Here is a 57,671-nt window from a genome sequence, read left to right as displayed (position 1 = left end):
TTCACCTGGCGGATGCCGGAGGGCTGCACCGTCTACGAGGAAGAACTTCTTGAGGATCTGCTCTCCGACTTGAAGGGCGATACCCTGGGTCCGTGACTCAGTTTCAGGGCGGGGCCGCCACGGAGTGGGAAAAAGTCGCATTCGATGACCTGCCACGGGCCGATGTTGACGGTCACGACGAAGCGACGAACAGCCCTACTCGTGGACGCGGCAGCTTCGCAAGGGCCATGCGAGCCGTAGCGCTTGCAAAGGAAGCTGGCATCCCCTTCAGAGTGATGCAGGTGCTGACCCGCTCGACGGCGGATACCGCCACGGAGTTTTATGATCACTTTGCCGCGATAGGTTGCTCGCCTGGGTTCTTCATGGTTAAATAGGTTGCCGACACCGAACGCCCGACGACGGAACAGCTTCGACGACTGCTGGACCATGTGTTTACCAAGACGGGAGATGTGCATTCCGTGCTGGACACGGTCAAGTTCGCGGATAACATGCAATTCGAGACGACCGGATATCCTGTAGCCCATTGCGGCGCAGGAATATCAGCGATCTGTGTTGATACTGATGGAAGCGTGTGCCCATGTGTTAAGCGCACAGATAGAGCGGACCGTATCTGCAATCTGTTGGATACCGACACGATCGCCACCTTGTCTGCTCATGCACAACGACTGATTCGGAAAGAGTTGATGTTCAGTAAGCCGGTGTGTCAAGGCTGTCGACTGACAGCCCTTTGTGGAGGGGGTTGTCGCGCGGAAGAGGACTCAAATGGATACCCGTGTCAGGCTGGCTGCGACTACTTCGCGCTAGCTGTGGCCTTTTATGCAGAGCATGTCTCATCAGCGCCGAGTCGCTAACCTTCTTCTCCTAGCGACAGTTGCCGCTTCGATTAGCGATCTGCTGTTGGACTTGCAGGTCGCTTGGTCTCTAGCGTCCAACCTCGGTTCTGTGCTCGCCCCAGCGACAGTGCTGGCCTCATCGCTCCTCTTCAGGGCGGCCATGTCGGTCGTGGTTGGTGGCATTGTCGACCGATATGCGCCCCGTACGACCATGCTGCTGGGCTTGATAGGGTCGCTCTTGCTGCTCCTTGCGTTCTTGGCGTTCGTTCCGATCATCCTGACGAACGTACTTGCCGCAGTTGTCTTCGTTCTCGCGAATGATTTCTGTCAGTCGATATTCCGACGATCAAGCCTGATCATGGCCTCCCGGTCACTCCGGACAGAGGTGTTCATCAAATTCCAAGCCAGGACTGGCGTTGCTGGCCGCCTGGTAGGTACTGCAGGCCTCTTGTCATCGGGAGTGCTCATAGCTTTTGTGAGCGTCTCGGTGGTCGTCATGATCGTCGCCTTCGGATACATGTGTGCTGCGGTGGCGTGCTTCTTTGCGACCCCGGGAGCGACGAGAGATGCTGGGAAACCGAGGGAGCGCCTGACACTCGCTGGAGACTTACGCTTGGTAGGCAGCCTCCTGATGAGGAGCAGGTTTCTTCGTGGTTTCACACTTGTACTCTTCGTAGCGAATCTTGCATATGGTTTCGTTCCTCAGCTGCTACCACTGGCCTTGTCGATAGATGAATCCGTGCAAAGTCTCACGATGATACGCGCTGGAATTGCAGTGGGAGAAATCATTGGACTGGTTATTGTGGAACGTTTCTCCCGGCATGTCGGTCGACTATTCCGATTGAGCATGATTGGAGGTGGAGCCTCTGTAGTTTTAGCTACCGCCGGGGTTCCGATGGGGCTAGTCGTAGGAGCGTTTCTACTGTATGGACTCTTTGACGCCCTAAGTCAGCCGCTGTTCAGCTATGCGGTCAAACAGATTGACGAGGAGCACAGAGCCCGCGTGCTGGGCGGGATTGATGCCATCGTGCTGCTCTCTCCGAGCGTTGGACTATTCATAGGGTCTTGGTTAGCGGAAGGTGGAGTGTTGCTGTCCGGGGTCTTTGTTTGCTTAATCTTTGTCGTCTGCCTTCTGATAGTTCACCGTAATCCTGTGTTGTCCAGTCCGAAGCTGGAGCGGGAGTAACTTTCAATGTCTAACCCCATTCTGTCATGCGAGCTACGATGGCTAGCCAGCATTGGATGCCATGTTGAGACTGATTCGATGGGCTTTATATCTGTTTGTCGCGCTGACCTTCAGGCAACCAACTTCAACTTCAAGATCCTTTCGCGAGAGGTGGCACTCTAGAATCTCCCGCCCGGGTGCTTTCGGGTCTCCTCCTTGGATAGCGCGTCTGGGCGGATCGCGACTTGATTGATGGCGCACAGGTCTTCTGTGGAGGTTGAATATGATGTGAATCTACTCCGCGTGTCTCCGCCACTGTCGTCCTCGGATGACCATCTGCGGGTTGAGTACGCAGACTGGAGAGGTAATGGGGCAACGTCGGCCGTAGATGAACGCGAGTTCTATCATTTTCTGAGTGACGATGGCATAGCTGTTGCGTGGTACTCGTTAGTTCGTTCCGAGGAAGTCGCGGGAGTGTTCGACGTCGGAGTCCGCGAAGACCGACACGGCTTGGGCATAGGAACAGCTATGATGGGTTCCATCGGTTCAAGAACCCCCTTGTTCGTGCAAACGTGGTCGTCAAATCGGTCCGCACTGGGCTGCTATTCAGCGGCAGGACATGTGCCGTTGGAGCGCCTTGTCCGCGTAGTCCTGTAGACGACAGAGCCTGGCAGCTTTCGAGGCTCTTCGGACCTGAGCGTGGGGTGAGCGTGGATCCAGGAGCTGGCGTGTCGGCGGGGTGAAGGGGGTCGAGGCCCTTAAGAAATCGGGGTTACCACACCATCTGATCTTCCTGATCTTCAAGGACCTCGACGATGCCTGATCATACTTCCTGCTGCCGTGCCTCCGGCGGTGGGACTGTCAGCCCAATGGTGTTTCTGGCCTGATACGTCGGCGTAGCTGGTGGGGAAGGTCGCATGATTACTGAGAAGATCACGGGCATGAGCTTGATGCCCGAGGAAGCGAAGAAGACGACCTCGCGCAGAGAGACCGAGGCTCTTCACAATCGAGGGTGTAGGGCTGGTCTGAAGCCGCCGGTCTCGAGGAGTGCTCGGGCGATGTAGTGGGTGAGGTTGAGGAAGCCGAGTGCGGAGCCTCGGAGGTGTTCTAGGCGGCCGTTGATCGCTTCGGTGGGGCCGTTGCTGTGGGGGTGGTCGAAGAACGCGAGGATGTCGGCGGCCCGTTTCTTCAGGGTCCGTCCGAGGGCAGCGACCTCGGTCAGGCAGGCCGGGACGGCATGGGTGAGTTTGGCGATCAGGGACTTCATCCGGGTCTTGCCCGTGGTGGGGTCGGACTCGCGGTAGGCGGCGATCATCTGTTGGTAGATGTGCCGGGTGGCCTCGACTTCGACGTTGGTTATCGTCGGTGAACAACGCCTCGAAGGTGGACTTGTTGTTGCTCGGTCAGTAGATCGGTGCTGGTGTGGAGGGTGCGGCGGGCCCGGAACAGGGGATCGCCGGCCCGGCCGCGGTGCCCGTGGAGTTCTTGTTGGACGCGGCGCCGGCATTGGTCCGGGGCGTCCCGGGGGAACCGGTGTGGCTGACCCTGCGGTCGCTCCGGGGCGCCTGGGAACTGGCCAGGGGCGCGGAGGTCTTCGTCTGCGAGAACCCGACCGTCCTGGAGGCCGCCGCGGACCGCCACGGCGCGGCGTCCCGGCCGCTGGTCTGCACCTTCGGGCTTCCCAGCCAGGCCACCTGGGAGCTGCTGACGGGCCTCGGTGACGTCCGCTGTCACGTGCGGGCCGACGGGGACGTCGTCGGCTGGCGGATCGTGAACCAGCTCCGGGACCGGCTGCCCGGTGCGTTCACCTGGCGGATGCCGGAGGGCTGCACCGCCTATGAGGAAGAACTCCTTGAGGATCTGCTCTCCGACTTGAAGGGCGATACCCTGGGTCCGTGACTCAGTTTCAGGGCGGGGCCGTCACGGAGTGGGGAAAAGTCGCCTTCGATGACCTGCCACGGGCCGATCTGGTGCTGGACCGCGTCTATGAGGGCGGGGTCGCCAAGAACGCTGGTGACGACCCGATAGGAAAACTTGTTCCCGTCGGAAATCAGGGTGGTTTCAGGTTCGCGGGGAGTGTGCGGCGTGGGGGCGTGAAACTGATGGTGCTTTACACCTCGGGAGGCGAGGTGGACTGGCCGGATCATCTCGACCCCACCACCGGGGACTTCACCTACTACGGCGACAACCGCAAACCGGGGAGGGAACTTCACGACACTCCCCGCGGGGGCAACCTTCTGCTGCGTTCCATATTCGAGGACGCCCATGACAGCGCGGAGAGCAGGCGCAGGGTTCCGCCGATTCTCCTGTTCGAGAAGACGGGGCATGGGCGCGATGTCCGTTTTCGTGGACTGCTGGTACCGGGATCTTCCAGGTTGCGTTCCGACGAGGAACTGGTGGCAATCTGGCGAACCACCCTGAACCAGCGTTTCCAGAACTACCGGGCACATTTCACCGTGTTGCGAACGCACAAGGTGACGAGACGTTGGATTGATTCCGTCCTGGACGGTGACCCGTTGGGGCCCGGTTGCCCCAAGGAATGGAAGGCGTGGGTGCGGAGCCGGATCTACCTGGCGCTGGAGGCGCCACGTACCGTGCAGATCCGCAGCAGGGCGGAGCAGCTTCCCGACGAGCGTGACCTGTGGATATTGGAACGGGTACATGAACACTTCGCGCCGGATCCAACTCAGTTCGAGCACCTCGCGGCCCACATCTGGCTTCGGTTGGAACCTCGCGTCACAGCTCTGGAGGTCACCCGCCCCAGCCGAGACGGGGGTCGCGACGCCATCGGTGAATTGCTGGTAGGGCCCGAAGGAGATCCGATACACCTTGAATTCGCGCTGGAGGCCAAGTGTTACAAACCCGGCTCCGGTATCGGGGTGAGATTGGTCTCCCGCCTGATCTCCCGCATCAAACATCGCGAGTTCGGGGTTTTCGTGACCACCTCTTACATCGCCGAACAAGCCTATCGCGAAGTCCGGGAGGATCGGCATCCGATTGTCTTCGTCACAGGCCGTGATGTGGTGGAGGTCCTCAAGATGCTGGGATTTCATGAACGCGGCCGGCTTCAGGAATTCTTGGAGGAAGAATACCCGGTGGAGGCGGGAGCCGCATCAGTGGAGCTTGTCAGACCGAAGATCGACATCGAGGATGCCCGTGGACTCGAGCAGGACGATGCGACGGTCGGCGGGGGGAGTGCATCGGGAATCATCCGGGCCCGTTCCAGTTGATTTCGATTTCGGTATGACAAGAATTGTGCATTCGATGTGCAAAATTTGGTTCAAGGCTCATCGATCCTGAGGAATCGGGGCGGCGCGGTCGTGTGAGGTGCCCACCGGATAGCATCTGGCGGTGGGCGTACTGCCCCTGAAGAAGGAGTTTCATGAAACGAGTCGCGCTGATAAGCACCGACCAGCAGACCCTGAAGGACGAGGAACACCTCGACACCGGGCCCCTCAACGACGCCCTGAAAGCCAGTGGAGTGGACTCCGAGATCGCCGTCTGGCACGAGCCCAGGGACTGGTCGGTCTACGACGCAGCCATCTTCCGTTCCCCCTGGGACTATGCGGAACGCACGGAGGAGTTCATGGACTGGCTGGGGCGCGCCGAGACCCGGGTGCGCCTGATCAACAGCCCCGACCTGATCCGGTGGAATCTGGACAAGCGCTACCTGCGGGAACTTGCCGAACACGGGGTCGAGGTCGTCCCCACCACCTTCTGCGAGAACCTCGAACAGTGCCGCGAGGCGCTGGCGGCGCATGGCGGCGGGAACGTCGTGGTCAAACCGAACATCTCCCTCGGATCACAGAGCACCGGGCTGTTCGCCGCCACCGACCCCGCGGCCCTGGAACTGTGCGGGCGCGTCCTGGAGGTGGGCAAGGTGGTGCTCGTGCAGCCCGCGATCGATGCCATCCAGGACAATGCCGAACACGGCCTGTTGTTCTTCAACGCGCACCACTCCCACACCATCCAGAAGTGCGCGATCCTCAAACACGGGGGCGGTTACCTCGGCGGCAGGTACACCGAGGACATCCGGCCGGTCGCCCCGACCGGCGACGAGGTGGAGCTTGGGAACAGGGCCTTGAAAGCGATCGCCGCGATCGCGGAGGCCAGGGGTTGGGGTGAGGACGCCAGCACCCCGTTGTACGCGCGCATTGACGTGGTGACCCCACCGGGGAGCCATCCGCTGCTCCTGGAGGCGGAACTTTTCGAACCGGCCACGTTCGTCGATCTCGCCGATGGAGCCCTCGACCGTTTCGTCGCCGCCATCCACGAGAAACTCCGGGCCTGAACGTCCCCGCGAAAATATCGGTGGCCCGTGGCAGGCTTCGTACATGGAGCAGAACCGGGCCACCGAGCAGGCCGGAACACGTCCCTTGGCCTGCGAATTGCTGCGGAAACTCACGGGATGTGAGGATGCGGTCTTCCGCGACGGGCAGTACGAGGCCATCGAGGCACTCGTCGTCCATCGCCGGCGGGCCCTGGTGGTGCAGCGCACCGGCTGGGGAAAATCGGCGGTCTACTTCATAGCCGCGCTGCTGCAACGCCGGGCGGGCGCCGGTCCCGCGCTGATCGTCTCCCCGCTGCTGGCGTTGATGCGCAACCAGGTGGAGGCCGCCGGGCGCGCCGGGGTGCGGGCCGCCACCATCAACTCGTCGAATGTCACCGACTGGGAGGAGATCGCCGAGGTCATTGAACAGGACCTCCTCGACGTCCTCCTGGTCTCCCCGGAGCGCCTGGTCAACCCCCGTTTCCGCGACACCCAGCTGCCCCATCTGCTCGCGCGGGCGGGTCTCGTGGTGATCGACGAGGCCCACTGCATCAGCGACTGGGGCCACGACTTCCGTCCCGACTACCGGCGGATCCGTTCCCTGATTCGGGAGCTGCCGGACCGGGTCCCAGTGCTGGCCACCACCGCGACGGCCAACCAGCGGGTGGTCACCGACATCGCCGAGCAGCTGGCCGTCGGCGGACACGAGGTGTTCACGCTGCGCGGGGCCCTGGCGCGCGACTCCCTGCGGCTCGGGGTGCTGGAACTGGGGTCGTCTGCGCGGCGGCTGGCGTGGCTGGTCGAGCATCTCGGTTCGCTGCCCGGCAGCGGCATCGTCTACTGCCTGACCGTCGCGAACGCCGAGGACACCGCGGCGGCTCTGGCGGCCGCCGGGCACCGGGTCCTGCCGTACACGGGTCACACGGACCTGCCCGAGCGGGTCGCGGCCGAGCAGGCCCTGCTCGCCAACAAGGTGAAGGCCCTGGTGGCCACCTCGGCGCTGGGGATGGGATTCGACAAGCCCGATCTCGGGTTCGTGGTCCACCTCGGCGCCCCGAGCTCCCCGGTGACCTACTACCAGCAGGTGGGGCGTGCGGGCCGTGCCACCGAGGCCGCCGACGTGCTGCTGCTCCCGGGGCGTGAGGACCAGGAGATCTGGCGGTATTTCGCCACCAACGCCATGCCCACCCGGCAGCGGGCCGCATCGGTGCTGGAGGCCCTGGCGGCCTCGGATGCGCCAGTGAGCGTGCCCGCCCTGGAATCGAGGGTGGAGCTGCGCCGCGGTGCCCTGGAGCTGCTGCTGAAGGTGCTGGCGGTCGACGGTGCCGTGGAGAACCGCGCCGGGGGATGGGCGGCGACTGGCGCGGACTGGGTCTACGACGAGGAACGCTACTCGCGTATCGCCGCCGCGCGGGTCGCGGAGCAGCGGGCCATGCTCGACTACGAGAACCTCGGGCACACCCGGTGCCGGATGGAGTTCCTGACGGCGGCGCTGGACGATCCGCACTCGAGGCCCTGCGGGCGCTGCGACACCTGCACCCGGCCGTGGTACCCCACCGGCGTGACGGCTAAGGCGCAGGTCGCGGCGCAGTCGGTGCTGGAACGGGTGGGGGTGGTCCTCGAACCGCGAACCCGGTGGCCGCCCGGGCTGGATCGTTTCACCGAGGCCATGGGCGGCGAGGTCGTCAAGGGACGGATCCCGCAGGCGGAACGCCTGGAGACCGGCCGCGTCGTGGCCCGCCTGACCGACCTCGGCCACGGCAACGCGCTGCGCGAGCTGTTCGCCCCGGATACCGACGGAAACCCGGTCGATGCCGAGGTGCCACCGCAACTGGCCGTGGTATGCCTCCAGGTGCTCCGCGAATGGGACTGGGATGAACGTCCCGCCGCCGTCGCCTGGGTTCCCGGCCTGTCGCGCCCCCGGCTGGTCGCCGCCCTGGGGGAGGGACTGGCCAGGGCCGGTCGGCTCCGGGTCCTCGGGCCCCTCGGGTTGGCGCCCGGCGCCACCCTGCTGCCCAGGGCGAACAGCACGTTCCGGGTGCGGGACCTGTGGACCCGGTTCCACGTCACCCCGGAACAGGAGGCGGCGCTACCCGGCCTGCCCGGACCTGTGCTGCTCGTCGACGACCTGGTGGATTCGCGTTGGACCATGACCGTCGCGGGGCGTCTCCTGAAACGGGCCGGGGCGAGGGCAGTCCTGCCCTTCGCCCTCGCCGCCACGGGATGAACCGGAGGTCATTCGGGCGGACTCCCACGAGGGCTTCCGCCCCGGCTCCTCCCCGGAATGGTTCGCTTGCCTTCCGGTCGTGTGCTTGCGTTGTAGCGCTGGCGTTTGGCGGGAAAGCAGGCGAACAGGAGCAGGATCGTATGTACGCCGGATACCTTGGCCCCTCCCTTGATCAAGCGACGGCAGCGTTGGCATTGTGGATCGCGTCGCGAAGCAGAGTCCCCAGTTTTACCGGGTCACAGGCCGTGTTCCAGTCCCAGCGCACCAGCCACCAGCCGGTCGCCTGCCGGATCCGTTCCTCCCGCTGTTTCTCGGCCAGTATGACCTCGGTTGCGTCACGTCCTGCGGGTAGAAGATCGTCGTACTTGATACGACCGTCAACTTCACCTGCCAGCCCGAGATCGGGCCATGCGAAGTCGAGACGGGCAACGAACTCCCCGTTCCGGTCGAACACCTCGTGCTGGAGGACAGGACTCGGTATTCCTGCGCGGGCCATGTGGACGCGGCTGATTGACTCGGCGGGTGACTCACTCTTGCCGTCGGCGAAGGTCAGGACCCTGCGGGCCCGGGTGGTGCCGCGCAACGTGGGATACAGATCGAGCGGGATTTCCAGGTCAGCGGGATCAAGTCCTTGTTGCAGAGCCGCATCAGCGGCCGCCACCGCCCACTCGAACGGGGCCGTCCGGGCCAGGTCACAGACCGTCCGGGCCGGTGTCGTCACCGGGATGTGCCCGGTTAATGTGACCTCGGCATCCGTGATTGCGGTGTGCCGAGCCCGGAGTTTTCCTGACTGGCAACCATGACCCGGGGTGCGCCGGATCGTCGTCACCTGTCCTAGATCGGGACGTCTGACTGGAAGCCCGTGAAGAAGAGCGGCGCTGGTGTGGCTTATGACGTTCTCGGGAGCCAGGTGGGGGAGGGTGGCGGCCAGCAGCCGCAGGTGTGCGGCCTCCGGGGCGGTTTCTCCGGAAATGACGTAATGTCCGCGACGGACGCGAACCAAGCTGCCCCGGGCGATGCGGTTGCGGATCTCGCGATCCGTGAGGCCAAGGGCGAGGAGCTCCCGGGTGCTCCAGGCAATCTTTTCCATGTCTTCACTATTGGCGGTACGGCACTCAGAGAACCAAGTGGTCGTATGCCTGTGGAAAACCCCGCCGGAAGTGGACTCTTTCCTTCCATCGGGCCCCAGTGCCCCACTTGGTTCGCTTGTCTCACGGTCGTGTGCTTGCGCTGTAGCGCTGGCGTTTGGCGGGTGGGCTGGCGTTTGACGGATGGGCTGGCGTTTGACGGATGGGCTGGCGGTTCGGCGGGTGGGTTGGCTGGACACGGTGTGGGTGGGGTGGCAGCCCACCCCACCCACACCAGCGAGAGCCGTCAGCGTTCGCCGATGATGTTCATGGCGATGTGCCACAGCTCATCGTGGATCTCCTGCGGGACCTTCAGGCCCAGCGACCTCAGCCAGCGACGCATGCGCGGCAGTTCGTCGGCCCACTCGTTGGGCACGTAGCGCAGCACCTGTTCCAGGTGCTCGTCGCTGATGTCCAGGCCCTCGACGTCGATGTCCTTCTTCTCCGGCAGCAGGCCTGCCGGGGTCTCGACCGCCTCGACCTTGCCCTCGAGGCGCTCCACGATCCACTTCAGGACCCGGGAGTTCTCGCCGAAACCGGGCCACAGGAACTTGCCCTCGGAGTCGCGCCGGAACCAGTTGACGTAGAAAATCTTCGGGAGCTTGTCGGGGGTGGTGCGCTCCGCGAGGTTGATCCAGTGCCTGAAGTAGTCACCGACGTGGTATCCGATGAACGGCAGCATCGCCATCGGGTCGCGGCGAAGCACACCGACGGCTCCTTTCGCCGCCGCGGTGGTCTCGGAGGAGCAGGTGGCGCCCATGAACACGCCGTGTTGCCAGCTCCGTGACTGAGCCACCAGCGGGATGGTGTTCTCGCGGCGGCCGCCGAAGATGATGGCATCGACGGGCACACCCCTCGGGTCGTAGAACTCGTCCGACAGGATCGGGCACTGCGAGATCGGGGTGCAGAACCGGGAGTTCGGGTGCGCTGCTTTTTCACCGGGACGGCCGCCCTCGGGGCCGTTCTCGGGGGTCCAGGAACGGCCTTTCCAGTCGGTGAGGTGCTCCGGGGGCTGCTTGGTCTTCCCCTCCCACCACACGTCACCGTCGTCGGTGAGCGCCACGTTGGTGAAGATCGAGTGCCCGCCCTCGATGGCAGCCATGGCGTTGGGATTGGTTCCGGTGCTCGTGCCGGGGGCCACGCCGAACAGCCCGGTTTCCGGGTTGACGGCGTAGAGCCTGCCGTCCTCGCCGAACCGCATCCACGCGATGTCGTCGCCGAGGGTCTCCACCGTCCAGCCCGGCAGGGTGGGCTCCAGCATCGCCAGGTTCGTCTTGCCGCAGGCGGACGGGAAGGCCGCGCACAGATGGTAGGACTTCCCCTCCGGCGAGGTGATCCTCAGGATCAGCATGTGTTCGGCCAGCCAGCCCTCGTCGCGCCCCATCACGGATGCGATCCGAAGCGCGTAGCACTTCTTGCCCAGCAGGGAATTGCCGCCGTAGCCGGAGCCGTAGCTCCAGATGGTCCGTTCCTCGGGGAAGTGGACGATGTACTTGATGTCGTTGCAGGGCCACGGAACGTCCTTGACGCCGGGCGGCAGGGGCATCCCGACGGAGTGCAGCGCGGGCACGAAGTCCGCGTCCGTGCGCTCCATGGCCTCCATCACATCGGTGCCCATCCGGGTCATGATCTTCATGGAGATCGCCACGTAGGCCGAGTCGGTGATCTCGATGCCGAACTTCGGTGAAGGGGCGTCGACGTGTCCCATGCAGAAGGGGATGACGTACATGGTGCGCCCCACCATGCAGCCGTTGTACAGCTTGGTCAGGATGGTCTTCATCTGCTTGGGATCCATCCAGTTGTTGGTGGGGCCGGCGTCGTTCTCGTCAACGGAGCAGATGAAGGTGGAGTCCTCGACGCGGGCCACGTCGTCGGGATCGGTGCGGGCGTAGACGGAACCCGGTTGCTTGTCGGGGTTCAGCCGCACGAGGGTGCCGGCCTCCACGAGCTTTTCCACGAGACTCTCGTACTCCTCATCGGAGCCGTCGAGGAAGTGAATCGCGCTGGGATTCGTGAGGGCCGCGACCTCCTCCACCCATTCGATGACGCGGTGGAGTTTCGGTACACGTCCCGTGACGGGGATGGTGGTGGTCAAACCGTTCTCTGTGAGGTGGGACATGTGGCTCCTTCCAGTCAGCACTTCGGCGGGCGACCGGACGGTGGCGAGAAGTCGCCGGATGGCGATTCCGCTCCGTCCGCCTCCGAGCCTAGTGCCCGGAGTCTCAAAAATGGCCGATGGGGGAAAACGCCTGCGATTCGGACCGTGTCGAACACCCCGCAGGTTACGCACATACAAGTTGAGCGTGTTAGACTCAACTTTGTAATTCGCACTCTGGAGGACTGGTGAACACTGAGAAACTGACCACCAAGAGCCGCGACGCCGTGACCGCGGCGGTGCGGCAGGCTCTTACCGCGGGCAACCCGTCCGCGGAACCCGTGCACTTGCTGCACGGTCTTCTGCTCACCCCTGACAACACCGTCGGGCATCTGTTGACCGCCGTTGGTGCCGACCCGGCCGCCATCGATGCCCAAGCCACCGAGGCCATCTCCAAGCAGCCGTCCAGTACCGGCAGTTCCGTGACCCAGCCGACGATCTCGGGTGCCCTGGCGCGGGTCCTGGCCACCGCTGAGACCCTGGCGGAACAGCTCGGCGACCAGTTCGTCGCCACCGAACACCTGCTGATAGCTCTTGCCTCCGTCGACTCCCAGGCGCGGAGCATCCTGACCCGAGCCGGGGCAACCGCCGAGGGGCTGACTAAGGCCTTCGAGGAGGCCCGCGGTGGCAAGCGCGTCACCTCCGCGGAATCCGAGGGTGGAGAATCCGCCCTCGAGAAGTACTCGATAGACCTGACCGAGCGTGCCCGCTCCGGCAAACTCGATCCCGTGATCGGCCGCGACCAGGAGATCCGCCGCGTCGTCCAGGTGCTGGCGCGCCGCACCAAGAACAACCCGGTCCTGATCGGCGAACCCGGGGTCGGCAAGACCGCCGTCGTCGAGGGCCTCGCCATGCGCCTGGTGGAGGGCGACGTCCCCGACTCCCTGAAGGGGCGCCGCCTGGTCTCCCTCGACCTCACCTCCATGGTGGCCGGGGCCAAGTACCGCGGCGACTTCGAGGAGCGCCTGAAGGCGGTCCTGAGCGAGATCAAGGAATCCGAGGGACAGATCATCACCTTCATCGACGAGCTGCACACCGTCGTCGGGGCCGGTTCCACCGGTGACGGCGGGATGGACGCGGGCAACATGCTCAAACCCATGCTCGCCCGCGGTGAGCTGCGGATGATCGGCGCCACCACGCTCGACGAGTACCGGGAACGGATCGAGAAGGATCCCGCCCTGGAGCGCCGTTTCCAGCAGGTCTACGTCGGCGAACCCTCCGTGGAGGACGCCATCGCCATCCTGCGCGGGCTGCGGGAACGCTACGAGGCGCACCACAAGGTGCGCATCACCGACTCCGCGCTGGTGGCTGCCGCCGCCCTGTCGGACCGTTACATCACCAGCCGGAAGCTGCCCGACAAGGCCATCGACCTGGTGGACGAGGCCGCCTCGCGGCTGCGGATGGAGATCGACTCCAGCCCGGAGGAGATCGACATGCTGCGCCGCGACGTGGATCGCATGCTCATGCAGGAGCTGCACCTGAAGAACGAGGAGGACGCCGCATCCCGCGAGCGCCTCGCGGCGCTGCGCTCCGAGCTCGCCGACGCCCAGGAGAAGCTGCGAGGCCTGGAGGCCCGGTGGGAGCAGGAGAAGTCCGGGCTGAACCGCGTCGGCGACCTCAAGGAGAAGATCGATGCGCTGCGCGTGGAGGCCGACAAGGCGCAGCGCGCCGGCGACCTGGGGCGCGCCTCGCAGCTGCTGTACGGGGAGATCCCCGTCATCGAACAGCAGCTCATCGACGCGGAGAAAACCGACGCCGACGCCTCCCGCATGGTCTCCGACGAGGTCTCCGAGACCGACATCGCCGAGGTCGTCGCGGCCTGGACGGGAATTCCCGTCGGACGGATGCTGCAGGGCGAGTCCGAGAAGCTGCTGCACATGGAGGAACGGCTCGGTGAGCGGCTCATCGGGCAGCGGGAGGCCGTCAAGGCCGTCTCCGACGCGGTGCGGCGTTCCCGCGCCGGGATCTCCGACCCGAACCGGCCCACCGGATCGTTCCTGTTCCTCGGCCCCACCGGCGTCGGCAAGACCGAGCTGGCCAAGTCGCTGGCCGACTTCCTGTTCGACGACGAGACCGCCATGGTGCGCATCGACATGAGCGAGTACTCCGAGAAGCACTCGGTGGCCCGGCTGGTCGGCGCCCCTCCCGGGTACGTCGGCTACGAGGAGGGCGGTCAGCTCACCGAGGCGGTGCGGAGGCGTCCCTACTCCGTGATCCTGCTCGACGAGGTGGAGAAGGCCCACCCGGACCTGTTCAACATCCTGCTGCAGGTCCTCGACGACGGCCGTCTCACCGACGGTCAGGGCCGCACGGTTGACTTCCGCAACACCATTCTCATTCTCACCAGCAACCTCGGATCGCAATACCTGGCGGACCCGCTGCTGGGCGATGACGAGAAGCGGGAACAGGTGATGGCGGTGGTGCGCTCCGCATTCCGGCCCGAGTTCCTGAACCGGCTGGACGACATCGTCATGTTCGAGCCGCTCACCCGCGATGACCTGCGCAGGATCGTCGCGATCCAGCTCGAACGACTGGGTCGGCGCCTGGCCCCCCGCAGGATCACGATCGAGGTCACCGACGCTGCGGCCGACTGGCTGGGCGAGGTCGGTTTCGACCCGGTCTACGGGGCCCGTCCGCTGCGCCGCCTGGTGCAGACCACCGTCGAGGACCAGCTCGCCCGCGGGCTGTTGTCTGGCCAGATCCACGACGGCGAGACGGTTCGCTTCGACCGGGTCGACGACGGCATCGCCATCGTCTGAGAGCGCCGACGCCCGGGGAGTCGAGGAACTCCCCGGGCGTTTCGCGCCGTCACGGGCCGAAAACCGGGGGGACGAGCTGCCCGGTGCAGCCCCCGTCCGGGCGCAGCAGCCATCCCATCGACTTGTGGCTGCGCATGTGCACGACGGTCTCGTCGGGAGCCAGGCCGGGGATCGCGGAAGCGATCGAGGACTCGAGCGCTGCCAGGGAACCGATGTGGTTGACGCGGAAGTTGACGCGCAGGTTGTTGCTCCCCGTGATCCAGAAGCAGGACCGCAACGAGGGTTGTTCCTTCAGCAGTTCGATGACCCGGTTCTTGTAGTTGAAGGCGACCGTCGTCAGCCAGGTGCACTCCAGTAGCCACCCCGCCAGCTCGGGGGCCGCGTCACACCGCATGATGAGGTGCTGGTTCGCGAGAAGCCGCCGCATCCGGCGGTGCACCGTGCTGGTCGGCATGTCGAGCTCCTGGGACAGCGACGCGACACTGGCCCTGCCGTCGCGGGCCAGGGCCTGTGACAGGGCCAGGTCGGCGGCGTCGAAACCTGCCTGCGATCTGTCGGGCGTGCGTTGGGGGAGGGCCTGGTTGACCTGACGCTGGGTGAGGATGTTCGCCCGCCAGGACTCCGCCCCGACGATGACGTTGGTCACCAAGGAGCTGCGGGTCCCGTACACCCCCTCGATTCCCCCGATCCAGTCGATGATCAAGGTCGTCAGCGTCGCCATGTCGGGAGCCATGATGGTCAGCAGGATGTCGCGCCGCCCGGTGGCCTCGTCGACGCTCATGATCAACGGATGGGCACACATCTGCCTGGTGGCGGAGGGCAGGAACTCGGTGCGGCAGTCAACCTCCACCACCGCGGTGAACCGGTGCTCCGGGTTCGGGTGGGTGCAGATCCAGGCCAGCCCTTTCTCCGTCAGGTGATTCCAGCGGTTCGCCACGGTCGTCGGCGACAGCTGCAGGATCTCACCGGCTTTGGACCAGGAGATGCGGGGGTCGATCTGCAGCAGATTGACCAGTTGGAGATCCGTCTCGTCCCTCACCGGCCCCTCCTGCTCGGAAAGCCGAGTGGGAGGTTCCGAATTTCGAGATGTTTAAGATGGGAAGATCTCAAGTTGCTCGCCTTTGTTGCAATCGATTCCGGTGTTCGTGGGCTGCTCATCCGTTGTCGCGGATACCGTGAAAGAGCAATGGTCAGTGGTGACACCTTCGCGACGGTGAACCGACGGGCACCCACGTGGATGCCGGTCGGGCGAGGAGCCCAGGACATGGCGAACATGGTAACCGCCGGGCTGAAAGGAGAGCTGGTGACGGCGGGGCCGGTCCTCGATCCTCCGGTGGAGGGGCGTGCTTGTTCCGGGACGCCGGGACACCGGTGCGCCGCGTCCCAGCTGAGGCGGAAACGACAACTCGAGGGAGAGAAGTGAGCAAGAATCAGCGAATCCGCGTTGCCCAGTGGGGTCTCGGGGCGATGGGCCAAGGCGTTGCGAAGGTGATCCTGGCCAAGGACGGCCTGGAACTGGTCGGCGCGTTCGACATCAGTCCTGAACTCGCGGGCAAGGACGTCGGCGAGGTGCTCGGCGTGGGCCCGGCGGGCGTGAAGATCAGCAACGACCCGGCCAGCATCCTCGACCCGGAGAAGGTGGACGTCGTCACCATCGCCACCACGTCCTGGGTCAAGAAACAGCTTCCCGACCTGAAGGCCATCATCTCCGCGGGCATCAACGTGGTCAGCATCGCCGAGGAGATGGCCGCTCCCGAGGCGCAGAACCCCGAGGAGGCGGTCGAACTGGACGCGCTGGCCAAGGAACACGGCGTCTCCGCCATTGGCGTGGGCGTCAACCCGGGCTTCGTGCTCGACCATCTCGTCGTGGTGCTGACCGCCGGCAGCCAGGAGGTCACCAGCATTGAGGCCAGCCGCATCAACGACCTCAGCCCCTACGGGCAGACCGTGCTGTCCACCCAGGGCGTGGGAACCACCCCCGAGGAGTTCAAGGCCGGGGTCGCCGACGGCTCCATCGTCGGGCACGTCGGTTTCCCCGAATCCGTCCGCCTGATCAGCGACGCCCTCGGACTCGGCGTCGACCGCGTGGAACAGACACTCGAACCGATCATCGCGAAGGTGCCGCGCCAGGCCAGGGACCGGGTCATCGAGCCCGGGAAGGTCGCGGGCTGCAACCACATCGCCGTCGGGTATCGCGGCGACGAGGAGATCATCAAACTCATCCACCCGCAGCAGGTTGATCCCGGGGCCGAGGGAGTCGACACCGGCGACTACATCACCATCCACGGCGTACCCGAGATCAGCATGTCCACCGGCCCCGAGATCGCGGGCGGCAAGGCCACCGCGGGCATCGCGGTGAACACCATTCCCCGCATCTTCGCCGCCACCCCGGGGCTCAAGCGGATCATCGACCTGCCGTCGCCGACGGCGCTGATGGGCCCCGAGGCCTACGAGCGCCGGTGACCTGACCCGAGATTGGAGCGATGCAGTGAGTGCAACGAAGGTGGCCCCCGAGGGGGCATGGGTGGAGATCCAGCAGGTCGTGCTGACCCCCGGGGAACGCGCGGAGGGAGTGCCGGCGGACACGGCCGCCACCCCGCTGCTGCAATGGGTCGACGGTTTCCTCACCGCGCCCGCGGCGCTCGGTGAGGAGGCGACCATCCGCACCATCATCGGGCGGACCCACACCGGGGTGCTGAGCCGGATCAATCCCGGATATTCCCACAGCTTCGGTGAGACCGTGGACGAGATCCTCACGATCGGGACGGAGTACGAGTCATGAGCAACTCATACAAGGACGTGATGGCCCGCAGGAACGAGATCATGCGTTCCGCTTTGGGGTTGGACTACGACGAGTTCAACATCAGCCCCATCGCCTTCGACTACGAGGCGATGATGGCGGCCACCGGCTACTCCCTCGACGATGTGGCCGAAATCCAGCGGTCCACCAAGGTCGGCAGGACCCCGCTGCACGAACTGCATCGCCTCACCGAGGCGGTGCGGGCCATCGCCGGCCCCGGCAAGGGGGCCAGGATCCTTGTCAAGGACGAGGCCGCGAACGCCTCCGGAAGTTTCAAGGCGCGCCGTGCCTCCCTCAGCGCCCACGAGGCCCGCAAGAAGGGTTTCAAGGGCATGGTCACCGCGACGAGCGGGAACTACGGGGCGGCCGTCGCCTCGCAGGCCGCCCAGCAGGGACTCAAGTGCATCGTGATCCAGGAGGTCTACGACTCCGAGCACGTCGGGCAACCCGAGATCGTCGAGAAGTCCCGGGCCTGCGAGGCCTACGGGGCCGAGGTGGTCAAACTGACGGTGGGGCCGGAGCTGTTCTACGTGCTGCTGCGCACCCTGGAGGAGACCGGCTACTTCAACGCCAGCCTCTACACCCCCTACGGAATCGCGGGGGTGGAGACGCTCGGCGCCGAGATCGGCCGCGAGGTGCAGGAACGTTACGGACGCCAGCCCGACGTGGTCGCGGTAACGCACGCCGGCGGTGGCAACCTGACAGGCACGGCCCGCGGCCTGCGCAAGGTGGGCTGCGACCAGACCCAGGTGGTGGCGGTCTCCGTCGACCTCACCGGCCTGCACATGGCATCCGACAAGGACTTCAACAACAAGTCCTTCACCACGGGGCACACCGGTTTCGGGGTGCCGTTCGCCACCTGGCCCGACCGGGTGGACGTGCCGCGCAACGCGGCCCGCGCCCTGCGGTACATGAACGGCTACCACCTGGTCACCCAGGGCGAGGTCTTCTACATGACCGAACTGCTGACGAAACTTGAGGGCCTGGAACGCGGCCCGGCCGGCAACACCAGCCTGACGGCGGCCGTCGCCCTTGCCATGCAGATGGACCGCGACCAGATCATTGTCGTCCAGGAAACCGAGTACACCGGCGCGGGCAAGCACCACAACAGCCAGCTGTCGTTCGCGAAGAGCCGGGGTATCGAGGTGCGCAGGGGCGACCCGGCGGACAACGTCCCCGGCAGGGCGATCGTCATCCCGGAGCGACTCGACCAGGTTGCGGGCAAACCCCTGGATCTCGAAAGGCTGCGCGGCAGCTACATCAGGCACGCCGCCAAGGTGCTGCCCCCCGAGCGGTGGAGCAGCGAGGACGTCGAATTCCTGGCCGCCGACGCCAACACCACCGAAGAACACGTGCGATCGCTCGTCCCCGGGGTCGCGGGCGGCGAGTGAACAGGAAGGACGATGATGAACACCGAGGAACAGGAGCGGATCGACCGCTTCGAGAAGTTGCGTTCCGAACTGGCGGACCTGGACGACGAGGCCCTCAAGGCCAGGTTCTGGGAGCTGTGCCACCAGGTGATGGAGCCGGTGGTGGAGCTGGCGCGCACCCACACCACGCCGTCGATCGAACGGTCGGTGCTGTTGCGCATGGGCATCGACTCGGTCACCACGCACGCCGTGGTCGAGAACGTGCTGAACGCCGGGCTGCTGGGCAAGGGAGCGGGGCACGTGGTGTTGCGCCTGTCCAGGCGCGACGGAATTGACATCCGGGCGGCCGCAGCCGCCATCGCCGACGATCCGGCCGTGATGGCCGGGCTCTTCGAGGAGAAGTGAGCGTGACCGACAAGCTGGACCCGAACACCAAGATCAACGTGGAGGAGATCCTCGAGGATCTGGAGAACTACCACCCGCCGCGCAAGGGCTGGACCTGGCGCACCGTGCCCGAGGGTGGTGTCGACATGGCGGGATTCCATTTCAGGAACATGTCGGAACCGCTGAAGAACAGCGTCCCGATGCCCACCGCGAAGTACTTCGAGGGCATCGACCCGCAGCCGGCCCCGGTGGTTACCTCCGAGATCGCCTCCGGGCACTTCGAGGACGACATCCGCCGCATGCGGATGGCGGCCTGGAACGGTGCCGACCACATCATGGTGATCCGCACCACCGGGCAGAGCCACATCGACGGCCTGATGGAGGGAACCCCCGAGGGTATCGGTGGTGTGCCGATCACCCGCAAGCAGCTGCGCGCCAGCCGCAAGGCCTGTGACCTGATCGAGGACGAGGTCGGCCGCCCGATCAACTTCCACAGCTACGTCTCCGGCGTGGCGGGCCCCGAGGTCGCGGTGCTGTTCGCGGAGGAGGGCGTCAACGGCGCCCACCAGGACCCGCAGTACAACGTGCTCTACCGCAACATCAACGCCTACCGCAGCTACGTCGACGCGGGTGAGGCCAAGAAGGTCATGACCGGGGCCCGGATCTTCCAGATCGACGGCGCCCACAACGCCAACGCCACCGCCCGCCAGGGCTGGAAGGTGATGCCCGAGCTCATGGTCCAGCACGGCCTGAACTCTGCCTTCTCCGTCATGGTCGGGATGCCCAAGGACCTCATCGGGCTCTCGACGGTGCCGCCGAGCGCCCCGCCGACCCCGAAGCTGTGGTTCGACCTGCCCTACGCGGTCGCGCTGCGCGACTTCTTCTCCGAATACAAGATGCGCGCCCAGCAGAACACCCGCTACATCGAGTCCGACATCAACGAGGCGATCCGCCTGCACGTGATCGACACGATGATCTCCATGCTCACCAGCGCAGACATCCAGAGCACCATCACCCCCGACGAGGGACGCAACCTGCCCTGGCACTACAACTCGGTGCGTGGCGTGCAGACCGTCAAACAGACCTGGGCGGCCTTGGACGGCATCAAGGAACTGCTCACCCTCAATCGGGAAGGCCCGCTGGGCGGGATGGTGCGCGACCTCAAGGAACGCGCGATCGGCTTCCTCACCGAGATGCTGCACGCGGGCGGCTACTTCGCGGCCGTGGAGCAGGGCTTCTTCGTCGACTCCGCCGAGTTCCCGGAACGCAACCACGACGGCATCGCCCGTGACGGGGACGGCGGCATCTCGGTGGGCACCGTGATCGAACGCGATCCCGACTATCTGGCGCCGGTGTGTGACCACTTCGGCAACAACAACCTGCCCGCCGGGGTGGACAAGGCCTGCGACCTGGTCGGCGGTTGCACCCTCTGCGATCCGGAGAAGATCGTCTACATCGACGAACTCGACCCGGAGGACAGCGCCCACAAACGGCTCGAACGGACCCGCGAGTACCGCTCTGGGAACCTGCTGCGGCCCGAGGCCGAATGGGCCGGTGACGGTGTGGCCCTGGTGGAACTGATGATCCCCGAACGGGCCGAGATCGCCGTCGAGGCGGCCCTCGAGATGGCCAAGCGCATGGGGCTGAGCGACCCCGAGGTCGTCAACCTCCAGGTGCTGCAGCCCGCCGAGGGATGTTTCGTCGAGGTGAAGGGGCACGTCGGTTTCGACGTCGACAAGACCGAGCTGACCATCCCCGAGAAGATCGAGCTGCTCCCCGAGGAGGAACTGCGCCAGTTCGTCACCGACCACGAGATCACCGTCGTGGCCGGCACCGTCGGTGAGGACGAGCACAGCGTCGGCATGCGCGAGATCCTCGACATCAAACACGGCGGTCTCGAGAAGTACGGCGTGAAGTACCACTACCTCGGGACCTCGGTTCCCGTCGAGAAGATGGTGGATGCGGCCATCGAGTCGGGCTCGGACGCGATCCTGATCTCCACGGTCATCAGCCACAACGAGGTTCACCGCACGATGATGAAGAAACTCGCCGAGCTGACCAAGGAACGCGGCATCCGCGACGAGAAGGTGCTGATCGCCGGCGGTACGCAGGTAAGCCGCGACATGGCCGCCGAGACCGGCCTGGACGCCACCTTCGGCCGCGGCACCAAGGGCATCGACGTGCTCGACGCGATCGTGCGCACCATGCGCGGCCGCGAACAGGAAAAGGTCGGGTGAAGTGAGCGATGCGGGTCGTCACCACCCTTGAGATCGGGTCCACCATCACGAAGGCGAACGCCTTCTCGCTGGAGGACGGAAGGTTCCGGCACATCGGCCAGGGGTTCGCCCCGACCTCCGTCGCCCAGGGGGACGTGAAGATCGGCGTCGACGCGGCGATCGACGAGATGCGGAAAACCTCCGGCATCGAGATCGACAAGACGCAGGTCTTCGTCAACAGCTCCGCCGCTGGCGGGCTGAAGATGAGCGTCCACGGACTCACCCAGGGGATGACGGCCCGCGCCGCCCGGGAAGCGGCCCTCGGCGCGGGGGCGATCGTCGGACTGACCACGGTCGGGGCGATCGACTCCTGGGACGTGGAGGATCTCGTCGAGGCGAACCCCAACATCGTCCTGCTCGCCGGGGGAGTGGACTACGGCGAGAAACGGATCGTGGTGGACAACGCCCGGATGATCGCGGAGTCCGGTTTGAGGGCACCGGTGATCTACGCCGGGAACATCGCGGTGCGGCGCCGGGTGCAGGACGTCTTCGCCCGCAACGACGTGGAGTTGATGTGCGCCGACAACGTCTTCCCCGACGTGGACGTGCTCCAGATCGAACCGGTGCGCACACTGATCCACGAGGTCTTCAACCAGCACATCGTCAAGGCACCGGGGATGGCCAGGCTGACGGAGCTCTCCGGATTCGAGATCCTGCCCACCCCCGGTGCGGTGCTGCTGGCCGCCGAGATCTTCGCGGACGCCCTCGGCGACGCCCTGGTGATCGACGTCGGCGGCGCGACCACCGACATCCACAGCGTCACCGACGGCTCGGCTGAGTGGACCAGTCACAGCATCGACCCCGAACCCCGGGCCAAGCGCACCGTCGAGGGTGACCTCGGCGTCTTCGTGAACGCCCGCCAGGTGGCGGCGATGTCGGGGGAAACCGGTGACGAGGAGCGGCTCGAATACCTGCGGGCCATTCCCTCCGACGAGAAGGAGGAGGACGTCACCCGCTGGCTGGCCGCCCGCGCCGTCGAGGTCGGGATCCGCAGGCACGTCGGATCCGTCAGCGATCTGTTCACCCCGACGGGCAAGAAACAGATCGTCCGCGGCAAGGACCTGACCGCGATCCGGTGGATCATCGGCACCGGGGGTGCGTTGACCAGGATTCCCGGCGGGGACGAGATCCTCGGGCGGATCCGCCTCGGCGCGGGCGCCCGGCTGCTGCCACCACCCGAGGCGCGCATCCTGATCGACCGCGACTACCGGTTCTCCGCGTTGGGAACCTTGGCGCAGGTCTACCACGAGGAGGTCGCCGCGACCTTCCGGGACTGGGTGGCCGACGAGGTGGGGGAACTTCCCGAACCAATCGAAGACGAAACCCCGGAAGGATGAACGTGGAAACCCCGAGACTGGAGATCCACATCGACCGGATCGCCCACAACGCCTCCGCGGTGATCTCCCAGTGCGGTGCGCAGGGGATCCGGGTGGCGGCGGTCACCAAGGTCATGCAGGCCCATCCCGCGCTGTTGCGGGCGCTGGAGGGGTCGGGTTGTGTGATGCTGGCCGATTCGCGGATCGACAACCTGAAACGGATAGCGGAGGCGGGTCTGGACCTGCCGACCATGCTGCTGCGGGCCCCGACCCCCGGCAACGCACCGGAGGCCGTGCGCTGGGCCGATCACACCCTCATCTCCTCGTATCAGACCGCGGAGGCGCTCTCGAACGCCGCTGGGATGGCCGGGGTGCGCCACAAGGTCGTGATGATGGTCGATGTCGGTGACCTGCGGGAGGGCGTGTGGCCGGACCGGGCCGTCGAGGAGGTGAGCCGGATCGCCCGGCTGCCCCACCTCGAGGTGGCGGGCCTGGGAACCAACCTCGCCTGTTTCGGAGGGGTGATTCCCACCCGCGAGAAGATGGAGATGCTCGTCACCCTCAGGGACGAGTGCCGCAGCGCCACCGGGCATCCGCTGGAACTGGTCTCCGGCGGGAACAGCGCGAATCTTCCGTTGCTGGCCAGCGGGGAGATGCCTGCAGGCATCAACAACCTGCGCATCGGCGAGGCGATCGTCCTGGGTCGCAACGTCCTGGATCGTTCACCCTGGCCCGGGACCCGGCAGGATACGGTGGAACTGGTCGGTGGGATCATTGAGCTGCAACGCAAACCGTCGGTTCCGATCGGCCGGACCGGGCAGGATGCCTTCGGCAACACCACGCACTTCACCGACCGGGGGCTGAGACTGCGCGCCATCTGCGACCTCGGCCGCCAGGACGCCGCCCCGGACGCCATCGAGCCGGTTGACCCGGGAATCGAGGTGCTGGGCGCCAGCAGCGACCATCTGATCGTCGACGTCACCGACGCCGAAACCCCGGTGAGGGTGGGTTCCGAGATCAGGTTCCTGCCCAGCTACGGGGGGTTGTTGTCCGCCAGCACCTCCCCTCACGTCCGGAAAGTGGCCACCGGAAGACCGTGAACAACATCACCCGCCCGGGGTCGGTTCTGCCCGGGCGGGTGACGAGACCTCAACACAGAACGAAGGAGTTCCCAGATGAGTAACCCCCCGAATGATGCGCCCAATGACGTGGTGGTCGAGGGCGATGTCAACGAGGACGGTCAGGGGCTGCAGCGCGGCCTGAGCAACCGTCACCTGCAGCTGATGGCCCTGGGTGGCGCCATCGGCACCGGCATGTTCATGGGGTCCAGCAACACCATCAACCAGGCGGGCCCCTCCAGCATGCTGGTCTACGCCGTTGTCGGGTTCTTCCTGTACTTCATGATGCGGGCCATGGGCGAGATGCTCCTGTCGAACCTGAAGTACAAGTCCTTCCGCGACATAGCCGAGGACGTGCTCGGACCGGCGGGCGGGTTCATCGCGGGCTGGACCTACTGGTTCGCCTGGATCGTGGCGGCCATGGGCGACCTGGCCGCCATCACCGGATACGCCAGGTTCTGGTGGCCGGAAGTGCCGAAGTGGCTGCCCGCCGCGGTGCTGGCGCTGCTGCTGTTCGTCCTGAACGTGGTGGCGGTCAAGTACTTCGGCGAGGCGGAGTTCTGGTTCGCCCTGATCAAGCTGGTGGCGGTCGGTGCGCTCATCATCGTCGCCGCCAGCCTGCTCTTCTCCGGATTCGTCTCGGAAGCGGGACATCGCGCAACCGTCGAGAACCTGTGGAACGACGGCGGCTTCTTCCCGAACGGCTTCCCCGGGTTCCTCGCCGGTTTCCAGATCGCCTTCTTTGCCTTCGTCGGCCTCGAGGTGGTCGGCACCGCGGCGGCCGAGACCCACAACCCCGAGCGCAACCTGCCCAAGGCCATCAACGCCATTCCCGTGCGGCTCGCCCTGTTCTACGTGCTGGCCCTGGCCGCCATCTGCGTGGTCATCCCGTGGCGCGCGGTCGTCCCGGGCGAGAGCCCCTTCACCGCCATGTTCCAGCTGAGTGGTTTCGGGGCGGCCGCCTCGGTGATGAACTTCGTGTTGTTGACCGCTGCGGCCTCCTCCGACAACTCGGGGCTCTACTCCACATCCCGAATGATGTACGGGTTGGCCGAGGACGGCCAGGCCCCGCGAATCTTCGGCAAACTGTCGCGGCGCAACGTTCCCCAGAACGCCCTCATCTGCTCCTGCCTGCTGCTGTTGTGCGGTATCGGTTTCCTCTACGCCTCCGAGACCATCAACCAGGCGTTCGTTCTGGTCACCTCGATCACCTCGGTGCTGTTCCTGTTCATCTGGGCGCTCATCGTGGTGTGCTACCTCGTCTACCGGAAGAAGCACCCCGAGCTGCACGCCAAGTCCACCTACAAGATGCCCGGCGGTGTCTTCACGGCCTGGATGGTGCTCGTCTTCTTCGCGGTCAGCCTGGTCATCCTGTGCCTTGAGGAGGAGACCCTGCGGGCGGTCCTCGTGACGCCGATCTGGTTCGTCATCATCATCCCTTGCTATTTCTTGCGAGATTTCTTCCGCTACTTCTTCGGGGAATTCTTGCCCACATTCTTCCGAAAGGCGGTCCAGCTGTTCCGCATCCAGCGCTAGAAATCCTTCCAAGGCAAAGGTGTATGCGGGGGCAGACATGTCAAGTCATGTTTGCCCCCGCTTTTTCTCGAGTCAGGGTGTGTGCAGCTCGCCCAGGACCTCGTTGAGGGCCTCGGTGGTGGAGGGGTGGGTCCAGATGCCGTCGCGCAGCGCGGTCGCGGTGATTCTGCTGCGCATGGCCAGGGCGACCAGGTTGATCACCTCCTGGGCGTCGACACTGAAGATCGTGGCCCCGAGCACCTCGCCGGTTTCCGGGTCGGCCAGCACCTTGATCAGGCCGTGGGTCTCGCCCAGGGTCTTCGGACGCGGCATCGCCGCGATTTTCGCGACCGGCTTCGAGGCAACCAGATAGGACACCCCCCGCTCGGTGGCCTCGCGTTCGCTGAGTCCGACCTGCGCCAACGGGGGAGTGATGAAGGTGGTCGTCGGGATCGCCCTGCGGTCCGCCCGGGAGCGTGTCGAATCCCCGGCGAGCTGATCCTTCACGATCCGGTAGTCGTCGAGGGAGACGTAGGTGAACTGCGGACCCCCGTTGACGTCACCCACCGCCCACACGCCCTCGGCGCTGGTTCGGAGGTGATCGTCGACGACGATGAAACCGCGGTCGTCGGTGGCGATCCCGGCGGCGGGCAGGTCCAGGGCCGTGGTCTCGGGTTTGCGTCCGACCGCCACCAGCACCGCGTCCGTGTCGAAGGACCCGGCCCTGGAGATCACCCGTCTGCCGTCCTCCTCGATCGCCGAGACGGGGGCGTTCGTGACGATCTCCACGCCGCGGTCGGCGAGGGTGGTCACCACCGCCTCGCGCACGTCGTCGTCGAGGCGGGGCAGGAAAACGGGGCCGCGTTCCAGGATCCGCACCGCCGAACCGAAGGCAGCGAACATGCTGGCGAACTCCAAACCGATGAACCCGCCCCCGATGATCGTCAGGGTCCCGGGAACCCTTCCACCGGCGATGTGCTGGATGGTGGTGGAGTCGTGGACGAACTTCCCGTCGACGCCCGGGATCTCGGGCACCAGCGGTGAGGTACCGGTGTTGACGACCACGGCCCCTGCGGTGATGTCGAGGGTCTCCTCCCCGGCCTTGACCCGGATCCTGCGGGGGCCGGTGAACCGGGCCTCACCGCGCACGAGGGTGACGTTCTCCAGGCCGGAGAGCATCGCCTCGTTGGCGGCGCGGAGCCTGTCGATCAGCGAGTCCCGGGATGCGATGGCCTGCTTCAGGTAATCGTCCGGGTCCCGGTCGCCGCGGCGCTCCGCGAGATTGACGAGGGTCTTGGTCGGGACGCAGGCCACGTTGATGCAGGTGCCGCCGATCATGGTGTCGTCGCGTTCCACCAGCACCACGCGCCTGCCGGAGGACGCGAGGTCACGGGCCAGGGTCTTGCCGGCCTTGCCCCAGCCGATCACCAGGAGATCGGCCTCCAGACCGGGAGACTTGGTTGAATCTTCCATACGGACACTGTATCCATACGGACACTGTATGAGGTTCCCCCGGGGCTCAGCCGGTGACGAGCCAGGCATCCGAGCGTTCCCGCCACCACAGGGTGACGGCCCGGGTCCCCATGAAACCGATGGTGAACGCCAGCCACAACCAGACCAGGCCCGGAAGGCCCCCCCGGGCCAGCCATGTCACGGCCAGCGCCAGCGGCGCGTACACGGCCAGGGTGATCAGGCTGGCGCGGGCCAGGTAGGGGCCGTCCCCGGCGCCGATCAGGACCCCGTCGAACAGGGTCACCCAGGACGCGATCACCAGCGTGCCACCGATCACCACCAGTACCGCCGCCACCGCGTCACGCACTTCACGGTCCGGGGTGAACAGCGACGCCAGGGGATGCCTGACGAGCAGGGTCACGATCCCGAGCAGAAGACCGGCGCAGAGCGACCAACCGGTCATGCGGCGCGACAGCGCCCGGGCCTCGCCGGGCCTGGAGGCCCCGAGGGCCTGCCCGATGAGGGTTTGCCCGGCGATCGCCAGGGCGTCCAGCACGTACTGCAGGAAACTCCAGACCGTGAACCCGACCTGGTGCGCAGCCAGGGCCACGGCACCCGAACGGGCCGCCGCCCAGGTGGTCAGCAGCAGGGCGGCGCGCAACGCCAGGGTGCGGATCAGCAGCGGAACACCGACCACCAGGCCGGTCCGCATCCCCGCCGGCCGGGGACCTCGCCGCGCCCCCACCCTGGCCGCACCGCGGGCCACGATCCCTGCTGCCGTCAATCCCATGAGCGTTTCGGCGAACGCGGTGGCGGCCCCCGAACCCGCGATCCCCGTGCCGAGACCGAGGACCAGCACGATGTCCCCGGCCAGGTTCAGGACGGCGGCGCCGATCGCCAGGACCATGGGGGTGCGGCCATCCGCCATCCCCCGTAGCGTTCCCGTCGCCGCCAGCACCAGGAACATGCCGGGCAGGCCCGGCAGCGACCAGCGGAGGTAGGCCACGGCCTCTTCGTGGACCACGCCCTCGGCCCCGAGCCAGGCGGCCAGCTGCGGCGCGAACCCCCAGGAGATCGCGCCGACCACCGCGCCGAGGAGCAGAGCCAGCCACATGGCCTGGATGCCGGATTCCGCCGCGTCCTTCTCCCGGCCCGCTCCCATCAGGCGAGCCACGGTGGCGGTGGAACCGTAGGCGAGGAACACGAACATCCCGGCCAGCGCCAGGGTCAGTGTGGAACCCACCCCCAGCCCGGCCAGGGGGTCCGTGCCCAGCTGCCCGACGATCGCGGTGTCGGCCATGACGAACAGGGGCTGGGCCACCAGCGCCGCGAAAGCGGGTAGGGCCAACTCAAGGATCCGGCGGTTCAGGGAATGCGACACCCGGTGATCCTAGATGAGTGAATCCGGGGGCATTGGTGGCCGTGGGCAGTGTCACGGAAACCGTTTCAGGAGCGGGCTGGGTGCGGAACAGAGACTGCCGTCATGGCGGTTCTCGTGAGCTGGCGTGCATCGTCGGCGACGTGCCGCCACGACCCCTTGGTGTCATGGGTGATCCCTCGGGTTCAGGAGCAGCCGTTCATGAAGGGAACCCCGGGCGCCAGCTGGGTCCATTCCCGGCTGGTGAGGGGAGTCCCCAGGCGGGAACACAGATCGGCGGCCGCCGCCGTGGCATTGCCCGGCCAGGTCACGGCCGTGTTGTCGGAGAGGGCCAGCAGCAGCTGATCATCGGCCAGGTCGGCTCCCGCGATCGAGGCCGTGGGATGCTTGATGCGCAGGCTCAGCGCAGGGGTTTCCTCCGCGCCGTCCCAGACCCACAGGTCCCCCTCGATGCTCGTGGCCAGCAGGTGTTTCCCGTCCAGGCTGAATCGCAGCCGCTCCAGGGAGGCGTGGGCGTCGAGGACCCGGGCCGTGGCATGCGGTTTGGCAGGGTCACTCAGGTCAATGATCGAGACCCCACCGTTCAACGCTCCCACCGCCAGAAGACCGGAAGGGGAGAAGTCGAAGGCGCTGGGAACCACCTGGTCGGGGAGTCCCGCCTCCGCCAGGAGTTCCGGGCCGGAATCGGTGACGGCCGCCACCACGTAGCCCGTGCCATCGGCGCTCATCGCGGCCGCGAGCGTGCCATCGGAATTGAAGGCCAGCCCGCCCGGCCAGGCGTGGAGGGTGCCGGTGAGTTCCCAACCCGTGCTGCTTCGCCGGTAGATGTCATAGCCGGCCTGGCTCCTGTGCCCGATGGCCAAACGCCTGCCATCGGGGGAGAGCACCAGGTCCACCACCGTGGTGGTTTCGTCGATGACCTGTTCCGTTTCGTATCCGTTGCCCGTGAACCGGAGCAGCACCACCCTCCCGTCGCGCGATTGCGTCGCCAGGGTGCTGCCCGTGACATCGGAGGTCACGTGGGGCAGGTAGTCACTGCCGTCGGGACCGGCCGGCACCGCCAGCTCCGGGGATCCCGGGGCGGTGGCGTCCAGGACACGCGGTCCGGCGGCGGTCGTGATGATGGTTTTCCCGCCCATTCGCCTGATGTCGTGGATCTTGACGCCGTTCGTGCGCAGCAGCGTGGGCAGTGGTGGCCACAGGGCGAGGGTTCCTTCCGTGGTTCCGGTCAGGATTCCGGCGGAACTCCGGGAGATGCTCGTCACGACGCTGCGGAGGGGGCGGCGTTCGGTGATCTCGCCCGTTTTGTCAGCGATCACGAGCTCGCCCTGGGAGCCACCCAGTGCCACGCGGTCGCCCAGGTGTTTGACCGCGTGCACGCCCGATTTCATGAGGAACTCGTGGCTGGTGTGCAGTGTGATGCCGGAGACCTCGAGCAGCAGGGCCTTCGATGCACTGCTGCCCGCCAGGATCTCCGTGCCGTCCTCCGAGACGTCCAGGGACATCACCTGACCGGGCACCTGGAGATCCGGCAGGGCGGTTCCCGCTGAGTCGAACAGGGCGAGCCTGTTGCGGGAGGCGCTCGCCACGACGAGATCGGGTGTCGCGGTGAGCGCCGTCACCGCGACATCCTCGCCGGTTCGCAGCGGGGCGCGCACCTCGGGGTGTTCCGGGTCCGCGAGGTCGATGCGCTGCACCTCGCCGTGGAGATTCCCGATCAGGGCAACCGTTCCCTGCCAGGCGGCGCTGTAGGAGGAGACCCCCGCGACCGCCCACTCACCCAGCTTGCGGGCGGAGGTTGTCAGGTCCCAGACCGATGCCGTCCTCTGCCCCGCGACGATCACGAGGTACCGCCCGTCGCGCAGAACCGGTTGCACCGCGAACAACTGTCCGCCATCGGTCTCGACGAGCTCGGGTTCCGATTTCAGGTTCCCGTCGCGCCATACGGTGAGGTGGCCCTGGCTGTCACCCCGCAGAACGATGTCGTTTCCCGGTGCGACGGCCACCACGGTGTTTCCCGCGATGCCGTTGACCCGCAGTGAGGACATCCCCCCGGCGGACTCGATGACGGTGGAGCGGGTGTGGGGATTGTCCTCCAAGCGGTGTGCCGCGACGGCGAGCTGTGCGGCCTCGTTCGGGTCCGTGTTGCGGATCTGGTCCGAGACCAGGGCCAACTGCTGGGACCGCGCGGCGCGGGTCGCGGTGTTGGCCTGCTGGGTCAGGACAGCGGACTGGATACCCAGGAAGGCGGCCACGACCGCCAGGACAACGGCGACCGCCGCGATCCCCAACGCCGTGCGTCGTTGCCTGCGGGTGTGTTTCAGGCGGTTCTCCTGTTCCTCCTCGTGAGTGCGGCCCAGGGCCAGCGATGCATCGATGAACTCGTGTTCGTTCTTCGAGAGCACGGGGGCGTCCTCGGCCCTCGCCCAGGACTGCCACATCTCCGCCTCCACGGGCATCAGCCCCTCCGGTGCCCGACCACCCTCGTCCCAGAGTTTCGTCGCCATGTGAATGCGCCGCCCCACCAGCAGCGTCGCCTCCTCCTGCTCCACCCAGCCGCGCAGTCGGTGCCAGTGGGTCGGGAGGGCTTCGTGGGTGATGGTCAGATGTTCCTCGCTTCGGGTCAGGATGCGGGATGCGATGAACGCCTCCGCCACCGGAACCATCCGCGACGACAACGAGTCGAAGGGGATCGAGCGCCGGAGAAGCCGGTTCGCGTCCACGATCACCAGTGACAGCATCAGGCGTCTGACCAACGGGCGGTCCTGCGCAGGCAGGGCCTGCCAGACTGCCTCGGCCTCGTCGTTCAACGAGGTCCACAGGCCACCCGAGGTCAGGTAGTCGGAGGTGGTGAGGGTTTCCCCCGGGGCGGCGTTCCAACAGCGTTTCAAGGTGTTCGACAGCAACGGCAGCACGATTCCCGGATCGGGATAACCGTACTGGTGCAGGTCGCGGATCAGCACATGGGTCAACTCGGCGGAGACCGCGCGCCCGTGGTGACGGGCCGGGACCTCGATGATCTGCCGGTACTCGGCGGTGGTGAGGGGACCGACGAGGACGGGGGAGGCCAGGAACGGGGCGAGGCGTTCCTGGCGCAGCACGGTCCCCACTGCATTCGCGTTCAAACCGATCACGCAGGTCACCTGATCGGGCAGGTGATACAAAGCGGTGACGATTTTCTCGACCTCTGTCGTTGTGCATCGCAGCAGCTCCTCGAACTGGTCGATGACCAGCAGGGTCGCATCCCGGGGAGCCTTCCAACCGAGCACGTCACGTATCGTCAACTGGACGGGTGACAGATGCGACAGCGGGCCGTCCGGTGCGGTACCGCGTCCGATGAGCCCTGCGGCCAGGAGAGAAGACTTTCCCGTTCCTGGTGCCCCGGTGACCGTCACGATCCGTGGTGGGCGGGCCCGGGAGCATGCCTCCAGCAGCTCTTCCAGGGCGCGCCCCCGCCCGGTGAAGATGCCGGCCTCCGCGGTGGTGTAGGGGCGCAGCCCCACGTACGGGGGGGCGTCGACGATGCTGGAGCGACGCATCCGGTTCAGCGCATCCACCCAGGCCGTCTCGTCGTGCACCGTGACGAGTTGCAGGGCGCGCAACAGGGTCATGAACTGTGGCATCAGAGAGGGGGTCGGTAGGTGTCTTCCCTCGAGCCATCCCTGAGCGGTCGATGCGGGCACATCGGCTATCGCCGCAGCACGTCGGATGGACAACCCCGCCCTGCTTCGTGCAGCCGCCATCTGCTGGGTCAGGGCGCCGCGGCTGAGGGGAGGGAGCATGTGGACTACCCTAAAGGGTGTCATCTAAAAGGAGGACCGCCTGCACGGATCGCCCTCCCCGGGTGAACTGATTTACATCTGAAACAGAAAAGCAAACGAGCCTGACTAGGCGTTATGTCTGAGGGAGCTAGTCTCGTACGGGTCCGTACACCCCGTTGTTTGGGGACGGGCCCGGGCGACCCTTTAATGTTCCACTCAGTCCGGGCGCCTGCCGGAAGGTTAACGGGAGCGCCTGGACCGACCACCCGGCCGGCGAGAAAGTAGGGAGAAGAACGCATGGCTCTGGTCACGCGCAAGCGTGTTGAGACCACACTGGTTGGTCTTGTCGTGCTCTCTCTCGGGATTCTCGCCCTGATCCACCGAGGAGTACCCGCAGCCGATGTCGAGCTGAATGACGGTGGCGTCTGGGTGACCAACCAGACCAAGCGACTCGTGGGGCACCTCAACCATGAGTCCCAGACCATCGACGGCGCGCTCCGTCCCCCCAGCAGCTCCTTCGACGTCACCCAGTCCGCAGGCAATGTCGTGGTGCGGGGCTCCGACACCGTGCACCCTGTGGACGTGGCCTCACTCACTTTTCTCGGCGAGGCAGGAGTGGCCGGGGTGCTGACGGCCCATGGCGGCAACGAGGTGCTCTTCGCGGACCGGGGCGAGGGGCGGGTGTGGGCCACCGACACCCGGGGAGCGGCCAGTTTCAGCCTCACGTCCGAGCCGCTCCTCAACGGGCTGGACACCCCCAGGGTCGCGGTTGGCACGGACGGAACCGGGTACGTGATGACCGCGGACGGGCAGCTCTACACCATCACCGGTGCGGGGACCGAGGCCGTTGTCAAGGAGCAGGGCCGCAAACTGGAGGGAAGACTCTCGGACTCGGCCCAGCTGACGGTGGTGGGGGACAGGGTCGTGGTGCTGGACGGCACCACCTTGACCGTTGACGGGCGTTCCGTGACGGAGGAAGCACTCACGAGCGGAGTTCTGCAGCAACCCTCGGGGCCCTCCGGAACGGTCGTCGTCGCCACACCCTCGGAGCTGCTCAGGGTGGAGATGTCTTCAGGCAGGGTAACTCGGGAGAGCATCCCGAGCGGCAAACCGACCGCACCGGTGCAGCTGGAGGGCTGCACCTATGCGCTGTGGGCGGAATCGGGCTACTACGTTCGCGACTGCGGGGGTGATCAGTACGAACGTGCCCAGTATCCTGCGCTGGCCAGCGCCAAGCAACCTGTTTTCCGCACCAACAGGAAGGTGATCGTCATCAACGACGAGGTCACCGGCGATGTTTTCCTACCCTTGAAACAGATGGTGAAGGTGGACAACTGGGAACAGGCCGAGTCCCAGCTGGTCGACGACAAGCGGGAAAAGGAAACCGAGGATACCGAGAAGTCCCAGAACCGTGAGTTCTCCGAGGAACAGCATCCACCGCAGGCCGTGGACGATGAATTGGGGGCACGGCCGGGAACCGCGACGGTGCTTCCCGTTCTGAGCAACGACATCGACCTCGACGGTGACGTGTTGACCGCGATAATCCAGAAAGTCCCCGATGGCATCAAGGTTTCACAGGCCAAGGAGGGCCGTGCGCTGCGCATCGAGGTTCCTGCGGACGCGAAGGGGCCGATCACGTTCACCTATCAGGCCTTTGACGGGGTGGACGTCTCGAATGTGGCGACCGTCACGGTCAACCTTCGTGCGGAGAACGAGAACTCCGCACCCCACAAGATCCGCGACAGTCAGGTCAACCTGAGCGAACGGGCATCCGCCGGGTATTCGGTGCTCGCGGACTGGGTGGACCCGGACGGTGATCCCATCTACCTCCAACAGGCCGCCGCCGAGGACGACAGCCTCGAGATGACGTGGCGTCCCGATGGCTACGTCTCGGTGAAGGACCTCGGGAAGGGAGGGCCCGGGCGGCGCTCGGTGAGCCTGACGGTCTCCGACGGCAGGGATGCGGCCTCCGGGGAGCTGGCCGTGCAGGTCTCACCGGGGTCCACCAACTCCCCGCCCGTGGCCAACAACGACCATTACGTCGCGACGGTCGGCCACGCGATCACACTCGACCCCCGCAGCAACGACACGGATCCTGACTCCGACGACCTGAAGCTCGTGGAGGTCTCCACCGCACCCGAAGGGGTGGAGCTCAAACCCGACTACCAGGCGGGTACCATCCGCTTCACGGCGTCGAAGGCGGGCAACTACACGCTGGTCTACGGGATCACGGATGGCCCCAACAACGCGAAGGGTCGCATTCGGGTCGACGTGATCGACCCGAACTCCTCGGGGCTCCAGCCGGTTCCCGAGAACGACCTGGGGCTGCTGCCGGCAAACGGCTCGCTGACCATTAATGCGCTCGACAACGACTTCGACCCGGCGGGTGGGGTGTTGGCAATCCAAGAAGTGTCCCAGACCGGTGCACCCGGGCTGAACATCGAGGTGGTCAGGCACTCGCTGCTGAGGATCACCGCCCCGGCCGGAATCGACTCCCCGCAGAGCTTCACCTACACCGTCAGCAACGGGCACGCCTCGGCGACGGCGAAGGTGCTGGTGATCCCGAAAGAACCTCCTTCCACGGTGCAGTCCCCCGTGGTCATGCCGGACAACTCAGTGGTGCGGGTCAGGGACCTGGTGACCGTGCCGGTGCTGAGCAACGATCACTCCCCGGCGGATCTCGACCTCTCGCTGTCGCCGGATTTTGACGTGCGCTCCGATCGGGAACTGGGTGAATTCTTCGTCTCGAACGGGATGGTCCGGTTCCGGGCCGGTGGCCAGGCAGGTACGGCGGAGGCCATCTACACCGTCCGGGATTCACAGGGAAACCCGGCATCGACGACGGTGACCATCAACATCCGAGCCGAGGACGAGCACAACGAGCAACCGGCCCCCAAACAGATCGATTCCCGGACCTTCGCAGGGTCCTCCGTGCGGATACCGGTGCCGTTGGACGGCATAGACCCTGACGGCGACTCGGTCACCCTGGGGGGGCTCGGGAACCAGGTGCCGAAACTCGGCGCCGTGAAAATCGAGGGAAACTTTCTCGTCTATGACGCATCGAAGGGGGGCGCCGGCACCGACACGTTCACCTACCGTGTGATCGACCGTTTCGGCGCAGAGGGGGAGGGCGTGGTCCGCGTCGGCGTGGTGCCGCCGCCCGAAGCCAATCAGGCCCCTGTAGCGGTGGCTGATGAGGTCGCGGCCAGGCCATCAACCAGGTTGGAGATCCCCGCCCTCGCCAATGACATCGACCCCGACGGGGATCAGCTGCAGCTGGTGAAGGGATCCGCCACCCCGACCGATGACAGCTGGGATCCGCAGGCGCAGACCCGGGGGCAGAGGGTCGTCGTGGTGACTCCTGCCCAGGAAGGGACCTATCACCTGTACTACACGATCACGGACGGCGGCGGGGTCTCGGACAGGGGGGTCATCACGGTTCGGGTCTCCTCGGACGTTCCACCGAAGGTGCCCGTCGCCAACGACGACGTGGTCCCCACCGCTGCGATCGTGGGGGCGGAGCAGGTCGAGGTTCCCGTGCTGGAGAACGACTCCGACCCGGACGGCGTCGTCTCCGAGTTGAAGGTCACCGCCGAGTCCCCGGCCACGGTCGAGGGCGGGACGGTCACGGTGCCCCTCGCCGATGATCGGCAGATCGTGCTCTACACCGTCACCGACCCCGACGGGCTGTCCTCGCGGGCCGCCGTCGTGGTGCCCGGACGCCAGACCATTCCACCCGCGATCAACACGGGTAGGGGGCAGGCCCGCGTCAAGGCCGGCGAGCCCCTGACGGTGCGGTTCGCCGACTGGGTTGTCACCAGACCCGGGCGTACGGCGCGCCTGACCAGCGTCGACTCGGTGGTGGCGGGATCGGGGGGGAGCCTCGACGTGGGCAACAACGGCGTTCGGGTGATCGACGACCAGACCATCGAATTCACCCCCGACAAGAAATTCTCGGGGCAGACCACGGTTTCCTTCGAGGTCACCGACGGATCGTCCATGGACGATCCGACCGCGCTCAAGAGCAAACTCAGCCTCAGCGTCATCGTCGAGGGCGATGGACAGCAACCTCCCCAGTTGAGACCCACGCAGCTGAAGGTCGCTCCCGATGAGGCACCTCAACAGGTCTCGTTGAGCGCCATGGTCTCGGACCCGAATCCGGGCGACAACGACATCATGGCCTATTCCCTGGTGAGCACCGATGGCCCGGTGCAGGCCGGTGTCTCCGGGCAGGAACTCAGCGTTTCCGTGCCCAAGGGAACCCCGGTCGGGTCCACGGGTTCCGTGATCGTCCAGGTTCACGACGGCTCCACTGCACCGGTCAACATGACCATCCCGGTCACCGTGATCGCATCCACCCGGCCTCCCATGACGATCTCGGAGATCGTCGAACGCGACGGTCGGGTCGGCAACACTGCCTCCTTCGACCTGGCCAGGTGGGTCACGAATCCGTTCGCGGACACGGGAGGGGAGATCTCCCTGGTCGGCAGTCCGCAGGTTCGCGGATCGGCCACGGTCACCAACGAGGGCAACGTCATCAAGGTCACCCCCACGGATTCCGGGACCGGCGCCGACACCGTTGATGACGTCCTCGTCACCTTCCGGGTCGCCGACGCCACGAAGGATCCCTCCAGGGAACGCACGGGAGTGATCCGCGTCATCGTGAAGGACGTTCCCCGGGCGCCCACGGCGGTGACGGCCCAGTACGCGGGATCCCAGACCGCCCGTGTCTCGTGGACACACAGCGGCTGGCGTGGTGCCACCCCGAAGGGGTTCACCGTCTTCTGGCAGGGGGGCAGCAGGAGCTGCGGCCTCCAGACCACCTGCGACATCCCGGGATTGGCGAACAGCGGTCGTTACACCTTCACCGTCAAGGCGGAGGTGGCCGAGGGCGATCTGAATTCCCGCAGTCCGCACTCCGAACCGAGCAACGAGATCCTGGTGGACGCGCTACCTTCGAAGCCGTCCGCTCCCACTGCGGTCTTCGGAGATCAGCAGATCGCCCTGGCCTGGGAGCCTGCAACGGTTCCGGGAGGTGGTTCACCGGTGACGCGGTACACCGTCACGATGTATCCGGGTGGCCAGAAACAGGAGACCACCGCCACGAGCCTCACGTGGACCGGCCTGACGAACGGGCAGGCCTACACCTTCACCGTGACGGCCCACAACCGGTTGACCGACGAGAACAGCCAGCTCGCCCCACCGACCAGCGACGAGTCGCGACCCGAGACCCCGGCCGGTGCGCCGTCGAACCAAGGGGCTCCCACCGTGACCATGGACAGCAGCTCGAGCTCGGTGAAACCCAGGGCGAACATCAAGTGGTCCCAGCCCGGCAACCCGAACGGGGACTCGAACTTCCGTTACGTGGTGACCGACGCGAACGGGAAGGAGGTGTGTCCGGAACAGCAGGACACCAGCTGCACCACCCCGATGGATCCCTCCACCGAGACCATCACCTTCTCCGTTCGTTCCACCAACAAGTCCGGCAAATGGTCGGATTCATCACCGTCATCGAACGCCGTGCGTGCTTTCCAGCCGCCGGGAGCGCCGACCGGATTCTCGCTGAAACCGACCGGAAAGGGTTCGGAGGTCGAATTCAGTTTCGGGGCTGCCTCCGGGACCGGTATCAAGGCGGATGAGATCACCTACCGGTGGAGCGCCGGCGGTCACTCCGGAACGGTGAAACCCGGCACGACGCTGGTCAGCAGCCCCGCCTTCCAGCTGGGACAGGCAGTGACCGTGCGGCTCGTCGCCGTTGCGAACGTGCTGGGGCAGACCTCCGAGGGCGAGGCGGCGACCGCAACCGTGACCGCCTACGGGCCACCCCAGGCGCCCGTCGTGAGCAGCGAGGCCGGGGTGGATCACGTCACTCTCCGTTGGCAGGTGCCGGGCACCAGCAATGGTGCACGGGTCAAGCAGGTCGAGCTCACGAGCACGGTGAAGGCAGAAGGGAAGAACCCTGACACCCAGACGTGGACGACGACTGATCTCTCCGGCTCCGTGGACAAGGGAGATGACCGCAAGCAGAATGTCTGCGTGAAGGCCAGGACACAGAATGAGTACGGTGACTGGAGTGACTACTCCGCTGAGTCCTGCGCATCGACCTGGGGTGACACGAAGGCGACCCTTTCCAGGGGCGATTCGGCCGAGTGCCCGGACGAACGCGGACGGGGATGCAGCGCCTTCAAGGTGACCCTGCAGAACTGGGAGCCGGGGGAGAGCGCCAAGTGCGAGCTGCCCAACCCCGTCGATGAGGAAGACGTGGCCAAGGTGAAAGTGGGGCCGGTCGACGCCAGCGGCAACGCGAGCAGACAGTCCACGGACTGGGTGTTCCCTGCGAACTACAACGTTCCCCCGAACGGATTTGACATCACTGCGCGGTGCAGGTGAATGTCCCGACCGAAAACAAAGGTGATTGACCCAAGATGACCATGAATCCGGAACAGGCCGCATTCTTCGCGGACACCTTCGCGCGGCTGACCGACAACGTCGGGCATGCGCTGCTCGGCAAGGCCCCGGTGATTCGCCTTGCACTGACATGCATGCTTGCAGAGGGACATCTGCTTCTCGAGGATGCGCCGGGGACCGGAAAAACCGCTCTCGCAAGGGCAATTGCAGCTTCTGTCCATGGCAGCCACAACCGGATCCAGTTCACCCCGGACCTGCTGCCCTCCGACATCACGGGCATCACCATGTACGACCAGGCGACCTCACGATGGACCTTCCATCACGGCCCCGTCTTCAGCTCGATCGTGCTGGCCGACGAGATCAACCGTGCATCGCCGAAAACCCAGTCGGCGTTGCTCGAGGTGATGGAGGAGGCGCAGGTCACTGTGGACGGTCAGCGCTATCCCACGGAGCGGCCGTTCATGGTCATCGCAACCCAGAACCCCGTCGAACAGGCCGGCACCTACCGGCTGCCCGAGGCTCAGCTTGACCGCTTCCTCATGAAGACGTCGGTGGGATATCCCGACACGGAGGCGGCGATTCACGTGCTCGCGGGCTCCTCCCAGCCGGACCGCTCCAAGCGGCTCAACCCCGTGCTCGCCCAACAGGCCGTGGCCGAGATGATCGAGTCCGTCAAGGACAACTACGTGGACAACTCGGTGTTGCACTACGCCCAGCGACTGGTGGAGGCCACGCGGGACGACGAGGACACATCGATGGGCGTCTCCACCCGTGGTGCTATCGCCATGGTCCGGGCGGCCCGGGTGTGGGCGGCCGCCCACGGGCGCAACTACGTCCTGCCCGATGACGTCAAGGAACTGGCGGCACCGGTGTGGACACATCGGCTGATCATGTCGCCCGAAGCGGAGTTCGCCGGCGTGAGGCCGACCGACGTGATCGCCCGGGTGCTCGCCTCCGTGGAAGCCCCCACGAACCGGATGAACGCCTGAACGCCGTGCCAGCGCCCGCCGTTGCAGCAGCCGTGTCGAAGAAGCCCGGCCCGATCCGGGTTCTGCGGCGCATCTCTCGTTCCCGTCCTGTCGCGTCCGTCACCGCGCTCGGCTGGTCCCTGCTCATCGGGATCGTGGTGACGGGGATCCCGGGGTGGTGGCTCGGGTGGTTGGAGTTCAGGGCCCTGTGCGTGATGTGTGTCGTGGTGATGTTCGTCGCGGTCCTGTCCGTGCTGGGAAAACAGGAACACGAGGTGCTGTTCGAGCTCCAGCGCCCAAGGGTCCAGGTGGGTGACGAGGCCAGGGGGAATGTGCAGGTCCGTTCGGCTCCGGGCAGGTCGTCCGGTTCTGCAACTCTCGAGTTTCCGGTGAACGGGGAGGTCGCGTCCTTCCGGGTGCCGCCGCTCGGTCCCGGGCAGGTGCACGAGGAACCCTTTTCGATTCCAGCGCGACGTCGTGGGGTGATCTCGTTGGGGCCGGTGCGATCCGCCATGACGGATCCGCTTGCGGTGGTGAGCCGCAAGAAAACCCTGTCGGACGTGAGCGAGTTGTTCGTTCATCCGCGTGTGCTGTCGTTGGAGGCCGGGGCAATCGGTTTCCTGCGGGACATCGAGGGGGTTGCGACTCAGAACCTCTCCTCCTCGGACGTCTCCTTCCACGCCCTGCGGGAATACGTTCCGGGCGATGACCGGCGCTCCGTTCACTGGCGTACGACGGCCCGGACCGGGAAACTGATGGTTCGGCAGTTCGAGGAGACCATGCGGGCCCACCTGCTCATCCTGCTGTCCACCCTCGCCGGCGACTACGCGTCCTCGGAAGATTTCGAGCTGGCCGTTTCCGTCGCAGGTTCCCTGGGGGTCTCCGCACTGCGGGAGGAGAGACAGGTCACCGTCTGCACATCGACGGGGGAGCTCCCTTTCCCGAACGCGATGGGTCTGTTGGATCGGCTCTCCGGGGTGGAGCTGGGGGACAGAGGCCACGAACTTCGTGAGCTGGTGGTCAAGCACGGTTCCATGCCGGGAGTATCAGTGACCGCGTTCGTCACGGGAAATCCCAGTCCGGCGGCGCTGCGCTCGGCGCAGCTCGCTCTGCCGCCGGGAGTGTTCCCGTTCGCCATCAGATGTTTGGACGGCGAGGGCCTGGCCAGGCGCAGGGTCGGGGACCTGGTGGTCATGGACATCGCGGAGCTGGACGAGTTGCGTCCGGCGGTCGGGGGCCTGGCATGAGAAGCGAGAATGTCTTTTCGCTGCCCCGGGTCGTGGGGGCATGGCTGCTGCTGCTTCCGGGGGTCGTGGCCTTCCAACCGGTCTTCGGGGGGATATCCGGCTATCTGCCTGCATTGGTCGGGATCACGGCTGGCGCCCTCATCCCCTTGCTGGCTGCCCGGTTTCGCTGGAGCGCAGCGTTGTGGCTCGCTGCGATCCTCGCGGCCTACCTGCTGCTGGGGGGACCATTTGCGCTCCCGGAAACGATGATCAACGGTTTCGTTCCCAGCCTCACCACCATCGCCCGGTTGATGCAGCTCACCTACCAGGGGTGGTACGACATCCTGACGGTGGCCACACCCGCGGGTGACCTGTCCGGTCCGCAAGCAGCCCCTCTGCTGGGTGGGATCCTGTTCTCGGCCGCGCTGGTCGGAATCGTCAGGTTCACGCGAACCGTGGTGTGGCCGATGCCGTTGACCACGGCATGGCTGGCGCTGGGGATCGCTTTCGGCATCCGGCAGACACCGACGGTTCTGTGGCTGGGGGCGGCGCTGGGCGCCGGACTGCTCGTCTGGGCCACGGCCCACCGGATCAGCCGGACGGGTGCGGCGAACGCGGAGTTTCTCGTGCGTCAGCCCCGTGGACTGTCCCGACGCACGTGGCAGGGGCTCTCGGCGATGATGGTGATCACGCTCGCGGCCGGGGCGGCACTCGGGGTGAATGCACTCACCTCCACCGGTGCCCACCGCCAGGTGCTGCGCGACCACGTCGTCCCGCCCCTGAATCTTCAGGAATATCCGAGCCCGCTCACCAGGTACCGGTTGTATGAACTCAACCAGAAGGACGATGTGTTGTTCCAGGTTTCCGGGATGCCCGCGGGGGGGAGGCTCCGGCTCGCCGTGATGGATGAATGGAACGGTGTGGTTTTCAACGTCTCCCAGAACGCCGGGGAATACCTCCGGGTGGGGAGGGAGCTGCCCTGGCAGCCGGAGGTCGCCACCCAGGCCTCGGAGATCACCGCACAGGTCTATGACGACGTCTGGGTGCCGAGTTTCGGGGAACCGGCGCGCATCGAGTTCGAGGGGGAACAATCCGGTAGGCAGGCACGTGGACTGCATTTCAACCGCAACACCAAACAGGCGCTCACCACGGCCCGGATCGGTGACGGCAGCATGCTACGGGTCACGGACGTGGTGCTCCTCCCGCTCAGCGACTCCCAGCGGGAGGGGCTCAGGGGAGCCCGCGGCGGTGCGGCACCCCTGGCGCGGGTGGACAGGGTGCCAGAGGTGCTCGTCAAGAACGCCACGGAATGGACCCAGGGGGCCGCCAGCCACTACGAAGAACTGTCGATGATCGAGCAGAAGCTTCGGACGGAGGGTTTCTACTCGGACGGTTCCGACAACCGCTCCAGGGCCGGGCACACCGCGGAACGGTTGGCATACATGTTCAACCAGGAGCAGTGGGTTGGTGATGATGAGCAGTACGCCGCGGCCATGGCCCTGATGGCGACGCAACTCGGCATCCCGGTCCGGGTGGTGATGGGGTTCTACCCTGCCGGCGACGCCGAGGTTGGACATGGCTGGCAGGTGCGCGGAACCGAGGCCCATGTGTGGGTCGAGGCTTTTCTGGAAGGGGCCGGCTGGGTCAATTTCGATCCCACCCCGGACCGGAACCGGTTGCCGAGTTCCGAGAATCCCCAACCCAAGCCCAAACCGAAGCCCCGCGTTGATCCACCACCGACTCCCCCTGAACGTGCCGAGGACGAGACCGTCGTCGTCGATCAGCAGGAGGTGGAGTTCGACGACCCCAGGGAACAGGCCCCGGACTGGGTGCAGGTCGTCATCATGATCGCCATCGGTGCTGGAGGGATCCTGCTCGTGCTGTCCCCACTGATCGTCATCGCTCTCATCAAGGGACGGCGGGCCTTCACGCGGCGCAGAAGGGGGGAGATCGCCGACCAGGTGGCCGGTGCTTGGGACGAGGTGGTGGACCGTGCCAGGGACCTGGGTTTCGCCGTGGCCACGAACCACACACGCAGGGAATCCGCCGACAGTCTTCAGGAGAACTACCCGAGCCTGTCGATCAGATCCATGGCGGATCAGGTGGACGCATCCGTCTTCGGGCCGGAGGAGCCGGGAGCGGATGTGCGCGAATCGGTCTGGGAGCGAAGCGGAGAGCTCAAGAGTTCACTTCTGGCCACGAAGCCTTGGTACGCTCGGCCCGCCGCTTTTTTCTCCCTCAGGTCGCTTCGGCGGGTGAAGGTGGAAACAGAGCAGCGTTCCCGGAAGCCGCAGCCCCATGACGGCGGTGGGAGGAACGAGGGTTCCAGCCGGGAGCCGACGACATGAGGAGTGAATGATGCCTGGACAGTTCGGCGGCGAGAAGGCCACGCCTGTCGGCGTCGGCCGCAGGGTGACCGGGCACTTGCTGTGGATGGTGGGGCTGCTGGTCCCGTCCCTGCTCACGGCGAGTGGGGCTTTCCTCGGCTCCGAGGGGATGGCGCCGATCCTGAGCCTGATCGGGATGATCCTGGGAGGGGTTGTTCTTCTCTGCGGTATCCTGGCTGCGCTCCTGGGGTCCACAACCCTCGGAGGTGTGTTTCTCGGATACCGCTTCGTCAACAGCCACACCAACCAACCGATGGGGGCGGTGACGTTGGCGAAGGTCCTGACCCAGGTGGTTTTCGAGTGCGTCACCCTGCTGTTGGGAACGATCTCCTACTTCGTCACCTACAGGGACGGTCAGCACTGGCTGGATCGAGCTTTCAAACTGGTTGCGGTCGAGCGGAAGGCGGCCGAACCGGATACCGGGGAGGCCACCACGCCGGGCGCGCCCGTGACCCAGCAGCCCGCGGACGCGTACGCGATGTCCCAGTTCGGCGCGCCGCCCCAGAAAATGACGCCTGAATCTGCTTTCGCACCTCCCGCTTACGGTGGTTCCGCTTCTCGCTCGACAACTCCCAGACAGCCGATGAAAATGCCACAACCCGTCGTGGCCGGTGCGGTGGGCGCCGGGGACGAGCGGGCCTCCGGACCTGCGGTTCAGCGGCTCTCGGGGTATTCCGCCCCGGAGGCGCCCGGAGCTGGGATCCAGCCCACCGGGGTCCCCGTGTACCCGCCAACCGCAGACCCGGTTCCCTCCGAGCCCGAGGGATCCTCCCCGGACCAGGCGTCCGTCGTTTCGGCGCCCTCCCCGGTTCCCCGAGGCGACATCGGTTGGCCGGTGCCCGCCCCTGCGCACGGGATGCCCGCAGAGGCCTCGTCCGGTCAATCGGACCCGAGTGTCGAGCCCGTTCCGACGCGCGCTGCCGAGCCGGTTCATCCTACGAGTCCGTTCGCTCCGCCACCCTTCCCGTCGCCATCACCGTTCCCTCCCCCCTCGCCGATGAGCCCGTCACGGGTTTCGGTGTTCCAGCCCCCGGCCGGCTCCTGGGCGGCGACCTCGGCCTCCCCGGTGTTCCCCCCCGTTTCACCGGCCCGCGCCATCATGGCCAGCCCGGTCGAGCCGCCGACCGTGGAACCGGTCCCGGCCGCCCGTGCCGCGAGGACGCCGTCCCTGGTGCAGGACAAGACGATCGCCGACGACGAACCGGAGGCGATTCCCGAGGTGGTTCTGGATGATGGTCTACGGATCAAGGTTGACGGTCCTCTGGTGCTGGGACGCAATCCGCTCGCTCCTGACACCTATCCGGATGCCCGGTCGGTGAGGGTCACCGACGAAACCATGAGACTTTCCAAGACCCACATGGTGCTGCGGCCCGTTGGGGGGCAGGTCCAGGTGATCGACGTCGGGGCCACCAACGGCGTCTACATCGAGGCGGACCGGGAACGCACCAGGATTCCCACCCATGCGCCATGGCCTCTCTCGGCGGGTGACATGGTGCACTTCGGAGGACGCACGCTGAAGCTGGTGTCATGACAGGGCCCCGGATGACGCTGCGGTTCGCCGCCGCGACTCATCCGGGGCTGGCACGTCCCACCAACGAGGACACCGTCCTGGCCGCACATCCCGTTTTCGTGGTCGCCGACGGAATGGGAGGACATGCGGGCGGTGAGTTCGCCTCCCGCGCAGTGGTTTCGGCTTTTCGGGAACTCGTGGGGAGGCCATGGGCCACGGGACACGAGATCGCGGCGGCTGTGCAACGGGCCGCGGACCGGGTGGAGTACCTGGGATGTGGGGACCGTGCCCCCGGATCAACCTTGGCCGGGGCCGCTTCGACACAACGGGCCGGTGTTCCCTGCTGGCTCCTGTTCAACATCGGTGACTCCCGCATATATCTCATGCGATCCGGACAGCTGCGCCGGATCAGCGTGGACCATTCGGTGAGGACCCGCTTCGCGGGACCGGGTGTTCGAGGCGGCCTGACCCGGGCTTTCGGGGCCGGACTCGAGCGCCCCGTCGCTGACCAGTGGGTGACGCCCGCGCACGTCGGGGACAGGATCCTGGTGTGCTCCGATGGCCTGAGTGACGAGGTCACGGGAGAACGTGTGGAAGATGTTCTGCGTGAGGAGAGCGATCCGCAGGAGGCCGTACGGCGTCTTGTGGGGGAGGCCCTGGCCGAGGGCGGACGGGACAACGTGTCGGTGGTCGTGGTGGACTGTCTCGAGACGGTGGTTACCGAGATTGACGAACTGGATGACGTCGTGTCGCTTGACGAGGGGGAGGAGGAAACAGTCTCATGGATTCACGAGGACACCATTCCTGATCCGGAGGGCAATTGATGGCGTTCGAAGGTGTGCTGCGATGGAGTGAGGGGCGGTGGATCGCTGTCGCCTGGCAGGAAGGATTCGCGCTGCTCTCACCCGACGTGGGACTGCCTGTTGCGGAACTGCTGTTCTCCAGGTTGCGGGAGAAGTCAGAGCTCGGCATGTTCGTCAGGACCCTTTCCGAGGGCACGGGGGCGGGACTCCTGAAGTTGCCGCCCTTCGCCGTCGCCATCTCCGATGGCGAGCGATGGCATCTGGCGGTGCGGGGGGATCTGACCCTGAAGGTCGTGAGTCCCGCCGGTAGTGAACCACTCCGCGGTGAGGGGGTTGCGACCTGGGCGGAGCGGGTTGTCTCCGATGTGACGGCGTTGCACCTGGGACGGATCGCCGAGATGTCGAGCCCCTTGGTGGGGGGTGTCGTACAGGCCGAAGGAGTGGGATTCGGAGACCTACCGAAGGGATACCGGGCCGACGCCGACGATGAACCGGGCGGGTTCACATCCGTGGAGGATCAGCTGGTGGACGAGCAGGACGCACCGGCGCCCAGACACGGTCCCGCGATCCCCAGCGATGAGGAGCTGTTGATGGGGGACACACTCTCCGACATCTCGGAGGTCAGCAGACCTCGCCGTCCCGAACTCGCCGAGGTGGTCGCCCGATTCTGCACGATTGGGCACCCGAACCCGCCGGAGAGGTCCCGGTGTTTCGTGTGCGATCAACCGGTACAGGGGGAAGCACGCAACACCGAGCGTCCTCAGCTCGGTTGGTTGAAGGTGCCGCACATCGACCCGATCCCGCTGCTCGAGTCGATGATCATAGGGCGACATCCCAGAGCCGATGCGCTCACCCTGCCGGAACCCCCGAAACTGCTCGCCCTGCAGTACCGGCACGTTTCCAGTAGTCACCTGGCGATCCTGCTGGACGGGTGGCGTGTCCTGGCGTTGGATCTGGCAAGCCGGAACGGTACCTGTGTACGACGCAGGGCCAAACCACCCGTGCGCTTGCCCCAAAGGCCCATTACCCTGCTGCCTGGAGACGTGATCGACATGGGTCACGACCTGCTTCTACATCTTGATCGGATTCCTTGATGGCACAGCGAACGACTCCTCCCGAGATACCGGGATTCACCTTCATCGAGTGGCTCGGTGGCGGTGGCTTCGCTGACGTCTTTCGCTACCGCGATTCACTGGGGCGTGGAGTGGCTGTGAAGGTGCTGCACCAAACCGTGAACGAGGCCACGTTCAACGCCTTCGCCGCGGAGGCGGTGCTGATGGCCCGGTTGTCGGGGCACCCGAACATCGTCACCATTCACAGCTCCGGACTGTCGGCCGACGGTCGGCCCTTCCTCGTGATGGAGGAATGCTCGACGGCTCACCTGGGGGTCAGGGTGGCGAACCGGGTTCTCGCCACCACCCTGGCCATGGAGTACACGGTGCAGCTCGCAGGAGCCGTCGAGACCGTGCACCGGCAGGACATCCTCCATCGCGACATCAAACCCGCCAACATCCTCTTCACAGGTTTCCAGCGTCCGGCCCTGACCGATTTCGGGATCTCCGCATCCCACGACTTCTCCGCGGCGGCGAATGCCCTGAGTCCGCTGTGGGCCCCCTCCGAGATGCATCCGGATTCGCCGTTGGAGGCAGGGCCGTGGAGCGATGTCTTCTCGCTGGCCGCCACCACGTGGGCGATGCTGGTGGGGCGCAGCCCGCTCGCGGTGCCGGGCGGCGACAACGAACGTCACGCCCTTCGTGAAAGGGCCCGTTCCTTCGTGGCTCCCCGAACCGGTCGTCCCGATGTGCCCGAGATGTTGGAGCAGGTGCTGGGAACCGCGATGGCCGCGCACCCGGCGCGGCGGTACAGCTCGGCGCTGGAGTTCGCGCGTGCGATCCAGGCCGTTCAGGCCTCCATGGGGGTGCCCGTGACACCGGTGGACGTTCTGACCGAGTCCGAGGACCACACCGCCTACGGTACCGAGCACAGGGAACCGGGAAGCATCGATTCCGGCTGGATGTTGGGGGACTCCGGGTCGATGTTGACGGCGGGCTACACGATGGGGATGTCGTCGCTGACGGGTGGCTACACCTTCCACGACACCATGAGTCCCGCCTTCGACCCGACTCCACCAGGGGTGTCGACGGGAGCGCCGGGGCCCGGTGTGCTGCTGCGTGGACACGGCTTCGCCCAGGCAGGGCTTCGGCACGTCGAGGGGCTTCCCGTGCCCGAGCCGGTGAGCCCGGACGTGGACAGGACGGAGGAGGCCGAGAAGGCACGTAGGAAGAAGAAGAGGAAGCGCAGGCAGCTCACGCTGCTGTTGACGGGGATCGTGACGATCGCAACCGTGATGACTCTCGGGGTTCTGTGGTTCAACGGCGTGATCGGGCCCGGCGCCCAGGAACCCACGGGGACCAACGAGCGGGGGACCAGGACGGTTCCGGCCGTGGTCGACGCATCCGGGAAGGTGACCGGTCAGGAGATCAGGTTCACCTGGACCAATCCTGACCCACAGCCTGCCGACTCCTACCTGGTGGAGGTGGTGGGAGCGCCCGAGTCCGAGGCCCGCCACAGTGTCGATGAGCCCAGCATCGTCCTTCCGATGAAGGGGGAGCAGACCTGCGTGAAGATCGTGCTGCGGCGCGCCAAGGGGCAGGTCTCGGAACCGGTGCAGACCTGTGTCCGCTCCTGAGCGTCGGGCGATGTGGCCGGGCTTCCTGGGATAATCGGGCCATGCCGCTGGTGCCAGACCCGCAACACCCGGGAGCTTTCCGCATCGTGCTCGGGGAGGCCTCCCAGTCCTGGGTGGATCCGGCCCGGCCGGATCTTCTCCTCTTCGAGTACGTCGTGCAGGTCTCGTTGCTCTTCGAGCACGGACTGGCCGACATCGATGAGGCCGACCGGATCCGGGTGATCCACATCGGAGGAGCGGGACTCAGCATCCCGCGCTGGATCGCCTGGCGACGACCGGGGACGGCGCAGATCGTCTGCGAGCCCGACGCAGGGCTGACCGAGGAGGTCCGGAGGAAACTGCCACTGCCGCCACGCAGCGGCATCAAGGTGCGTGATGTCGACGGCCGTGCCGGAGTGGCCGTCATGCCCGCGGAGTACGCGGACCTGGTGGTGCTCGACGCCTTCGAGGGCGCCCGGGTGCCGGGCGAGCTGGTCAGCGCCGAGTTCCTGGACGAGCTGGTGAGGCTGGGCAGGGGGCGGCGGATGGTGATCTGCAACGTGACCGATTCCGCACCCTTCAGGTGGACCGGGCGACTCGCCGCGGGGCTCGCGGAGCGCTGGCGTCACCTACTGGTCGGGACCGAACCCGCGGTCTGGAAGGGGCGCAGGTTCGGGAACCTGCTGCTCGCCGCGTCCGGGACCCGGGTGGACGTGACCGGTTTGCGCCGTGACAGCGCGAAGCAGCCCTGCCCGTACCGCTGGATCGAGGGACGGGAACTGAGGAGTTGGGTCGGGGGTGCGGAGCCGTTCACCGACGCGGACACGCAGGACTCCCCACCGCCCTCCGGCAGCAAGCTGTGGTTCTCGTGATGGGACAATGGGCAGCGCCCGTGAAGGGTGTGAGACCACAGGAGCCGAGATGACTGATCGTGAAGACCTGATCCGCGCCGTCAAGGAACTGGCCGTCGTGCGCGGCCGCGTGACCCTGGCATCCGGGAAGGAGGCCGACCACTACGTCGACATGCGTCGCGTGACCCTCGACGGGGTGGCCTCGCCGATCGTGGGACGGGTCATGTCCGACCTGGTGGCCGACCTGGTCTTCGACGCCGTCGGGGGGCTGACCCTGGGGGCTGATCCGGTTGCCACCGCCATGCTGCACGCCAGGGCAGCGGCCGGAGGCCGGTTGGACGCCTTCGTGGTGCGCAAGGAGGCAAAGTCCCATGGACTTCAACGGCGCATCGAGGGCACTGACGTTTCCGGACGACGGGTACTGGTGGTGGAGGACACGTCGACGACGGGCGGGTCGGCTCTGACCGCGGTGGATGCCGTGCGGCAGGCGGGCGGTGAGGTGGTGGCCGTCGCCGTGGTCGTGGACCGCGCCACCGGTGCGGCGGAACGTGTCGCCGAGGCGGGGTTGGAATACCGCTACGCCATCGGAGTGGACGAGCTCGGCCTCTGACCGGCCACCCCCGATGGCATCCGCGGACCCGGGGACCTCTCGAGGCGCTACCGTTGTTGTGAGCCGAATCTTCTAAGGAGCTGAGTTCATGTCAATTCTGTTGGGCTTCGTCGGGATCCTGTTGATCCTGGTCCTTCTGGGGATACTGTGGGGGGTTTCCGCCTACAACGGCCTGGTGAGGGCCCGCAACGTCATCCAGGAGTCCTGGCGGCAGATCGACGTGGAGCTGAACCGCCGCTACGACCTCATCCCGAACCTCGTCGAGACGGTTCGTGGCTACGCCGCCCACGAGAGCGGCGTACTGGAGAAGGTCACGAGCCTGCGCCAGAGCGCGATGACTCTCGCGGCCCAGGTGCAGGGTGCCCCCAGCGAGCAGCGGGCCGCGGCCGAGTCCGCCCTGACCGACGCGGTCCGCGGCCTCATGGTCTCCGTCGAGTCCTACCCCAACCTGAGGTCGAACACCAACTACCTGGAGCTGCAACGCGAACTCGCCGACACCGAGGACAGGATCGCCGCCAGCCGTCGCTTCTACAACGCGAACGTGCGTGACTACAACACCCGTGTCGAGTCGGTTCCGACCAACGTCATCGCGGGAATGGGCAAGTTCCAGCGCGCCACCTACTTCGAGGTCAACGACCCGATGGTGCGTCAGGCTCCGACGGTCAATTTCGGCCAGCCCCCGTTGCCTCCTGCAGGAGCCTGATCGCGCCGAATGGCAACTGACGCTAACGTTGTCGTCGGGTCGGTCGCGAGAAGGAGCCTGATGCACAATCCGAGGCGCGCCACTGGGCGCTTCAACCCCACAACTGCTGTTGCCAACCTCGTCAGGGGAATGCTGATCGGCCTCGCCGAGCTGGTGCCCGGTGTGTCGGGCGGCACCATTGCCCTCATCTCGGGAATCTACGAGCCCCTCATCAACTCGGCGAGCCATGTGGTCAGCGCGGTGAAACGCGTCGTGACCGGCAGGTTCTCCGAAGCGGGCGCCGAGATCAGGAAGGTCCGCTGGGGCATCGTGATTCCCGCCCTGCTGGGTATGGCCATCGTGGTGGTGGCCATGGCAGGGGTCATGAAGGTGTTCGTGGGAGATACCCCACAGCTTGCCCACGCGCTGTTCTTCGGAATGGTCCTGGCCTCCGTCGTCGTTCCTGTCCTGGAGATCAAACCCGAGGAGAGGAGCACGGGAGGTCAGAAGGGAACCATCGCTGTGTTGTTCCTCGCGGCGGCGATCGCTGCTTTCCTCCTGACCGGGCTGGGGGCCGGAAACACCATTGAGGAACCACCCGCCTGGATGATCTTCGGCTCCGCGGCCATTGCCATCTGCGCCTTGGTGCTACCCGGTATCTCCGGCTCCTTCATGCTCAAGATCTTCGGCCTGTACGTACCGACCATGGCTGCCGTCGAGACGCGGAACCTCGGTTATATCGGTCTGTTCGCGGCAGGCGCCGCCGTGGGGCTGGGTCTTTTCGTGAAGGGTCTCAACTGGTTGCTCGAGCACAAGCACACCGCCACGATGGCCGTCATGTCGGGTTTGCTGCTCGGATCGCTCCGGGCGGTGTGGCCGTGGCACCCTGATGGCACGCCGCTGGCTCCGGACGCGCACTGGTCGGTGCTGCTGGGCCTGGCCCTGATCGGTGCCGTGATCGTGGTCGGCATCGTGTGGGTCGACCGGCGCCTGAAGCGGCGTTGAAAACCGCCGCGGACAACCCCGGGGGCCCGACCGTCGGGGTCGGGCCCCATCCGCTTCCCTGGCCCTCCGACAACCGGCTGGATCCGGAGCTGCTGGCCGAGGGGGACCGGCGCAACGTCATCGACCGCTACCGCTACTGGAAACTCGAGGCGATCGTCGCCGATCTCGATCTCAACCGGTCCGGGTTGCACGTGGCCATCCAGAACTGGGAACACGACTTCAACATCGGATCCATCGTGCGCACGGCGAACGCCTTCAACATCGGCGGGGTCCACATCGTCGGGAGGCGACGCTGGAACCGGCGGGGCGCGATGGTCACCGACCGCTACCTCCACGTCCACCACCACGGGACCGAGGACTCGCTGTTCGAATGGCTCTCGGAGCAGGGAATCGATGCGGTCGGTGTGGACAACCTGCCCGGCTCGGTGCCGCTGGAGACCATGGTCCTGCCCCGCGACGTCTGCCTCATCTTCGGCTCGGAGAGTTCTGGCCTGACTCCCGGGATGGTCGCGGGCTGTTCCCGGCTCGTCGCCATCACCCAGCGCGGTTCCACCCGTTCCCTGAACGCGGGTGCGGCGGCCGCGATTGCCATGTACCACTGGGCCCTCCAACACCCGGTCGCGGAACCTCTAGCATGAACGCCATGACCCCAGCAGAACGATTCGCGGTTGCCCTGACCCCGGCCCCCACGGCCGCGCGCATCGCAAGGCAGCGTTCCGCGCTTCGCCTGCAGGTGATCTTCGCGCTGATCTTCGGTGCGGTCCTGCTGCTGGTATGGCTGGGCCCTCAGTTGCTGCCCGAGGAGACCCGGCAGGCCGTGCAGGGAGCCCTGCCATCCTGGAGCCTCCCGGCCATCGCAGTGGTCTGGGCGGTGCCGACGCTGGCCCGGATCGTTTTCACAACGGTCCTGCTCGAACGTGCGAAAAAGGACTTGGCTGTTCTGGGGTGCGGGGTGGCGCTCTACATCGACGGCACCGGGGTGGAGTTCGTCCATCCGGAGCAGGTGCGTGCCCGCTGGGCCGAGATCACGGCCCTTAAGATCTCCGGCCGGTCGTGGGGCTCGGGGCCGCGGCTGCGACTGGAGGTCTCGGGCCGGGAGGTGGCGAGCATCCCGATCAGTTTCCTGGACGCCATGCCGGGGGCCATCGACTCGGCCGTCCGGGCCAGGTCCATGGGAAGGATCGGGGTGGACGCCTCGGACATGGACCGGATGCTCTGAGCGTTGGTTTCCCGGGGCTCCCCCGGTGGGGCGTCGCGCGATAGGCTGGGCTCGTTCCTAGTCTCAGTACGAAAAGAGGCATCATGCCAGTTGCAACTCCTGAGGTCTACGCCCAGATGATCGATCGGGCCAAGGAAGGCAGGTTCGCCTACCCGGCCATCAACGTCAGCTCCTCTCAGACGCTGAACGCCGCCCTGCAGGGCTTCACCGAGGCCGGTTCCGACGGCATCATCCAGGTCTCCACGGGGGGCGCCGAGTACTTCTCCGGCCCCACGATCAAGGACAAGGTCGCGGGTGCGTCCGCCTTCGCCGCTTTCGCCCAGGAGGTCGCGAAGAACTACCCCATCAACGTCGCACTCCACACCGACCACTGCCCCAAGGACAAGCTGGACAGCTTCGTGCGTCCGCTGCTCGCCATCTCCGAGGAGCGCGTGAAGAACGGCCAGCTCCCGCTGTTCCAGTCGCACATGTGGGACGGTTCCGCGGTTCCGATGGAGGAGAACCTGACCATCGCCGACGAGTTGCTGAGCCGCTGCGCCAAGGCGAACATCATCCTCGAGATCGAGGTCGGTGTCGTCGGCGGCGAGGAGGACGGCGTCTCCGCTGAGATCAACGAGAAGCTCTACACCACCGTCGCCGACGGCCTGCGCACCGTCGAGGTGCTCGGCCTGGGTGAGAAGGGCCGCTACATGACGGCGCTGACCTTCGGCAACGTGCACGGCGTGTACAAGCCCGGAGCGGTGAAGCTGCGCCCGGAGGTGCTGAAGGAGATCCAGGACGCCGTCGGCGCCAAGCACGGCAAGGAGCGCCCGTTCGACCTCGTCTTCCACGGTGGATCCGGTTCCAGCCCGCAGGAGATCTCGGACGCCGTGGACTTCGGCGTGGTGAAGATGAACATCGACACCGACACCCAGTACGCCTTCACCCGTCCCGTCGCGGATCACATGTTCCGCAACTACGACGGCGTGCTGAAGGTCGACGGCGAGGTCGGCAACAAGAAGCAGTACGATCCGCGCGCTTGGGGCAAGGCCGCCGAGGCGGGCATGGCCAAGCGGGTCGTCGAGGCCTGCGAGTACCTGCGTTCCGCCGGCACCCACGCCTGATCCACAACGACACCGGACCGGGTGGCCGTCCCCCAGGGGCGGCCGCCCGGTTTTTCATGCCCGGCGGCGCAGCGGGGAGCAGGAGAGGACCATCACGGAGGGGACCGGCGGAACAGGGCAGGTTGGCAGCGTTGCCATATTGCTTTGACTAGGGGTTTCGCGAAAAACTGATAACCGTTTCGTAACGCACTTGACGTATCCCGCGGATGTGGTGCTAGCGTTAACATCCGCCGGGACGGACACTCGCGCGGATCCCGGCGTATCAGGACACGAAGGAGTGCACGTGACGAAGCTGCTTGAGCTGAAGAACATCAGCAAGACCTTCCCCGGGGTCAAGGCACTGCAAAGCGTCAACCTCGATCTCGAGGCGGGAGAGGTGCTCGGCCTGTGCGGCGAGAACGGCGCGGGAAAATCGACGTTGATGAAGATCCTCACCGGCATCTACACCGCCGACCCCGGGGGTGAGATCTGGCTCGAGGGCACCCCGGTCGTGGTGGGCGGCGTGAACCATGCCCGGGAACTGGGCCTGTCCATCATCCACCAGGAACTGAACATGGTCCCCGACCTGACCGTGGCGCAGAACCTGTACCTCGGCCGCCAGGGAAGCCACAGGGCGGGATGGATCAACGACGCCAAACTGAATCGCGAGGCCGCCGAGCTCTTCGAGCGCCTCGGAATGAACCTCGACCCGGCCGCCCGGATCGGGGACCTCTCCGTGGCCCGCCAGCAGATGGTCGAGATCGCGCGGGCGCTGTCCTACAACTCCCGCATCCTCGTGATGGACGAACCCACGGCGGCCCTGACCATCGGCGAGACCGAGGCGCTGTTCGGGATGATTCGCGACTTCATCACCCCTGCCACCGGGCTGATCTACATCTCCCACCGGATGCCGGAGATCGAGGAGATCACCGACCGCGTCTCGGTGCTGCGCGACGGCCAGTACATCGGCACCGTGACCACCAAGGATGTCGAGATGCGCGAGATCATCTCCATGATGGTCGGCCGCGAGGTCTCCTCCGACGCCCGGCCCCGCACCGAGGTGACATCCGAGGATGTGGTGCTGAAGGTGGAGGGGCTGGCAACCAAGAAGCTGCTGCACGACATCAGCTTCGAGATCCGCAAGGGTGAGATCCTCGGTTTCGCCGGGCTCATGGGGGCCGGGCGCACCGAGGTGGCCCGCTGCGTCTTCGGCGCCGATCCGCGCACCGCGGGCGAGATCTGGATCCACGGCAGGAAGGTGACGATCAACACCGCCGCGGACGGCGTGCGAAACGGCATCGGTTACCTGTCCGAGGACCGCAAGCAGTTCGGGCTGCTCCTGGAGCAGGACATCAAACAAAACGCCGTGATGGCGGCGATGAAGGACTTCAACATCGGGGGGTTCATCCTCGACGGCAGGATCCGCACCGTCGGTGAGGAGTACAGCCGAAGGCTGCGGGTCAAGACCCCGTCGGTCAACCAGCTGCTCGGCAAGCTGTCGGGTGGCAACCAGCAGAAGGTGGTCATCGCCAAGTGGCTGATCCGCAACTGCGACGTCCTCATCTTCGACGAACCCACCCGCGGCATCGACGTCGGCGCGAAGGAAGAGATCTACGAGCTGTTGGAACAGCTCTGCGGCCAGGGCAAGGCCATCCTGATGATCTCCTCGGAACTGCCCGAGGTGCTGAGGATGAGCCACCGGATCGCGGTGATGGCGCACGGCCACATCACCGGTTTCCTCGACAACGAGGAGGCCACCCAGGAGAACATCATGGAACTTGCCACCGTCGGCAAGGCGCAGCTGAAAGGAAACGCAGCGTGAGCAACAACACCGGGACCGCCGAGGTGGTGGCGGGGCCGAATCCGGTCCTCCGGATCGCGAAATCTTCCCTGCAGCAGATCTTCGTGTTCGCGGCCCTCGCGATCATCTATCTCTTCTTCTGCTTCGCGGCACCCAACTTCGCCCAGTTCGGGGTGGCCCTGGACATCATCCAGCAGTCCGCCTACATCGGGGTGATGGCGCTGGGGGCCACCTTCGTCATCGCCACCTCCGGTATCGACCTGAGTTCGGGAACCGGCATGACGCTGGTGGCGGTCTTCGCGGGAATCTTCCTCTCGGGGGACTGGATGAACCTTCCACTCGGTGGTGGTCTCGTGCTGATCCTCCTGGTGGGTGCACTGCTCGGCCTCGTCAACGGCGTGAACATCTCCTTCCTGGGGCTGCCGCCGTTCATCGCGACCCTGGCCATGATGATGGCCGCCCGCGGGCTCGCGCTGGTGCTGACCAACAAGTCGACGATCTCCATCAAGAACCCCGACTACAAATGGCTCGCCGCCGGTGAAATGATTCCCGGCGTCGCCAACGCCATCCCGTTGTTCATCATCCTCGCGGTCATCGCCAGCGTGCTGCTCAACAAGACCCTCCTGGGTCGCTACGCCCTGGCCATCGGATCCAACGAGGAGGCCACCCGCCTAAGCGGCGTCAACATCAGGCTCTGGAAAACCCTGGTCTACGTCGCCGCGGGCATCTTCGTGGCGCTCGGCGCCATTCTCTACTCGGCGCGTTTCGGGTTCGTCCAGCCCTCCGAGGGCGTCGGTTTCGAGCTGTACGTGATCGCGGCCGTCGTCATCGGCGGCACGTCCCTGGCCGGCGGCCGCGCCAACATTCTCGGCACGGTCGTGGGCGCCCTGATCATGGAAACCCTCCGCAAGGGCATGCAGATGATGGGGGTCGCCCAGGAATGGCAGCTCGTCGTCACCGGCATCGTCGTGCTCATCGCGGTGTTCGTGGACAACGTCCGGCGCCGCCGCGCGGCCGCGGTCTGAACAGCGAACCGGAAATCTTCCCTCACAACTGAACCACAACTGAATAATCCGAGGGTCCTGACCACCCTCTCTGCCGGGGCATCGAAGCCCCTGATCCGAAAGGAAAGACCATGCGTCTTCTGCGTCCCGCCGTCGCTCTCGCCTCCGTCCTGGCACTCGGGCTCTCGGCCTGCACCACATCCACCTCCAGCAGCGGGGAGGCCAGCAAGACGGCCGACAAGTCGTCCACCGCCGCGGCCACCGCAGTCGCCGACAGCGACGTCCCCAAGGGGGACAACACCAAGACCATCTACCTGGTCTCCAAGGGCTTCCAGCACCGCTTCTGGCAGGCCGTGAAGGAGGGCGCCGAGGATGCCGGCAAGAAGTTCGGCTACAAGGTCGAGTTCGTGGGTCCCGAGAACGAGCAGGCCGTCACGGAACAGCTCAACCAGCTCCAGACCGCCCTCGACTCCAAGCCCGCGGCCATCGGTTTCGCCGCCCTCGACTCCGGCGCTGCCGCCGATCTGCTCGGCAAGATCAAGGCCGCGAACATCCCGGTGGTCGCCTTCGACTCCGGTGTGGACTCCGACATTCCGCTGTCCACCGTCCAGACCGACAACAACGCGGCGGCGGCCGAGGCCGCCAAGCACATGGTCGAGCTGGTGGGTGGCAAGGGCAAGGTCGGCCTGATCTGCCATGACCAGACCTCGCAGACCGGCAAGCAGCGTTGCGACGGCTTCAAGGAGTACATCAAGGCCAATGCCCCCGACGTCACCCTGCTGCCCGAGCAGGTCGCGGGCGAGGTCGGCCTGGCCGCCAACACCTCCAAGTCGATGATCCAGGCCAACCCCGACATCGCGGGCATCTACGGTTCCAACGAGGCCGCCGCCACCGGTGCCATCCAGGGCGCCAACGAGTCCGGCGCCAAGGTCACCGTCGTCGGGTTCGACTCCGGGAAAACCCAGATCGAGGCCATCAAGGCCGGCACCCAGGCCGGGGCCGTCACCCAGTCGCCGGTGAAGATCGGCTACGAGACCGTCAAGGCCGCCATCCTCGCGGTCAACGGCAAGGACCTGCCCAAGACCATCGATTCCGGGTTCGCCTGGTACGACAAGACCAACATCGACGATCCCAGCATCAAACCCAACCTCTACGAGTGATCCCCGTTTCCGCCGGGCGGGTGTTGTCCCGCCCGGCGGGAACCTCCCATTTGACCGATTCCAGCGTCTCGAAACCGTCAGCTTCGGGACACCGGAATTGATCAAGCCCGGCAACCACAATCGAAGTTAAGGAACAATCCATGACGAACCATCCGAAGATCGGCATCCGGCCCATCATCGACGGCCGGCGCCGCGGGGTCCGCGAGAGCCTCGAGGACCAGACCATGAACATGGCCAGGCGCGTCGCCGCCCTGTACGAGGCGGAGCTGCGCTACATCGACGGCAACCCCGTCGAGTGCGTCATCGCCGACTCCACGATCGGAGGGGTGGCCGAGGCGCAGGCCACCGCCGAGAAGTTCCGCCGCGAGAACGTGGGCCTCA

44 protein-coding genes and 1 pseudogene (2 of these 45 only partly in view) are annotated in these 57,671 nt (G+C 66.0%); 38 read left to right on the top strand and 7 right to left on the bottom strand.

Annotated elements, in window-relative coordinates; genetic code table 11:
- From E0E39_RS10290 to E0E39_RS16795, 5 genes are all read left to right on the top strand, one after another.
- Positions 1-96, top strand: the 3' end of a protein-coding gene (locus E0E39_RS10290; protein WP_130874651.1) for a TIGR02679 domain-containing protein. The gene continues 1,035 nt to the left of window position 1, outside the view; 96 of the gene's 1,131 nt are visible here — the last part of the coding sequence; the start codon falls outside the window, past its left edge; it ends in the stop codon at positions 94-96.
- Positions 93-374, top strand: coding sequence for a hypothetical protein (locus E0E39_RS10285; protein WP_130874650.1), 282 nt, complete (start codon positions 93-95; stop codon positions 372-374). The genes E0E39_RS10290 and E0E39_RS10285 overlap by 4 nt, the downstream gene beginning before the upstream one ends.
- Before the next feature lie 114 nt (positions 375-488).
- Positions 489-851: an SPASM domain-containing protein gene (locus tag E0E39_RS16800; protein ID WP_390872502.1), complete on the top strand. Its 363-nt coding sequence runs from the start codon at positions 489-491 to the stop codon at positions 849-851.
- The gene (locus E0E39_RS10275; RefSeq protein ID WP_041696247.1) at positions 817-2,019 is read left to right on the top strand and encodes an MFS transporter; all 1,203 of its coding nucleotides are present in this window, start codon (positions 817-819) and stop codon (positions 2,017-2,019) included. Before E0E39_RS16800 ends, E0E39_RS10275 begins: the two co-directional genes overlap by 35 nt.
- A 231-nt stretch (positions 2,020-2,250) precedes the next feature.
- Complete coding sequence (locus E0E39_RS16795; protein ID WP_425470647.1) at positions 2,251-2,655, top strand: GNAT family N-acetyltransferase; 405 nt, start codon at positions 2,251-2,253, stop codon at positions 2,653-2,655.
- A gap of 343 nt (positions 2,656-2,998) precedes the next feature.
- Here E0E39_RS16795 and E0E39_RS10270 read toward each other — a convergent pair.
- A pseudogene (locus E0E39_RS10270) lies at positions 2,999-3,531 on the bottom strand (ISL3 family transposase); the annotation flags it as partial.
- Between E0E39_RS10270 and E0E39_RS10265 the strand changes: the two are divergent.
- The 4 genes from E0E39_RS10265 (at position 3,421) to E0E39_RS10250 (ending at position 8,495) form a co-directional block, all read left to right on the top strand.
- Positions 3,421-3,897 carry a DUF2399 domain-containing protein gene (locus E0E39_RS10265; RefSeq protein ID WP_342770196.1) on the top strand — a complete coding sequence of 159 codons (477 nt, stop codon included), beginning with the start codon at positions 3,421-3,423 and terminating at the stop codon, positions 3,895-3,897. The pseudogene E0E39_RS10270 and the gene E0E39_RS10265 overlap by 111 nt on opposite strands.
- Positions 3,894-5,228: a restriction endonuclease gene (locus tag E0E39_RS10260; protein ID WP_130874647.1), complete on the top strand. Its 1,335-nt coding sequence runs from the start codon at positions 3,894-3,896 to the stop codon at positions 5,226-5,228. Before E0E39_RS10265 ends, E0E39_RS10260 begins: the two co-directional genes overlap by 4 nt.
- A 152-nt stretch (positions 5,229-5,380) precedes the next feature.
- Positions 5,381-6,289: an ATP-grasp domain-containing protein gene (locus E0E39_RS10255; RefSeq protein WP_130874646.1), complete on the top strand. Its 909-nt coding sequence runs from the start codon at positions 5,381-5,383 to the stop codon at positions 6,287-6,289.
- A gap of 43 nt (positions 6,290-6,332) precedes the next feature.
- Positions 6,333-8,495, top strand: coding sequence for a RecQ family ATP-dependent DNA helicase (locus E0E39_RS10250; RefSeq protein WP_130874645.1), 2,163 nt, complete (start codon positions 6,333-6,335; stop codon positions 8,493-8,495).
- A gap of 172 nt (positions 8,496-8,667) precedes the next feature.
- On the opposite strand, the gene E0E39_RS10245 is transcribed toward E0E39_RS10250, so the two are convergent.
- Complete coding sequence (locus E0E39_RS10245) at positions 8,668-9,585, bottom strand: type IV toxin-antitoxin system AbiEi family antitoxin domain-containing protein (RefSeq protein WP_130874644.1); 918 nt, start codon at positions 9,583-9,585, stop codon at positions 8,668-8,670.
- A 284-nt stretch (positions 9,586-9,869) separates the two neighbouring features.
- Positions 9,870-11,741 carry a phosphoenolpyruvate carboxykinase (GTP) gene (locus E0E39_RS10240; RefSeq protein WP_207302474.1) on the bottom strand — a complete coding sequence of 624 codons (1,872 nt, stop codon included), beginning with the start codon at positions 11,739-11,741 and terminating at the stop codon, positions 9,870-9,872.
- A 224-nt stretch (positions 11,742-11,965) separates the two neighbouring features.
- Here E0E39_RS10240 and clpB point away from each other — a divergent pair, with 224 nt between their 5' ends.
- On the top strand, positions 11,966-14,536 hold the full coding sequence (gene clpB, locus E0E39_RS10235; protein ID WP_130874643.1) for an ATP-dependent chaperone ClpB: 2,571 nt from the start codon (positions 11,966-11,968) through the stop codon (positions 14,534-14,536).
- A 49-nt stretch (positions 14,537-14,585) separates the two neighbouring features.
- Here clpB and E0E39_RS10230 read toward each other — a convergent pair whose 3' ends face one another.
- On the bottom strand, positions 14,586-15,575 hold the full coding sequence (locus E0E39_RS10230; protein WP_130874642.1) for an Lrp/AsnC family transcriptional regulator: 990 nt from the start codon (positions 15,573-15,575) through the stop codon (positions 14,586-14,588).
- Between the two features lie 225 nt (positions 15,576-15,800).
- Here E0E39_RS10230 and E0E39_RS15795 point away from each other — a divergent pair, with 225 nt between their 5' ends.
- The 9 genes from E0E39_RS15795 (at position 15,801) to E0E39_RS10190 (ending at position 25,336) form a co-directional block, all read left to right on the top strand.
- Positions 15,801-15,959: a hypothetical protein gene (locus E0E39_RS15795; RefSeq protein ID WP_165444733.1), complete on the top strand. Its 159-nt coding sequence runs from the start codon at positions 15,801-15,803 to the stop codon at positions 15,957-15,959.
- The gene (ord, locus tag E0E39_RS10225) at positions 15,956-16,999 is read left to right on the top strand and encodes a 2,4-diaminopentanoate dehydrogenase (protein WP_014845969.1); all 1,044 of its coding nucleotides are present in this window, start codon (positions 15,956-15,958) and stop codon (positions 16,997-16,999) included. Before E0E39_RS15795 ends, ord begins: the two co-directional genes overlap by 4 nt.
- Before the next feature lie 25 nt (positions 17,000-17,024).
- Positions 17,025-17,318, top strand: coding sequence for a 2-amino-4-oxopentanoate thiolase subunit OrtA (gene ortA / locus E0E39_RS10220; RefSeq protein ID WP_014845970.1), 294 nt, complete (start codon positions 17,025-17,027; stop codon positions 17,316-17,318).
- A complete protein-coding gene (gene ortB / locus E0E39_RS10215; protein ID WP_130874641.1) occupies positions 17,315-18,727 on the top strand; it encodes a 2-amino-4-oxopentanoate thiolase subunit OrtB in 1,413 nt (470 codons plus the stop codon). The genes ortA and ortB overlap by 4 nt, the downstream gene beginning before the upstream one ends.
- A 12-nt stretch (positions 18,728-18,739) precedes the next feature.
- Positions 18,740-19,111, top strand: a complete 372-nt coding sequence (oraS, locus tag E0E39_RS10210; RefSeq protein ID WP_061787795.1) for a D-ornithine 4,5-aminomutase subunit OraS — start codon at positions 18,740-18,742, stop codon at positions 19,109-19,111.
- A gap of 2 nt (positions 19,112-19,113) precedes the next feature.
- Positions 19,114-21,327 (top strand): D-ornithine 4,5-aminomutase subunit OraE, encoded by a 2,214-nt coding sequence (gene oraE, locus E0E39_RS10205; RefSeq protein WP_014845973.1) that lies wholly within the window; start codon positions 19,114-19,116, stop codon positions 21,325-21,327.
- 8 nt (positions 21,328-21,335) lie between these two features.
- Positions 21,336-22,703, top strand: coding sequence for a glutamate mutase L (locus tag E0E39_RS10200; RefSeq protein ID WP_130874640.1), 1,368 nt, complete (start codon positions 21,336-21,338; stop codon positions 22,701-22,703).
- A complete protein-coding gene (locus E0E39_RS10195) occupies positions 22,700-23,782 on the top strand; it encodes an alanine racemase (protein ID WP_130874639.1) in 1,083 nt (360 codons plus the stop codon). The genes E0E39_RS10200 and E0E39_RS10195 overlap by 4 nt, the downstream gene beginning before the upstream one ends.
- Before the next feature lie 75 nt (positions 23,783-23,857).
- Positions 23,858-25,336, top strand: coding sequence for an amino acid permease (locus tag E0E39_RS10190; protein WP_245988274.1), 1,479 nt, complete (start codon positions 23,858-23,860; stop codon positions 25,334-25,336).
- Between the two features lie 72 nt (positions 25,337-25,408).
- Here the strand turns inward: E0E39_RS10190 and E0E39_RS10185 are convergent, their stop codons facing one another.
- The 3 genes from E0E39_RS10185 to E0E39_RS10175 all read right to left on the bottom strand — a co-directional run bounded on the left by E0E39_RS10185 (position 25,409) and on the right by E0E39_RS10175 (position 31,927).
- Positions 25,409-26,788: a dihydrolipoyl dehydrogenase family protein gene (locus E0E39_RS10185; protein WP_207302473.1), complete on the bottom strand. Its 1,380-nt coding sequence runs from the start codon at positions 26,786-26,788 to the stop codon at positions 25,409-25,411.
- Between the two features lie 46 nt (positions 26,789-26,834).
- On the bottom strand, positions 26,835-28,148 hold the full coding sequence (locus E0E39_RS10180; protein ID WP_207302472.1) for an MATE family efflux transporter: 1,314 nt from the start codon (positions 28,146-28,148) through the stop codon (positions 26,835-26,837).
- Between the two features lie 182 nt (positions 28,149-28,330).
- Positions 28,331-31,927 carry an nSTAND1 domain-containing NTPase gene (locus tag E0E39_RS10175; protein WP_130874638.1) on the bottom strand — a complete coding sequence of 1,199 codons (3,597 nt, stop codon included), beginning with the start codon at positions 31,925-31,927 and terminating at the stop codon, positions 28,331-28,333.
- A gap of 276 nt (positions 31,928-32,203) precedes the next feature.
- Between E0E39_RS10175 and E0E39_RS10170 the strand changes: the two genes are divergently transcribed.
- The 19 genes from E0E39_RS10170 to E0E39_RS10080 all read left to right on the top strand — a co-directional run.
- On the top strand, positions 32,204-38,296 hold the full coding sequence (locus tag E0E39_RS10170) for an Ig-like domain-containing protein (RefSeq protein WP_130874637.1): 6,093 nt from the start codon (positions 32,204-32,206) through the stop codon (positions 38,294-38,296).
- Between the two features lie 35 nt (positions 38,297-38,331).
- Positions 38,332-39,303, top strand: coding sequence for an AAA family ATPase (locus E0E39_RS10165; RefSeq protein ID WP_130874636.1), 972 nt, complete (start codon positions 38,332-38,334; stop codon positions 39,301-39,303).
- A gap of 32 nt (positions 39,304-39,335) precedes the next feature.
- On the top strand, positions 39,336-40,529 hold the full coding sequence (locus E0E39_RS10160; protein ID WP_130874635.1) for a DUF58 domain-containing protein: 1,194 nt from the start codon (positions 39,336-39,338) through the stop codon (positions 40,527-40,529).
- Positions 40,526-42,856, top strand: a complete 2,331-nt coding sequence (locus E0E39_RS10155) for a transglutaminase-like domain-containing protein (RefSeq protein WP_165444732.1) — start codon at positions 40,526-40,528, stop codon at positions 42,854-42,856. The genes E0E39_RS10160 and E0E39_RS10155 overlap by 4 nt, the downstream gene beginning before the upstream one ends.
- A 10-nt stretch (positions 42,857-42,866) precedes the next feature.
- Complete coding sequence (locus tag E0E39_RS10150; RefSeq protein ID WP_165444731.1) at positions 42,867-44,426, top strand: FHA domain-containing protein; 1,560 nt, start codon at positions 42,867-42,869, stop codon at positions 44,424-44,426.
- Positions 44,423-45,229, top strand: coding sequence for a PP2C family protein-serine/threonine phosphatase (locus E0E39_RS10145; RefSeq protein ID WP_130874632.1), 807 nt, complete (start codon positions 44,423-44,425; stop codon positions 45,227-45,229). Before E0E39_RS10150 ends, E0E39_RS10145 begins: the two co-directional genes overlap by 4 nt.
- Positions 45,229-46,302 (top strand): FHA domain-containing protein, encoded by a 1,074-nt coding sequence (locus tag E0E39_RS10140; protein WP_130874631.1) that lies wholly within the window; start codon positions 45,229-45,231, stop codon positions 46,300-46,302. The genes E0E39_RS10145 and E0E39_RS10140 overlap by 1 nt, the downstream gene beginning before the upstream one ends.
- Positions 46,302-47,897: a serine/threonine protein kinase gene (locus E0E39_RS10135; protein ID WP_130874630.1), complete on the top strand. Its 1,596-nt coding sequence runs from the start codon at positions 46,302-46,304 to the stop codon at positions 47,895-47,897. Before E0E39_RS10140 ends, E0E39_RS10135 begins: the two co-directional genes overlap by 1 nt.
- 41 nt (positions 47,898-47,938) lie before the next feature.
- The gene (locus tag E0E39_RS10130) at positions 47,939-48,748 is read left to right on the top strand and encodes a spermidine synthase (RefSeq protein WP_130874629.1); all 810 of its coding nucleotides are present in this window, start codon (positions 47,939-47,941) and stop codon (positions 48,746-48,748) included.
- A gap of 49 nt (positions 48,749-48,797) precedes the next feature.
- Positions 48,798-49,337, top strand: coding sequence for an orotate phosphoribosyltransferase (gene pyrE, locus E0E39_RS10125; RefSeq protein ID WP_130874628.1), 540 nt, complete (start codon positions 48,798-48,800; stop codon positions 49,335-49,337).
- Positions 49,338-49,425: 88 nt separating this feature from the next.
- A complete protein-coding gene (locus E0E39_RS10120) occupies positions 49,426-50,040 on the top strand; it encodes a LemA family protein (protein WP_130874627.1) in 615 nt (204 codons plus the stop codon).
- A 60-nt stretch (positions 50,041-50,100) separates the two neighbouring features.
- Entirely contained in the window at positions 50,101-51,024 is a 924-nt protein-coding gene (locus E0E39_RS10115) for a DUF368 domain-containing protein (protein WP_130874626.1), read from the top strand.
- The gene (locus E0E39_RS10110; RefSeq protein WP_130874625.1) at positions 51,021-51,662 is read left to right on the top strand and encodes a TrmH family RNA methyltransferase; all 642 of its coding nucleotides are present in this window, start codon (positions 51,021-51,023) and stop codon (positions 51,660-51,662) included. The genes E0E39_RS10115 and E0E39_RS10110 overlap by 4 nt, the downstream gene beginning before the upstream one ends.
- Before the next feature lie 5 nt (positions 51,663-51,667).
- On the top strand, positions 51,668-52,243 hold the full coding sequence (locus E0E39_RS10105) for a hypothetical protein (protein WP_130874624.1): 576 nt from the start codon (positions 51,668-51,670) through the stop codon (positions 52,241-52,243).
- A gap of 83 nt (positions 52,244-52,326) precedes the next feature.
- On the top strand, positions 52,327-53,346 hold the full coding sequence (gene fbaA, locus E0E39_RS10100; RefSeq protein WP_130874623.1) for a class II fructose-bisphosphate aldolase: 1,020 nt from the start codon (positions 52,327-52,329) through the stop codon (positions 53,344-53,346).
- A gap of 283 nt (positions 53,347-53,629) precedes the next feature.
- A complete protein-coding gene (locus E0E39_RS10095; protein WP_130874622.1) occupies positions 53,630-55,147 on the top strand; it encodes a sugar ABC transporter ATP-binding protein in 1,518 nt (505 codons plus the stop codon).
- On the top strand, positions 55,144-56,151 hold the full coding sequence (locus E0E39_RS10090; RefSeq protein ID WP_207302471.1) for an ABC transporter permease: 1,008 nt from the start codon (positions 55,144-55,146) through the stop codon (positions 56,149-56,151). Before E0E39_RS10095 ends, E0E39_RS10090 begins: the two co-directional genes overlap by 4 nt.
- A gap of 110 nt (positions 56,152-56,261) precedes the next feature.
- Entirely contained in the window at positions 56,262-57,290 is a 1,029-nt protein-coding gene (locus E0E39_RS10085) for an ABC transporter substrate-binding protein (protein WP_130874621.1), read from the top strand.
- A 140-nt stretch (positions 57,291-57,430) separates the two neighbouring features.
- A protein-coding gene (locus E0E39_RS10080) for an L-fucose isomerase (protein WP_130874620.1) crosses the window boundary here: on the top strand, positions 57,431-57,671 show its 5' end (the start). 1,523 nt of this gene lie beyond the right edge of the window; only the first 241 of its 1,764 coding nucleotides appear in the window; it begins with the start codon at positions 57,431-57,433; the stop codon falls past the right edge of the window.

The sequence above is a fragment of the [Pseudopropionibacterium] massiliense genome (assembly GCF_900607225.1).
Lineage (GTDB): Bacteria > Actinomycetota > Actinomycetes > Propionibacteriales > Propionibacteriaceae > Arachnia > Arachnia massiliensis.
Note: the sequence above shows the minus strand (reverse complement) of the source record. Positions and strands in the feature narration are given on the sequence as shown.

Bases quoted from the DNA above. Each gene is read 5' to 3' on its own strand.
- E0E39_RS10155 (WP_165444732.1), top strand. From the start codon at position 40,526: ATGAGAAGCGAGAATGTCTTTTCGCTGCCCCGGGTCGTGGGGGCATGG.
- E0E39_RS15795 (WP_165444733.1), top strand. From the start codon at position 15,801: ATGGCGAACATGGTAACCGCCGGGCTGAAAGGAGAGCTGGTGACGGCG.
- E0E39_RS10130 (WP_130874629.1), top strand. From the start codon at position 47,939: ATGCCGCTGGTGCCAGACCCGCAACACCCGGGAGCTTTCCGCATCGTG.
- E0E39_RS10175 (WP_130874638.1), bottom strand. From the start codon at position 31,927: ATGCTCCCTCCCCTCAGCCGCGGCGCCCTGACCCAGCAGATGGCGGCT.
- E0E39_RS10240 (WP_207302474.1), bottom strand. From the start codon at position 11,741: ATGTCCCACCTCACAGAGAACGGTTTGACCACCACCATCCCCGTCACG.
- E0E39_RS16800 (WP_390872502.1), top strand. From the start codon at position 489: ATGCAATTCGAGACGACCGGATATCCTGTAGCCCATTGCGGCGCAGGA.
- E0E39_RS10245 (WP_130874644.1), bottom strand. From the start codon at position 9,585: ATGGAAAAGATTGCCTGGAGCACCCGGGAGCTCCTCGCCCTTGGCCTC.
- E0E39_RS10140 (WP_130874631.1), top strand. From the start codon at position 45,229: ATGGCGTTCGAAGGTGTGCTGCGATGGAGTGAGGGGCGGTGGATCGCT.
- ortB (WP_130874641.1), top strand. From the start codon at position 17,315: ATGAGCAACTCATACAAGGACGTGATGGCCCGCAGGAACGAGATCATG.
- E0E39_RS10085 (WP_130874621.1), top strand. From the start codon at position 56,262: ATGCGTCTTCTGCGTCCCGCCGTCGCTCTCGCCTCCGTCCTGGCACTC.
- E0E39_RS10135 (WP_130874630.1), top strand. From the start codon at position 46,302: ATGGCACAGCGAACGACTCCTCCCGAGATACCGGGATTCACCTTCATC.
- E0E39_RS10185 (WP_207302473.1), bottom strand. From the start codon at position 26,788: ATGGAAGATTCAACCAAGTCTCCCGGTCTGGAGGCCGATCTCCTGGTG.
- pyrE (WP_130874628.1), top strand. From the start codon at position 48,798: ATGACTGATCGTGAAGACCTGATCCGCGCCGTCAAGGAACTGGCCGTC.
- fbaA (WP_130874623.1), top strand. From the start codon at position 52,327: ATGCCAGTTGCAACTCCTGAGGTCTACGCCCAGATGATCGATCGGGCC.
- E0E39_RS10115 (WP_130874626.1), top strand. From the start codon at position 50,101: ATGCACAATCCGAGGCGCGCCACTGGGCGCTTCAACCCCACAACTGCT.
- E0E39_RS10120 (WP_130874627.1), top strand. From the start codon at position 49,426: ATGTCAATTCTGTTGGGCTTCGTCGGGATCCTGTTGATCCTGGTCCTT.
- oraS (WP_061787795.1), top strand. From the start codon at position 18,740: ATGATGAACACCGAGGAACAGGAGCGGATCGACCGCTTCGAGAAGTTG.
- E0E39_RS10170 (WP_130874637.1), top strand. From the start codon at position 32,204: ATGGCTCTGGTCACGCGCAAGCGTGTTGAGACCACACTGGTTGGTCTT.
- E0E39_RS10255 (WP_130874646.1), top strand. From the start codon at position 5,381: ATGAAACGAGTCGCGCTGATAAGCACCGACCAGCAGACCCTGAAGGAC.
- E0E39_RS10190 (WP_245988274.1), top strand. From the start codon at position 23,858: ATGAGTAACCCCCCGAATGATGCGCCCAATGACGTGGTGGTCGAGGGC.
- E0E39_RS10150 (WP_165444731.1), top strand. From the start codon at position 42,867: ATGCCTGGACAGTTCGGCGGCGAGAAGGCCACGCCTGTCGGCGTCGGC.
- E0E39_RS10105 (WP_130874624.1), top strand. From the start codon at position 51,668: ATGACCCCAGCAGAACGATTCGCGGTTGCCCTGACCCCGGCCCCCACG.
- E0E39_RS16795 (WP_425470647.1), top strand. From the start codon at position 2,251: ATGGCGCACAGGTCTTCTGTGGAGGTTGAATATGATGTGAATCTACTC.
- E0E39_RS10250 (WP_130874645.1), top strand. From the start codon at position 6,333: ATGGAGCAGAACCGGGCCACCGAGCAGGCCGGAACACGTCCCTTGGCC.
- E0E39_RS10200 (WP_130874640.1), top strand. From the start codon at position 21,336: ATGCGGGTCGTCACCACCCTTGAGATCGGGTCCACCATCACGAAGGCG.
- E0E39_RS10275 (WP_041696247.1), top strand. From the start codon at position 817: ATGCAGAGCATGTCTCATCAGCGCCGAGTCGCTAACCTTCTTCTCCTA.
- E0E39_RS10195 (WP_130874639.1), top strand. From the start codon at position 22,700: ATGAACGTGGAAACCCCGAGACTGGAGATCCACATCGACCGGATCGCC.
- E0E39_RS10165 (WP_130874636.1), top strand. From the start codon at position 38,332: ATGACCATGAATCCGGAACAGGCCGCATTCTTCGCGGACACCTTCGCG.
- E0E39_RS10145 (WP_130874632.1), top strand. From the start codon at position 44,423: ATGACAGGGCCCCGGATGACGCTGCGGTTCGCCGCCGCGACTCATCCG.